The organism is Rhodococcus sp. OK302 (assembly GCF_002245895.1).
GTDB lineage: Bacteria > Actinomycetota > Actinomycetes > Mycobacteriales > Mycobacteriaceae > Rhodococcus_F.
In genome coordinates this window covers 1,462,501-1,520,171 of sequence record NZ_NPJZ01000001.1, presented here as the reverse complement: position 1 = coordinate 1,520,171, position 57,671 = coordinate 1,462,501, and the positions used below count along the sequence as shown (strand labels likewise).

The 57,671-nt window shown below is 61.0% G+C and carries 48 protein-coding genes, 2 rRNA genes, 1 pseudogene and 1 riboswitch (2 of these 52 only partly in view); of the genes and pseudogenes, 18 read left to right on the top strand and 33 right to left on the bottom strand.

Features of this window, described 5'->3' with window-relative positions:
- Positions 1-138: the start of a D-alanyl-D-alanine carboxypeptidase/D-alanyl-D-alanine endopeptidase gene (gene dacB, locus BDB13_RS06880; RefSeq protein WP_176459537.1), read on the bottom strand. 1,248 nt of this gene lie to the left of the window's left edge; 138 of the gene's 1,386 nt are visible here — the first part of the coding sequence; its start codon is at positions 136-138; its stop codon lies beyond the left edge, outside the window.
- A 127-nt stretch (positions 139-265) separates the two neighbouring features.
- On the opposite strand from dacB, the gene BDB13_RS06875 reads away from it, so the two are divergent.
- A complete protein-coding gene (locus BDB13_RS06875; RefSeq protein ID WP_094270983.1) occupies positions 266-757 on the top strand; it encodes an inorganic diphosphatase in 492 nt (163 codons plus the stop codon).
- Between the two features lie 78 nt (positions 758-835).
- On the opposite strand, the gene BDB13_RS06870 is transcribed toward BDB13_RS06875, so the two are convergent.
- Together BDB13_RS06870 and BDB13_RS06865 are read right to left on the bottom strand one after the other, a co-directional pair.
- The gene (locus BDB13_RS06870; protein ID WP_094270982.1) at positions 836-1,666 is read right to left on the bottom strand and encodes a crotonase/enoyl-CoA hydratase family protein; all 831 of its coding nucleotides are present in this window, start codon (positions 1,664-1,666) and stop codon (positions 836-838) included.
- A gap of 26 nt (positions 1,667-1,692) precedes the next feature.
- Entirely contained in the window at positions 1,693-1,899 is a 207-nt protein-coding gene (locus tag BDB13_RS06865) for a hypothetical protein (protein WP_094270981.1), read from the bottom strand.
- 234 nt (positions 1,900-2,133) lie between these two features.
- Between BDB13_RS06865 and BDB13_RS06860 the strand changes: the two genes are divergently transcribed.
- From BDB13_RS06860 to BDB13_RS06850, 3 genes are all read left to right on the top strand, one after another.
- Entirely contained in the window at positions 2,134-2,952 is an 819-nt protein-coding gene (locus BDB13_RS06860) for a polysaccharide deacetylase family protein (protein WP_094270980.1), read from the top strand.
- Between the two features lie 45 nt (positions 2,953-2,997).
- Positions 2,998-4,971, top strand: a complete 1,974-nt coding sequence (locus BDB13_RS06855) for an amino acid permease (RefSeq protein WP_094270979.1) — start codon at positions 2,998-3,000, stop codon at positions 4,969-4,971.
- A 117-nt stretch (positions 4,972-5,088) separates the two neighbouring features.
- Entirely contained in the window at positions 5,089-5,610 is a 522-nt protein-coding gene (locus tag BDB13_RS06850; RefSeq protein ID WP_094270978.1) for a 2-oxo-4-hydroxy-4-carboxy-5-ureidoimidazoline decarboxylase, read from the top strand.
- A 66-nt stretch (positions 5,611-5,676) separates the two neighbouring features.
- Here BDB13_RS06850 and BDB13_RS06845 read toward each other — a convergent pair whose 3' ends face one another.
- Complete coding sequence (locus BDB13_RS06845) at positions 5,677-6,132, bottom strand: tellurite resistance TerB family protein (protein ID WP_094270977.1); 456 nt, start codon at positions 6,130-6,132, stop codon at positions 5,677-5,679.
- A gap of 260 nt (positions 6,133-6,392) precedes the next feature.
- On the opposite strand from BDB13_RS06845, the pseudogene BDB13_RS06840 reads away from it, so the two are divergent.
- Positions 6,393-6,656: pseudogene (locus BDB13_RS06840) on the top strand (helix-turn-helix transcriptional regulator); the annotation flags it as partial.
- 30 nt (positions 6,657-6,686) lie between these two features.
- Here BDB13_RS06840 and BDB13_RS06835 read toward each other — a convergent pair.
- From BDB13_RS06835 to BDB13_RS06805, 7 genes are all read right to left on the bottom strand, one after another.
- Positions 6,687-8,261 carry a TerD family protein gene (locus BDB13_RS06835; RefSeq protein WP_176459536.1) on the bottom strand — a complete coding sequence of 525 codons (1,575 nt, stop codon included), beginning with the start codon at positions 8,259-8,261 and terminating at the stop codon, positions 6,687-6,689.
- A gap of 9 nt (positions 8,262-8,270) precedes the next feature.
- Positions 8,271-9,566, bottom strand: coding sequence for a TerD family protein (locus BDB13_RS06830; protein WP_094274729.1), 1,296 nt, complete (start codon positions 9,564-9,566; stop codon positions 8,271-8,273).
- 40 nt (positions 9,567-9,606) lie between these two features.
- Entirely contained in the window at positions 9,607-10,494 is an 888-nt protein-coding gene (locus BDB13_RS06825; protein WP_094270975.1) for an HAD family hydrolase, read from the bottom strand.
- Positions 10,491-11,600, bottom strand: a complete 1,110-nt coding sequence (locus tag BDB13_RS06820) for a cysteine protease StiP family protein (RefSeq protein WP_094270974.1) — start codon at positions 11,598-11,600, stop codon at positions 10,491-10,493. The genes BDB13_RS06825 and BDB13_RS06820 overlap by 4 nt, the downstream gene beginning before the upstream one ends.
- Positions 11,597-12,880 carry a phosphoribosyltransferase family protein gene (locus BDB13_RS06815; protein ID WP_094270973.1) on the bottom strand — a complete coding sequence of 428 codons (1,284 nt, stop codon included), beginning with the start codon at positions 12,878-12,880 and terminating at the stop codon, positions 11,597-11,599. The genes BDB13_RS06820 and BDB13_RS06815 overlap by 4 nt, the downstream gene beginning before the upstream one ends.
- Positions 12,877-14,034, bottom strand: a complete 1,158-nt coding sequence (locus BDB13_RS06810) for an HpcH/HpaI aldolase/citrate lyase family protein (protein ID WP_094270972.1) — start codon at positions 14,032-14,034, stop codon at positions 12,877-12,879. The genes BDB13_RS06815 and BDB13_RS06810 overlap by 4 nt, the downstream gene beginning before the upstream one ends.
- A gap of 99 nt (positions 14,035-14,133) precedes the next feature.
- Positions 14,134-15,279: a hypothetical protein gene (locus BDB13_RS06805; protein WP_094274728.1), complete on the bottom strand. Its 1,146-nt coding sequence runs from the start codon at positions 15,277-15,279 to the stop codon at positions 14,134-14,136.
- A 243-nt stretch (positions 15,280-15,522) separates the two neighbouring features.
- Here BDB13_RS06805 and BDB13_RS06800 point away from each other — a divergent pair, with 243 nt between their 5' ends.
- Positions 15,523-16,098 (top strand): TerD family protein, encoded by a 576-nt coding sequence (locus BDB13_RS06800; RefSeq protein ID WP_094270971.1) that lies wholly within the window; start codon positions 15,523-15,525, stop codon positions 16,096-16,098.
- A 140-nt stretch (positions 16,099-16,238) separates the two neighbouring features.
- The gene (locus BDB13_RS06795; RefSeq protein ID WP_094270970.1) at positions 16,239-17,360 is read left to right on the top strand and encodes a DUF475 domain-containing protein; all 1,122 of its coding nucleotides are present in this window, start codon (positions 16,239-16,241) and stop codon (positions 17,358-17,360) included.
- A 165-nt stretch (positions 17,361-17,525) separates the two neighbouring features.
- Here BDB13_RS06795 and BDB13_RS06790 read toward each other — a convergent pair whose 3' ends face one another.
- From BDB13_RS06790 to BDB13_RS06775, 4 genes are all read right to left on the bottom strand, one after another.
- A complete protein-coding gene (locus BDB13_RS06790; RefSeq protein WP_094270969.1) occupies positions 17,526-18,689 on the bottom strand; it encodes an Ig-like domain-containing protein in 1,164 nt (387 codons plus the stop codon).
- A gap of 169 nt (positions 18,690-18,858) precedes the next feature.
- Positions 18,859-19,737, bottom strand: coding sequence for an Ig-like domain-containing protein (locus tag BDB13_RS06785; RefSeq protein WP_094270968.1), 879 nt, complete (start codon positions 19,735-19,737; stop codon positions 18,859-18,861).
- 83 nt (positions 19,738-19,820) lie between these two features.
- Positions 19,821-20,432, bottom strand: a complete 612-nt coding sequence (locus BDB13_RS06780) for a hypothetical protein (RefSeq protein ID WP_141210619.1) — start codon at positions 20,430-20,432, stop codon at positions 19,821-19,823.
- Positions 20,433-20,799: 367 nt separating this feature from the next.
- The gene (locus tag BDB13_RS06775; protein WP_094270966.1) at positions 20,800-21,438 is read right to left on the bottom strand and encodes a TetR/AcrR family transcriptional regulator; all 639 of its coding nucleotides are present in this window, start codon (positions 21,436-21,438) and stop codon (positions 20,800-20,802) included.
- Between the two features lie 68 nt (positions 21,439-21,506).
- On the opposite strand from BDB13_RS06775, the gene BDB13_RS06770 reads away from it, so the two are divergent.
- From BDB13_RS06770 to BDB13_RS06760, 3 genes are all read left to right on the top strand, one after another.
- Complete coding sequence (locus tag BDB13_RS06770) at positions 21,507-22,595, top strand: hypothetical protein (RefSeq protein WP_094270965.1); 1,089 nt, start codon at positions 21,507-21,509, stop codon at positions 22,593-22,595.
- 16 nt (positions 22,596-22,611) lie between these two features.
- The gene (locus tag BDB13_RS06765) at positions 22,612-23,085 is read left to right on the top strand and encodes a YbaK/EbsC family protein (protein WP_094270964.1); all 474 of its coding nucleotides are present in this window, start codon (positions 22,612-22,614) and stop codon (positions 23,083-23,085) included.
- 76 nt (positions 23,086-23,161) lie between these two features.
- Complete coding sequence (locus BDB13_RS06760) at positions 23,162-23,698, top strand: flavin reductase family protein (RefSeq protein ID WP_094270963.1); 537 nt, start codon at positions 23,162-23,164, stop codon at positions 23,696-23,698.
- Positions 23,699-23,774: 76 nt separating this feature from the next.
- Here BDB13_RS06760 and BDB13_RS06755 read toward each other — a convergent pair whose 3' ends face one another.
- A complete protein-coding gene (locus BDB13_RS06755; protein ID WP_094270962.1) occupies positions 23,775-25,220 on the bottom strand; it encodes an NAD-dependent succinate-semialdehyde dehydrogenase in 1,446 nt (481 codons plus the stop codon).
- 1 nt (position 25,221) lies between these two features.
- Positions 25,222-26,586 carry a 4-aminobutyrate--2-oxoglutarate transaminase gene (gabT, locus tag BDB13_RS06750; protein WP_094270961.1) on the bottom strand — a complete coding sequence of 455 codons (1,365 nt, stop codon included), beginning with the start codon at positions 26,584-26,586 and terminating at the stop codon, positions 25,222-25,224.
- A gap of 129 nt (positions 26,587-26,715) precedes the next feature.
- Between gabT and BDB13_RS06745 the strand changes: the two genes are divergently transcribed.
- Positions 26,716-28,233 (top strand): PucR family transcriptional regulator, encoded by a 1,518-nt coding sequence (locus BDB13_RS06745; protein WP_094270960.1) that lies wholly within the window; start codon positions 26,716-26,718, stop codon positions 28,231-28,233.
- Here BDB13_RS06745 and BDB13_RS06740 read toward each other — a convergent pair.
- From BDB13_RS06740 to BDB13_RS06725, 4 genes are all read right to left on the bottom strand, one after another.
- Positions 28,210-31,365, bottom strand: coding sequence for an NAD-glutamate dehydrogenase domain-containing protein (locus BDB13_RS06740; protein WP_094270959.1), 3,156 nt, complete (start codon positions 31,363-31,365; stop codon positions 28,210-28,212). The two genes, BDB13_RS06745 and BDB13_RS06740, sit on opposite strands and share 24 nt — an antisense overlap.
- Positions 31,366-31,490: 125 nt before the next feature.
- Complete coding sequence (locus BDB13_RS06735; RefSeq protein ID WP_094270958.1) at positions 31,491-33,179, bottom strand: flavin monoamine oxidase family protein; 1,689 nt, start codon at positions 33,177-33,179, stop codon at positions 31,491-31,493.
- Positions 33,176-34,012, bottom strand: a complete 837-nt coding sequence (locus BDB13_RS06730) for a carbon-nitrogen hydrolase family protein (protein ID WP_094270957.1) — start codon at positions 34,010-34,012, stop codon at positions 33,176-33,178. The genes BDB13_RS06735 and BDB13_RS06730 overlap by 4 nt, the downstream gene beginning before the upstream one ends.
- 121 nt (positions 34,013-34,133) lie before the next feature.
- Positions 34,134-34,778, bottom strand: a complete 645-nt coding sequence (locus BDB13_RS06725; protein WP_441347180.1) for a helix-turn-helix domain-containing protein — start codon at positions 34,776-34,778, stop codon at positions 34,134-34,136.
- Positions 34,779-34,914: 136 nt separating this feature from the next.
- Between BDB13_RS06725 and speB the strand changes: the two genes are divergently transcribed.
- Positions 34,915-35,871 (top strand): agmatinase, encoded by a 957-nt coding sequence (speB, locus tag BDB13_RS06720; protein ID WP_094270956.1) that lies wholly within the window; start codon positions 34,915-34,917, stop codon positions 35,869-35,871.
- Here the strand turns inward: speB and BDB13_RS06715 are convergent.
- Complete coding sequence (locus BDB13_RS06715) at positions 35,835-36,533, bottom strand: class I SAM-dependent methyltransferase (protein ID WP_094270955.1); 699 nt, start codon at positions 36,531-36,533, stop codon at positions 35,835-35,837. The two genes, speB and BDB13_RS06715, sit on opposite strands and share 37 nt — an antisense overlap.
- Before the next feature lie 172 nt (positions 36,534-36,705).
- On the opposite strand from BDB13_RS06715, the gene BDB13_RS06710 reads away from it, so the two are divergent.
- Positions 36,706-37,296: a CueP family metal-binding protein gene (locus BDB13_RS06710; RefSeq protein WP_254922735.1), complete on the top strand. Its 591-nt coding sequence runs from the start codon at positions 36,706-36,708 to the stop codon at positions 37,294-37,296.
- Between the two features lie 30 nt (positions 37,297-37,326).
- Here the strand turns inward: BDB13_RS06710 and BDB13_RS06705 are convergent, their stop codons facing one another.
- The 3 genes from BDB13_RS06705 to BDB13_RS06695 form a co-directional block, all read right to left on the bottom strand.
- Positions 37,327-37,941: a hypothetical protein gene (locus tag BDB13_RS06705; RefSeq protein ID WP_094270954.1), complete on the bottom strand. Its 615-nt coding sequence runs from the start codon at positions 37,939-37,941 to the stop codon at positions 37,327-37,329.
- A 131-nt stretch (positions 37,942-38,072) separates the two neighbouring features.
- Complete coding sequence (locus BDB13_RS06700) at positions 38,073-39,398, bottom strand: aminotransferase class V-fold PLP-dependent enzyme (protein WP_094270953.1); 1,326 nt, start codon at positions 39,396-39,398, stop codon at positions 38,073-38,075.
- 53 nt (positions 39,399-39,451) lie between these two features.
- A riboswitch (SAM riboswitch) is annotated at positions 39,452-39,566 on the bottom strand.
- Positions 39,567-39,711: 145 nt separating this feature from the next.
- Complete coding sequence (locus BDB13_RS06695) at positions 39,712-40,065, bottom strand: VOC family protein (protein ID WP_094270952.1); 354 nt, start codon at positions 40,063-40,065, stop codon at positions 39,712-39,714.
- Positions 40,066-40,152: 87 nt separating this feature from the next.
- Between BDB13_RS06695 and BDB13_RS06690 the strand changes: the two genes are divergently transcribed.
- From BDB13_RS06690 to BDB13_RS06675, 4 genes are all read left to right on the top strand, one after another.
- Positions 40,153-40,539: a hypothetical protein gene (locus tag BDB13_RS06690; protein WP_094270951.1), complete on the top strand. Its 387-nt coding sequence runs from the start codon at positions 40,153-40,155 to the stop codon at positions 40,537-40,539.
- Positions 40,540-40,934: 395 nt separating this feature from the next.
- Positions 40,935-42,815 carry a BCCT family transporter gene (locus BDB13_RS06685; RefSeq protein WP_094274725.1) on the top strand — a complete coding sequence of 627 codons (1,881 nt, stop codon included), beginning with the start codon at positions 40,935-40,937 and terminating at the stop codon, positions 42,813-42,815.
- 95 nt (positions 42,816-42,910) lie between these two features.
- Positions 42,911-46,825, top strand: a complete 3,915-nt coding sequence (locus BDB13_RS06680) for a non-ribosomal peptide synthetase (RefSeq protein ID WP_441347179.1) — start codon at positions 42,911-42,913, stop codon at positions 46,823-46,825.
- A complete protein-coding gene (locus BDB13_RS06675) occupies positions 46,810-48,138 on the top strand; it encodes a M1 family metallopeptidase (RefSeq protein WP_094270950.1) in 1,329 nt (442 codons plus the stop codon). Before BDB13_RS06680 ends, BDB13_RS06675 begins: the two co-directional genes overlap by 16 nt.
- Here BDB13_RS06675 and BDB13_RS06670 read toward each other — a convergent pair.
- The 6 genes from BDB13_RS06670 to BDB13_RS06645 form a co-directional block, all read right to left on the bottom strand.
- Entirely contained in the window at positions 48,124-49,386 is a 1,263-nt protein-coding gene (locus BDB13_RS06670) for an MFS transporter (RefSeq protein ID WP_094270949.1), read from the bottom strand. The genes BDB13_RS06675 and BDB13_RS06670 overlap by 15 nt on opposite strands.
- On the bottom strand, positions 49,386-50,030 hold the full coding sequence (locus BDB13_RS06665) for a GntR family transcriptional regulator (protein ID WP_094270948.1): 645 nt from the start codon (positions 50,028-50,030) through the stop codon (positions 49,386-49,388). Before BDB13_RS06665 ends, BDB13_RS06670 begins: the two co-directional genes overlap by 1 nt.
- Before the next feature lie 34 nt (positions 50,031-50,064).
- Positions 50,065-50,862, bottom strand: a complete 798-nt coding sequence (locus tag BDB13_RS06660; protein ID WP_094270947.1) for an SDR family NAD(P)-dependent oxidoreductase — start codon at positions 50,860-50,862, stop codon at positions 50,065-50,067.
- 52 nt (positions 50,863-50,914) lie between these two features.
- Positions 50,915-51,607, bottom strand: a complete 693-nt coding sequence (locus tag BDB13_RS06655) for a class F sortase (protein WP_094270946.1) — start codon at positions 51,605-51,607, stop codon at positions 50,915-50,917.
- A 31-nt stretch (positions 51,608-51,638) separates the two neighbouring features.
- Positions 51,639-53,066, bottom strand: a complete 1,428-nt coding sequence (locus tag BDB13_RS06650; protein ID WP_254922733.1) for a hypothetical protein — start codon at positions 53,064-53,066, stop codon at positions 51,639-51,641.
- A gap of 703 nt (positions 53,067-53,769) precedes the next feature.
- On the bottom strand, positions 53,770-54,228 hold the full coding sequence (locus tag BDB13_RS06645; protein ID WP_094274722.1) for a carboxymuconolactone decarboxylase family protein: 459 nt from the start codon (positions 54,226-54,228) through the stop codon (positions 53,770-53,772).
- 49 nt (positions 54,229-54,277) lie between these two features.
- On the opposite strand from BDB13_RS06645, the gene pdxR reads away from it, so the two are divergent.
- Entirely contained in the window at positions 54,278-55,687 is a 1,410-nt protein-coding gene (gene pdxR, locus BDB13_RS06640) for a MocR-like pyridoxine biosynthesis transcription factor PdxR (RefSeq protein ID WP_176459703.1), read from the top strand.
- 95 nt (positions 55,688-55,782) lie between these two features.
- Here pdxR and rrf read toward each other — a convergent pair.
- Positions 55,783-55,899: ribosomal RNA gene (gene rrf / locus BDB13_RS06635) — 5S ribosomal RNA — on the bottom strand.
- A 152-nt stretch (positions 55,900-56,051) separates the two neighbouring features.
- Positions 56,052-57,671: ribosomal RNA gene (locus BDB13_RS06630) — 23S ribosomal RNA — on the bottom strand; it runs 1,512 nt beyond the window's last position.

Sequence of the window (57,671 nt, the reverse complement as noted above, 5' to 3'; positions counted from 1 at the left end):
CGCTATCGCGTTCTGAGTGGGTTCCTCAGCGGATCCGAGTGCCACCGCCAGCACCGCTGCGATAGCCACCACGGCAACGACGCACACCGCAAGAAGTACGCGAACTGTGCGTCGTCGATGCTCTTCCAACGAGCCCATCTTTTTCTTTCCCTGGCCCGACAACGCCCCTCCGTCTGTACTCGCCTTGCTGGGTGGTCAGCCAACCTTATCCTTGACCCGATATCCTTCCGACGAATCATTACCGACACGACAGCGAGGAATCGGCGTGGAGTTCGACGTCACCATCGAGATCCCCAAGGGTCAGCGCAACAAGTACGAGGTCGACCACGAGACTGGCCGCGTAAAGCTGGACCGTTACCTCTACACCGCTTTCGGCTACCCGGCTGACTACGGATACATCGAGAACACCCTCGGCGAGGACGGCGATCCTCTGGACGCCATGGTTCTTCTGCCCGAGTCCGTCTACCCCGGCGTAATCGTCGAGGCTCGCCCCGTCGCCATGTTCAAGATGGTCGACGAGGCCGGCGGAGACGACAAGGTCCTGTGCGTTCCGGCAGGCGACCCCCGTTGGGATCACATTCAGGATCTCAGCGACATTTCGCAGTTCGAACTGGACGCGATCAAGCATTTCTTCGTCCACTACAAGGACTTGGAGCCGAACAAGCACGTCACCGGCGCTGACTGGGTTGGCGCAGCCGAGGCAAAGGCCGAGGTCGAGGCTTCGATCAAGCGTCTCGCCGACAACGGCGGACACTGACGCATTTGCGTAAGAAAATCCCCGCACATCTTTTCGATGTGCGGGGATTTTTTGTGCTTGCGGTTACTCGCCGTTTCTCTACTCGCCCTTGAAGGCAGCGGGACGCTTCTGGAAGACGGAGGTGATGGCTTCGGTCAGATCCTGCGACGGCAGGAACGCCGCGTTCCAGGCTGCGACGTAGCGCAGGCTGTCGTTCACGCTCGCGCTCCGCGTGTGATCGAGGACGTCTTTGATGCCGTGGACGACGAGCGGCGGGTTGAGAGCGATCTCCTTGGCCGTTGCACGAGCGGCCGCGAGCACGGCGTCGGCGTCGGCGAACACGTCGTTGACGAGACCGATCTTCTCGGCGCGCGCCGCATCGATGTCCTTGCCGGTCAGTGCCAGTTCACGCAGGTGGCCGTCGCCGATGATCGCAGGCAGACGAGCGAGACTGCCCATGTCTGCGACGATGGCAACCTTCACCTCACGGATGCTGAACTTTGCGTCGGCGCTCGCGTAGCGGATGTCGGCGGCGGTGATGAGGTCGACGCCACCGCCGATGCACCAGCCCTGGACTGCAGCGATCACAGGCTTGCGGCAATCGGCAACAGCGTTGATGCCCAACTGCATGCGCTTGATCATGTCGTGGAATTTGGTTCGAGGGCCGGCCTGGGCCTTGTCTGCCATGACGGCGCCGAACTCTCCGCTCATGGCAGCCAGGTCCAGTCCGAACGAGAAGTGCTTGCCCGAACCGGCGACGACGACGGCCCGCACTTCAGGATCTGCGTCGAGGTCGGCGAAGATCGCTGGGAGTTCACTCCAGAAATCCGGGCCCATCGCGTTGCCCTTGCCGGGGCCGATCAACGTCACCTGGGCAATGTTGTCTTCGCGCTCGACTGTGAACGCATTCCAGCTCTTCTGTTCGCTCATTACTCAAGAGTAACCTCGAGTGGCGGTCAGCCGAAGAGTCCGGCTTCATCCAGCACCAAGACCAGCAACGACACTGCGATCAGAGCGAACATCGTCAGCATCGCGATCCTGGTGGCACGTTCACTCGTCGGCGGAAAAACTCGGACCGCCGGATGCTCCGCGACGTACTGAGACAACGGAATTGTCCGCTTGCTCGACGTTGCCGAGTCTCTTACCGCGACACTCGTAGCCATTGCATTGTCCTTTCACCTTCGCAACCCTCTTCGAATACCCGAAAAGTCAAGCATCCGACGAGGTTCGACTTCTCCAATCTAGACCCGCATCACGAAGAAATCAGCGCGAGAATCCTGCGAATCTGCTGAGAACTCAGTCGGCAAAATTTGATGCATTCCAGACCCGAAAACCAGTCCTGAAGAAAGACTGAGAGCGATGCAGACAATCCCGCGACGAGCCATACACTCCGCTCTGTGGACCGACGGCAGTTTCTCTGGACCCTTGCTACCGCAACTCTGTCAGGAGCAGCGACTTTAGCCGGGGCGACCGCTTGTTCCTCCACCTCAATCGGCGCTGCGACCGCAGTTGCAGACGAGACGACAACTGCGGGGCAAACACCACCGTCGACACCAGTGCTATTGCCTCCACCGCCCCTCTCTGCACGAGTGCCACTCCCCGGCGGCGGCGCACTCACCGCGCTACCCGGTGACGGCAACCTTCTCGCCCTCACCGTCGACGACGGGGTGAATTCGGAAGTGGTCCGCCTGTACACCCAGTTCTCGAAGGACAGCGGGGTGCGACTTACCTACTTCGTGAACGGGCAGTACGCCTCGTGGACCGATAATGCCGCCCTATTGCGCCCACTGGTCGAGAGCGGACAGATTCAACTCGGTAACCACACGTGGTCACACCCCGACCTCACAACCGTCTCCAAACAACAGGTGTCGGACGAATTGACCAGGAACGCCAACTTTCTGCGCACCACCTATGGCGTCAACGCTGCCCCCTACTTTCGACCACCTTACGGAAAGCACAATGCAACAACAGATTCCGTTGCCGCACAGCTCGGATACACCGTACCGACATTGTGGTACGGATCGTTGTCGGACTCGTCCCTCATCACCGAGGACTACATAGTCTCGATGGCGAACCAGTACTTCACACCCAATGCGATAGTCATCGGACACCTCAACTATTTGCCCGTCACGCATGTCTATCAGCAGTTGTTGGACGTCATTCGCACGCGCAATCTGCGGACCGTCACGCTCGATGATGTATTCATCAAGCCCTGAAAGGGGTACACCTAACTGATCCACTCGGGCGAGGAGCAGATTTTCATGGTGACAGCGGCCGAGAACGACACACCAGACAACGAGCCCTCAGCTAAACGTCGACTCAGTTCGTGGTTGCTCGCAGACATCACCGAAGAACCCGGTGGACACCTTGGCCCGCACCGCATCACACCGAAAAAAGAACATCGCCACCCGTGGTGGAAGGTCATGTGTCTGACGGGTGTCGACTATTTCTCGACACTCGGTTACCAACCCGGAATTGCCGCTCTCGCGGCCGGAACCTTGGCACCTCTCGCAACAATCGTTCTGATCCTGCTCACCATCTTCGGCGCCCTGCCGGTATACCGCCGTGTTGCCCGCGAAAGTCCGCACGGCGAAGGTTCCATCGCCATGCTCGAAAAACTTCTGCCCAAGTGGCGTGGAAAGATATTCGTTCTGGTGCTGTTGGGTTTCGCGGCAACGGATTTCTTGATCACGATGACACTTTCGGCCGCCGACGCCACCGCACACCTTATCGAAAATCCTTTTGCGCCAACCTTTCTCTCCGGACACACTGTCGCGGTCACTCTTGTTCTCCTCGCACTCCTGTCTGCTGTTTTTCTTCGTGGGTTCACCGAAGCCATCGGTATCGCAGTGGGCTTGGTCGCGGTGTACCTCGCACTGAATTTGGTCGTGATCGGCACAGGTTTATGGCACATCGCGACGGCTCCGTCATTGGTCACCGACTGGACTCGGGCCATGTCGACAGAACATGGAAACCCCGCGATGATGATCCTGGTCGCGCTGATCGTTTTCCCGAAACTTGCTCTCGGACTATCGGGTTTCGAGACCGGTGTCGCAGTCATGCCGCAGATCAAAGGCGATCGAGACGACACCGAGGAGAATCCGGAAGGCCGTATCCGCGGAGCCAAACGATTGCTCACCACAGCCGCATTGATCATGAGCGGGTTCTTGCTGACATCGAGCCTGGTTACGACAATCCTCATCCCGGAGAACGAGTTTCAGCCCGGCGGAGCAGCCAACGGTCGAGCTTTGGCATTTCTCGCTCACGACTACCTGGGGCAAATTTTCGGAAGCGTCTACGACCTGAGCACCATTCTGATTTTGTGGTTTGCCGGCGCTTCCGCGATGGCCGGTTTGCTCAATCTTGTTCCGCGATACCTCCCCCGGTACGGAATGGCCCCGTCGTGGGCGCGGGCAGTGCGCCCACTCGTCCTTGTTTTCAGCATCATCGCGATCACCGTCACGGTCTATTTCGACGCGAATGTCGACGCCCAAAGTTCCGCGTATGCAACCGGTGTTCTTGTCCTCATCTCCTCCGCGACTGTCGCCGTCGCACTCTCGGCACGCAAACATGGCGCCCGAAAATTGTTCTGGGGCTTCAGCTTTATCGCAGTCCTATTTGTCTATACGACGATCGCCAACATCGTGGAGCGGCCGGACGGAGTGAAGGTCGCGTCGTTCTTCATCGCCGCAATCCTCGTCGTATCGTTGCTGTCTCGAATTTCACGGGCATTTGAACTGCGTGCCACTTCTGTCGAATTCGACGAGACCGCTTTGCGGTTCATCACCGACGCCGCGAAGGAAGGCTACCTCGCGATGGTTGCGCACGATGCTGAGCATCTCGACGAAAACCAATATCGAACCAAGGAACTGCAGCAGCGAGCCGACAGCAATATTCCGTCGACCGAGTCGATCATCTTCATCGAAGTCAACGTCATCGATTCCTCCGATTTCAGCACCGATCTGCTCATTCACGGCCGTAGGCGTGGTGACCATCGTGTTTTGTGGGTGAACAGCCCGGCAGTGCCCAACACCATTGCGGCAGTGCTGCTGCGAACGCGAGACCTCACCGGAGTGATTCCCGACGTGTACTTCGAGTGGTCCGAGGGCAATCCGCTGACCAATCTGCTGCGATTCCTGTTCATCGGCGAAGGTGAAACCGCTCCGGTCACCCGAGAGGTCCTGCGCCGCGCCGAGCCACATCGGTCCCGCAGACCTCATGTGCATGTGGGTTGAGTTCGCCGATCGGCATGTTAAGAATCTGAAAATTCGAACCGAAAGATCTTCACAGCCCCGAGGTCCACCGCGATCATGTGTTGATCGCGCATCTTCGTCGGCAGACCGGGAGGGCACATGCTGCTGCATCAGTCGATCGGGTTGGAAAGGTTCAACGAACTGCCCCGACCGAAGGCCATACACGCGCTGTACGAGTGCTGCTGTTCCATGACCTGGGCGGGCTGGGTCAGCGACGGCCGACCGTTCAGAAGCTACGCGGAGATACTGGCGAGAGCGGAGGACGCGCTGCTCGATCTCTCCGACCCAGACGTCGAAAGCACTTTGCAATGCCACCCAGCGGCGGGCTTGCGCGCCCAGAGTTGGCCTTCTCACCTGGAACAATGCTCGATCTGGGTTGCCGACGAGCAGGTCATGGCCTCCATCAGGAATGCGGGCGAGCAGTACGAACGAACCTTCGGATTCCGGTACATCTGGTTCTCACACGGGCACGACGCTCACGAACTCCTCGAAAATATCGGCGTCCGCCTGTCCAACGCACCGTCCGTAGAACGAAAGATCTGCGTCGACGAGTTGGCAAAGATCACGTGCACACGTATCGAGCGCATGCTCGGACCGGAAGACGGCTATCCGGAGTACTGAACACAAGAGAAGCGGGTGTGGCGCCGTTGGCACCACACCCGCTTACTTGCTGTACCGCCGAAGAACTCAGAGTTCGAATTCGGCGGGAGCGATCCCGACTGCGAAACACATGTCCCGCACTACTGCGCGCTCGTGCTGATCGAAGTTGCCGTCGGCGCCGCCGATGATGATGCCGATCTGGATGACGGCGCGAGCCTGATCCTGCTTGGACTTGAGCTTCGCGATGGCTGCGGTCGCTTCGAGCTTTCCGAACTCGAAATCGGAAGTCAGCTTGCTGCAGTACCAATCGAACTGCTGACGCAGCTCGTCCGGTGGGAAGACCGCGAGCGACTCGTTGCTCGTGATCAGCGCCGACGTCTTCTGACGCTCGGACGGGTCGATCGAGCCGTCTGCTGCAGCAATCAGCGCGCACATCGCCATGCTGGCGTTCTTGAATTCCTTGTTCTGGAACTGGCTCGTCTTGGTCTTGAGCTGGCCGTTCATTTCCTGAGCCTTAGCCTTCAGCTGATCCCAGAATGCCATGAGTCTCCTCGGGTAATGCCGCCACGCACCGCGCGTAGTGGTACCACCACTCTGCCTGGGAGGTCCGCAATGCGCCATCTGCTTCGCATCAATACTTGTCGGTTGGTTCCCATATGCTTCAAAAAAAGTGGGCAAACAGGGACGAGGGCACCTGCGCGCCCCGCTGACAACCGGCAGTGACCACATTCGAGAGAGCGTGATCACAATCAGAATCGAGAACCGCTTCCGTGACAGTCTTGCCCGAACCAACGTGTGCATTCCCTCAACCCACCGCGACGCCACCTGTCTCGCCGGCGCTCGATCCCGGCCTCACCAAGCGTGAAATCGAGGTGCTGCAGCGTTGGCTCACATCCGACAGCAAACCCGTCGTATCGGCGCAGCTACGCATCTCCATCGGAACCATCAACACGCACCTCACCCGGATTCGAGGAAAGTACGCAGCAATCGGACGGCCTGCCCCCACCAAGACGAGTTTGCTCGCACGCGCATTGCAGGACGGCATAATCGGTCTCGACGAGCTCTGACACGGGTCCTGTCACTGCGCTTAGGTCACGTCAGAACTTGTCGAGCGCGGCAAACAGTTGAGGTTGGTTCGCCGGGTCGAGAACATCGGGCACGAGGACCCAGTGCGAACCCGTCCACGGATCCTGGACGTCGATCTCACCAGCCGCCGGTAGATGCCGACATCCGTTGGCCAACGCTGCGACGGTCTCTTCCGTCGAGTTCGACTCGTCGTCGCCGACAAGCACTATCGACAAACCAATCATCGGTCCGCGTTCGGCGAGAAACATGATCGAATGAACGTCCTGCTCCGAATATCCATGCGGAAAATCGCCGAGTATCAGCAGTCGTTGAGTGCTCGGCCCTGCCTGGACGGCGGACATGCCGCTGGTTCGCGCAAGTTCCGCCAAATCCACCGATTGCGCCAGGCCTGTCAGCCGGGCCGATATCTCCGAATGGTTTCGAATCACCGGTCCGGCCAACACTGCAGACAATCGATCGGTCAGCGACGTGAAGGCGCCAGTCAGGTCTACGACATCGAGCAGCGGCATGGGGCCGGCGGCCATGATTCTCAGCGTCAGCGCACTGACCACGCCGACTGCTGCCGCACTGGATGTGCTTTCTACCCAGACCGGTCTGGTCAGTGGAATCGGCAAGCAGTACGGCACTGTCAGAGCCCCGCGGTCAGCGGCAGTCAACACACCCAATCTCACACCGTCACTGGAAGTCACGGTCTCGAGAGACTGGGGAGCAGTACCTTTCTCCGACGCCCACACCGGCGATTCCCACGACGCCATCGCCCGCGGAAGAACCGCGTCGACCACTGTCAGTTCCTGGGTGAGTTGCGCGGAGTCACGAGTGTGACTTGCGCGGGCTGTCGCCACCAGTTCGTCGTGACGGTTCTGCGCCGCTTCGCGCGCCGCCACACCGGCCGGCGAATTGCGGGTGCTCGCGTCGGCCACCGCTGCCGTCAATTCCGTGTCCAAGCGCTTCATCGCATACTCGCTACTCGAAATCAGTGACGCTGCCGAGCGCGATGCATCCTCGAAGATCATCCACATTCGTTCGAGCCCACGCCCGTCCTCGAATGGCTCCACAGCGTGAACTTGTTGCATTGCAGCCGAACTGGCCGGTGCATCATCCACCTCGACGCCATGGACTCCGATGAGCTCGGCCAAGCCGCCTGCATACCCCTGCCCGACGCCTCGAACTTTCCAGGCTCCGTTTCGGCGGTACAACTCCCAGCAGATGACGGCGGTCTCCGAACCTGCAGTTGGTATGGCGAATTGACCTATCACCGAACCGGATTCATCGGTCAGTACCGCCGAGAGGCCGGCGGCGCGAAACGCTCCGGCCTGAGCGTGGCTCGGATCGACGCTCACAATGCACAGCACTGCAGCAGCATTCGGGTGGACTCGATCGAGCTCCACCCGAATACTGTCTCCCGCGAGTTGCACCCCAGCGGTGGCGGGCTGGTTGTAGAACACAAAATCCTCGGACGACAAAGCCCGAAGGTGCGTATCGGTAACCAACGCAGACACGTCGAACGGTGTCTGGCTCGACGCACGGAAAGTCACGACAGATGCTTGCAGCGGCGCATTCTGCCCCGGAACGAACTCCACAGTCATAGCTGTGAACTATGCCATCAAGAAACGGCCCAACTGCGGAGCCGCCTCGCCTGCATGCTTGGCCTGGATACCCTCTCCGATTGCCTGCAGCTTCCATTCACCGTTCTGCCGGTAAACCTTGGCCATCACCATGCCGGTGAACGGCATACCGCCCTGCATCGTGTATCGAGCCAATTCGGAGTTCGTAGTGCTGTCCACGAGTCGGCAGAACGCATTTTGCACCTGCTCGAAGGTATGTCCGCGGTACGACGTGACCGTGAAGATCACTGTGTTGACATGAGCCGGGACGCGCTGGAGATCGACCGTCATCACTTCGTCGTCACCCTCACCGTCGCCGGTCAGGTTGTCACCCATATGCCGCACAGATCCGTCTTTCGACGTGAGCTGTCCGTAGTAGCAGACGTCGATCAAGTTGCCGTCCGCATAGAGCAGCGCCGAAGCGTCCAGGTCGACATTGGCGGTGCGGTTGCCGAACATTCCGCTCTTCTTGATCGGATCCCAACCCAGACCCATCTGGATCATGGTCAGCGCGACGCCGCCCTCCTTGCGGAGCGTGACCTTCTGTCCCTTGGTCAAACTGACGGGGCGACCCTTCACCAGGCTCACCTCCGCTGGCGCGGCGGGAGGCTGGTTGTACACCGGCGGGGCAGGCGGAGCCGGCGGTGCGTTGTACGACGGCTGCTGCTGCGGTGGCGGGTTGTAGGCCGGCTGTGCCGGTGGCGGGTTGTAGGCCGGCTGTGCCGGTGGCGGGTTGTAGGCCGGCGGGGCGGCCTGGACCGGGGCAGCCTGTGCGGGCGCCGGTGCGTCGTCAACGGACACACCGTGATCGGTGACCAACGCTGCAAATCCACCGGCGTAGCCCTGCCCGACAGCGCGAACCTTCCATGCACCCTGACGGCGGTACACCTCGAGTGCAATGACAATGGACTCGGCGGAGAGTCCGTCGATCACGTACTCGTACAACACATTTCCGGCGGTGTCGGATACCCGAGCAGTGGGCGCAGCCGTGCGACCGAAATTCGACGAAGTGTCGTCGAGCGTGATGACCGCGCGAACCTGCTCGATATCAGCGGGCACACCGGCCAACGAGACCTTCAGGGACGCAATGCCGCCCGGATTCGGCGTCAACTGCACACCCGGTCCGGTGGGCTGGTTGAAGAAGACGAAGTCCGCATCGGAGCGCACCTTGCCGTTACCGGTCACGAGAAGCGCTGACAAATCAGCAGCGGCGGCCAACTGCACCGACACAATCACTTCCGGCACGTTGAGTGGACCGTTCTGACCTTTGGCAAGCGATACAGACAACTGCATCTCCTTCATCGAGAGTGTTCATTGCTGGCGTTCATTACTGGGGAAGCTGCTGAGACTCGTGCGGTGTGCCGACCGTCATTGCCGCGACGTGGGCGGAGAACCAGCTCACGATCTCCACACTCGCCTCGATTCCGGACGTTTCTGTCACAGTAACCGTCGGGCGTTGCCAATTCAGTTCTTCCAGCTCACCGTGGCGGGGACGGATCGCGAAGTCTGCGTACTCGAGCATGTCTGCGTCGAGGGCGCCGTCGCCGGCCGACAGAACTGTGGCGTCGGCCGCGAGGTCACCCGATTCGATCAGGCGTCGGCGCACTTCAGCGAGGGCTCGAGATTTCGATACTGCGTCGGGCATCGTGTAAATCTTTCGTCCCTGCCGTGACACGTTCCATCCGCGGGACGTACACCAATCGCTCCAGCCGGCTTCGAAATCCATGGGAATGGTCGACAGGTCCACCACCAGGTACGGGAACAGTTCGTCGGCCACCCGCATGGAACTGACCCAACTGACGTCGATGCGGGCTTCCAGCTCGGTATGGACGTGCGCCAACTCCACCCCGGCGTCGCGAGTTGATCTGTCGATCTCACTTCGCCACGTCAGATCAGGTTTTCCGTCGACCAGGATGTTCCCACCGTTGCTGGTGATCGCGTACTTCCACGGACCGCCGGGCAGGTCGATCCGCTGGAACTGCGCAATTGTCCGGGTGGTCGTGGGAATTACCGGCACTGCGGCGCTGAGATCTCGCAGTAATGCGATCGTGTCGACGCTCATGTGGGACAGCGGCCCGCCGTCGTAGTACTCGACGCACACCGGGGCAGGTCCTGACCCCAGATCGGTGCCGGAGGGATCGCCCCCGATCGCGTTTTTCGAGTAGATCATCGTGCGATCCAGGTCGGTTGCAATCAATACCGGTGATGCGCTCATGTGATGTCCTTGATCAGACCGACACACGAGTACGCGAGATCGGATACTTCCTCGACGGGAACGCCACGGGCTTCGGCGAGTAATCGAATGTGGGCATGTTCGGGTGCATCCAGTTCTCGGACGAGAACCTTCCACGGCAACCGGCGCAGCAATACCCGAGTGGTTTCGCCGACACCGGGTTTGACGAAGTTCACCGTGGAAATCCCGTAGTCCGCCTGAACCTTCTCCACCGATTCCCACCCGGCCCAGGTCGGTGTTCGATCCGAAGCGCGCACGGCGGCAAGCGAATCCGCAACATCACTACGTACGGTGTCGAATTCTGCCGAGACTACGTCGAGTAGCCGGTTGGACACGTCGACATCGGCAAGATCCGCATAAAACTTCGCACCGTGGAAATCTCCGGGTCCGATCAGTGTGTCGTTGAGGACGGTGCGCGAGACCAGTCCGGACACAGTCGAATTGAGGCACGCCGAAGCAATCAGGAAGTCATCTCTGGTTCCGTAGGTCCGGACGCAGTATCCCGGATCGGCAAGTACAGCCAGATCCGAGTTGAACGCAGCGCCGCCCGCAGCGTGATACTCGGTCAGTGCCGCATCGAGTTCGCGGGTGATCGCTCCCTTGCCCGTCCATCCGTCCACGAAGACGACGTTCGACGAATCATGATGATGTGAAAGATGATCGAGGGCAACGGTATCGATCCCCTTGCCCCGAACGATGGACACCGCGTAGTGCGGCAACGTCACTCCGTGAACGTGTTTGGCCCAGCGACGCATCAAGATCCCGACGGGTGTGCCGGCCCGGGCAAGAGAGACCAGCACGATGTCGGATCCGCGCTCGGCCAACACCAGGTCGGTGACAGTACCGACTGCACGCGCCAAACGGGGCGCGCTTTCCGCCAATACCGTTTCGAACAGTTCGCGATACGCATCGTCGGGCTGATACTCGATCGGTAGCGATTCTGCGTAGTGCGCCTCACCCGACTGAATGCGCTTCTCCCGCTCGGCAACATCCGCTTCGAGGTCCACCTGAGAGAGGTCCTTGAGCAACCATTTCACTTCGTCGCCGCCATACGAACCGAACTGGGGTCCGACCAAAGGTACGGTCATGCGCCTTCACCTTCTCTCGAATCCCGCAACGCCGACGGGTTTGCCCCCCGCACCGTTGCCACCACTACGTCGGTCCCGGCATTTCTCAGCGCTTCAACGACACCGTCGTCGGCGATCAACCGATCGGTGTCGGCAGGTTCGTCCACGATCAACAGAACCACAGCGTCGACGGCCGAGTCCGGCCACTGCGCGTTGTAGAGGAAACGTGGTTCGTTCTCGCCTAATTCCGGTGCGACAAAGGTGAATCCGCGTCGCAGCGGGTAACCCTCGCGGTCCATGACGTAGGCGGGTGAACGCGTCGTCGTCTGGTAGCGCACTGCCCGGCCACCACGTTCCAGGCTGCTCGCGATACGCAAGGGCAGGTACATCAACTCTTCATGCCCCACGACGATCAGAGGACGCTCCGGGTCGGCCAACGAGTTCACGACTGCTACAGCGTCTTCAACTGCCCGCTCGAAATCTACCGAGTCCGAATCGAGGAAGCCGTGCCTGCCACCGTCCGGAACGGTTGCCTGCCAAGGCAGGTCAACATGGGAAACCGTTCCCCGACGGTCGCCCGCCACGTTGAGCGTCGGGGCATCAAGCGCCGTCACACGTTCGGTCAAACCGTCCGGAAGAACTGTGGAACCGGAAGCGAGACTGACGTAGTCGATCCGCACACCCAATTCTTCTGCTGCACTGTCACTGGCAGCTCGGTGCTCGTCAGTTCTCATGTCCACCAACGAAGCAACGACGTAACGCTCTCGCGGGCATTGACCGTGCAATGCCCGAATAGCATCGATAGCCGTTGCTCCGGTCGAGATTTCGTCGTCCACCAGCACCAGCGGCAGATTGTTTTCGAACAGTTCGGCCGACGTAGGCTGCATCAGATGACTTGTAGCGTGCGAGTGCCCTTCTTCGAAACCCGCGAGGGTGGTCGCACCCGGAACATCGCGGCGCGTCGAATGCAGGTAGCAGTGAGCATGCAGGCGCGCGGCCACACAGTGACCCAAACCTGTTGCAGTTTCAGCAAATCCGAGAACCACCACATCAACGCCTACACCGAGCGCGTCACGCACCAGGTCGCCGAGATCCTCAGCGGCACCGATCACCACCGACGGCTCGGTAGGGACATGCTTGCCCAGAACCGTCGATACCAACAGGTGCGCCCGACGCGGATTACGCCGCAGTCCCGGAATCACCAACTCCGGAACCGTCCGCCCCACGACAGAACTGCCGTGCACAAGATCGAGTCCGAATTCTGCTGTAGCCCAAGGGATCGATGCAACAGTACCCGTCATCGATCGACCAACGCCGTCAGCAACTCGACAAACGTGATGCCCTTGTTGGTAACTCCGAAAACCTGCGCCCGAAGCTCTGTCTGTCGAGCCCAATTACGGTGCGGCTTCATCTCGTTCATCTTGTTCCGATACCCCGACGCGGCAACCCCGCCCACCTCGACACCCAAGATGTCCAAAGCGTCGTGGTACTCCTCGTGAGTAACCGCGGACATCGCATTGACTGCCGCGACGTGCGAAGGATGAATAACCGTCTTACCCTGAATGCCGTTAGCCCGGTCCAAGGCGATTTCTCGAAGCAAACCGTCGAGGTCGCGGCTCACCAGATGCTGACGGAACCGCACGGCGTCATGTTCCTCGAACGGCGTTGCACGCAGCATCGGACGGAACATACGCTCGTGATCGGCGAAGTACTCCCACACCGGACCGGTGATGACAAATCCCGAACCATCAGCTCGTCCAAGGTAATTGACGATATCGGCAATGACGTCGACAACAACACGCACGTCGTAAATCGTCAGATCGCGGTCACGACGAATCCCGAAAGTGCTGCACATATCGGTAGCACCGATTCGGACCGCGAGAATGCGTTCGCGATGTTGCGCCAAAATGTCACTCACAGAGCGCAATTCCAAATCACGGGTGTCGCGGTGCACCAATTCCGGGGATTCGAGCACCGGCATGACGTACAGATGCTTCCCCAAACGCTCGGAGGCGTCGGCCACTGCTTCGAGGAACGCTGCGCCGGTCGCACTCCCGAATTTCGGCACGACAAACCCGGTCAACGCTGCCCGGCCGACTGTCAAGGATTCGGCGATGTCTGCGATATCCGATACTTCACGGACACGAACGAACAGCAACATTCCGACTGCATCCGTCGATGCAATCTTGTCGAGAGCGGCAACTGCGTTTGCCCGAGCAGACTCCACCTCGTCGTCCGCGACAGCATCCTCGAGGTCCAGGACCATCGAACTGACGCCGTCAGCGGCTCGCTTCTCCACGATCTCGGCCAGACCCGCCCTCGTGGCCGGCACATACAGCGTCGCCCCCAGAGCGATCGCCAGCAGGTCTCTCTCGTCCGAGTCTGCGAGCGTCCGCGGAGCGTGCAGGAACAATTGCTCCCGCACGTCATCGCTGAGGTGTTGAAAGTGCTGCATGTCTCTTCTTTCCGTAACCGATGGCAATTCCACGTCTCAGTCCCCCTCACCTTTTTCGGGTGTAGCTTCCGATCCCCCGATCGGCCCCGACCTGCACTTTCAGTGTCTTCCTGCTCGCGTTCGCATCTTCTCGACAATCTCCGTAATGAACGCCGAAACGGAATTCAACTGCACTACATACGACCAGTAGTCCGGATGAGTTCCCGTCAACGACGCCGAGGCCCGTTCGATCCGAGCCAATTGCGCGTCGAGTACCGATCCCCACTCCGCCACCAACCCGTGATTGACGGCAAACATCTGCGCATCCTTCAAACGGAAGCGAACCTGCCGCTCTTTCTCGGTCGGATCCGCCCGAACAGCCCGAAGTGTGGACAACCTGTCTGTCACAGCGTCGACGCAGGCCTCCGCCTCGGCCAGGTGCACCCGCGCTTCTGCCATCAAGGCCAACGCGTGCTCGGGATTGCCCGCTGCCAAAGCCTCCACTGCTTCTTTCAAGTCCGCATCTGCCTGGCCGATATGTTCACGACTCCGACCGCTGTTGTTCACCAGATCAGCGGAACTCGCGGCGTTGAACTCGCGAAGCAACGCCGAGTACGCCGGATCGAGGCGGTCGACTCGCGTTCGAACAGCAGCCAACCTGGTCGAGACCGCGGATACCGTCATCTGCGCGTGCCGTTGCGTGGACGGGGCTTGCGCTAACGCTTCTTGAAGCGCAGCGGCTGCAGCTCGAACGTGTTCGGCCTCTACGCGGATGGCGTCGGCGCGCTCGTTTCGCTCCGCCTGCGCAAGTGCCATGAGGGCGCTATCCAAGTGCTCCGCAGAAGTCACCACCGACGGATACTCGGAAAAGTGCTGATCAGCGTCGTCCAACGCACGGCGAGCCGCATCCGCCGCCGCACGCGCCTGATGGCCGAGCACCGGAATGGTCGACATCGTCGCGGTTGCCTGCTCGAGGTGCGCGCGATTTCCGTTGTAGAACGCGTCGATACTCTGAGCCGCCGACACCAGCTCGGCTACCGACTTCTCGAAGGCAGCGGTTGCAGTGCGGGCGTCGCGATGGAGAGCCTGGTCATTTCCGTATCGCTCGCTCGTGGCCAGGTAGTTCGACACCGCTTCGTAGCACTTTTCGCGAATCGGCTTCCAGGCCTGGCCCAGGCCACGCTCCGGAAACAGCTCACTCGACGCCTTGACCGCCGCCGCCGCGATGGTCTGTCGCTTGTCCATGTCGAGGAACGCCGAGACCATCGCAGTCTGTGCTTCCCGAGCACGACTGATCGACTCCTCCACGCTAACCCCCCGATTCAAGCGCTCCGACCATCTGCCCACCACGATTGAATCCTACGGGTCCGACGCGTACGGACTCCGTTTCGATTTCCACTGTTACCGCGGCCACACCCGAAGTGCCGTTAGGGTGGAGGAGGTAAACACATTCCCAAGACGGCCATCCGTCGTCGCGGGCCATGTCTCTTCTCTTGAAAGGACCCCTGAATGGGCGTCAGCTTGACCAAAGGCGGCAATGTCTCTCTCACGAAGGAGGCCCCGAACCTGACCGCAGTGACTGTCGGCCTGGGTTGGGACGCACGTTCCACCACCGGCGCGGCCTTCGACCTCGACGCCAGCGCAATCGGCGCCGGCGCAGACAAGAAGTCCGTCTCCGACCAGCACTTCATCTTCTTCAACAACCTGCGTTCGCCCGACGGCTCGATCGAGCACAAGGGTGACAACACCGACGGCGAAGGCGAAGGTGACGACGAGCAGATCGACGTGAACCTCGCCGCTGTTCCGGCCAACATCGAGAGCGTTGTCTTCCCCGTCTCGATTTACGACGCAGAAGCACGCTCGCAGTCCTTCGGCCAGGTCCGCAACGCGTACATCCGCGTCGTCGACAAGTCCAACGGCAACGAGCTCGCTCGCTACGACCTGTCCGAAGACGCGTCCACCGAGACCGCAATGGTCTTCGGCGAGCTGTACCGCAACGGTGCAGAGTGGAAGTTCCGCGCAATCGGCCAGGGCTACGCCTCAGGCCTCGCGGGCATCGCTCGCGATTACGGCGTCAACGTCTGATCCTCGGCCTTGCCGATGAGCTGACCAATGGGAGGGTTCCGCAGTACGCTGTGGAACCCTCCCCGGCTTCGTCTCAACTGCGGTGAGATTGCCGCTGCAGTAGCCACTCTGCATTGACCAACTAGAAAGGGCCACGCTCCGTGGTACTGCGAATATTCGGTTTATCCATCGTGATTTCGATCATCGCGATGATCGTTGCGTTCATCTACGGCGGCCCCGAGGCACTATTCCTCGTTGTCATCCTGTCGATTCTGGAAATTTCGCTTTCCTTCGACAATGCCGTCATTAACGCCACCGTCCTGCGAAGGATGAGCGACTTCTGGCAAAAGATCTTCCTTACCGTCGGCATCGTCATCGCGGTGTTCGGTATGCGTTTGGTATTCCCACTCGTCATCGTGTGGGCAGCGTCGGGCCTGGGCCCGGTCGCGGCACTCGACCTCGCACTGAACCCGCCCGCCGACGACGCCGCCTACTTCCCCAACGGCGATCCGAGCTACGAAACCCTGATCACCGACGCGCATCCGACCATTGCTGCATTCGGTGGCATGTTCCTGCTGATGTTGTTCCTCGGCTTCATCTTCGAAGAGCGTGAGATCACGTGGCTGTCCTGGCTCGAGAAGCCCCTTGCGCGCATTGGCAAGCTGGATCAGCTCTCCGTCGTCGTTGCCGGGCTCGTCCTGGTTCTGGCAGGTTCGTTCCTCGCCGCCGACGACAAAGTCACCACGGTCATGATCTCGGGTGTCCTGGGCATGATCACCTACATCGCCGTCAACGGACTGGGTGAACTGTTCAACCTGCCGGAAGAAGGCGAAGAGGAAGAGACCACTAAGTCCGGCGGTCCCACCGAGTTCGCGAAAGCCACCGGTAAAGCCGGCTTCTTCCTGTTCATGTACCTCGAGGTCCTCGACGCGTCCTTCTCCTTCGACGGCGTCATCGGCGCCTTCGCGATCACTGCGGACCCGATCATCATCGCCCTGGGCCTCGGCTTCGTCGGCGCGATGTTCGTTCGTTCCATCACCGTGTTCCTGGTCCGCAAGGGCACGCTGTCGGACTACGTCTACCTCGAGCACGGCGCCCACTGGGCCATCGGCGCTCTGGCCATCATCTTGATGGTGTCCATCGGCGTTCACGTCAACGAGATCATCACCGGCCTCGTCGGTGTCTTCTTGATCGGCGCAGCCTTCATCAGCAGCGTCGTGCGAAACAAGAAGCTCGAAAAGGAAAATCCGAAACTCGACGAGAGCACTCCCGCCACCGTCTGAGTTTGATTAGTACAAACGCCCGCGACCTATTGGTCGCGGGCGTTTTGCATTGTCCTGGCCTGAATTGTTCGTGAGTGCACACAACTCGGACTCCGAGTGCACATTCCGCCATCTCCGGCGGAGTTGTGTGCACTCGCAGCTACCGACAGGACACGGCAGATTTGGTTAGCCGAACAGGGAGCCGAGGCTTCCGGTACCGCCGCCCGTGCCGTCGTCGGGTGCGACAGTGACAGTGGCCTGGTCGGTGGAGGGATCGACGGCGCCCTGACCGGAGTAATCGGCCGTGATGGTGCGCTCGCCCGCCGTACGCGGCGTCCACGCGACGGTGGCAGTGCCGTCGGCGCGGACTGCAGCGGTGCCGACAACGGTGTCACCGTCCTTGAATGTGACGGTTCCGCCGGCGCCGCCGGGGAGCACTGTTGCCGTCAGGCTGGTGGAGGTACCGACCTTCGCCCCGGCGACGGGGGTGAGGGTCACGGCGGAGGTCGCGTTGTGTTCAGAGACGTTCACTGTCCGCGGCGCGGACTGCGAGCCGTTAGCGAAGTCACTGCCGAGGAATTTGGCAGTCAGGCTGTGCTCGCCCACGACGCTGGGGTTCCACACCGAGGTAGCGGCCCCCTCGGCGTTCACGGCACCCTGGCCGAGTTTGGTTGTGCCGTCGTAGAACTCGACGACGTTGCCCGGTGCGCCGCCGGTAACGGTGGCGGTCAGGGTGGTCGGCGCGCCGAGTCGGGCGCCGGCCACCGGGGCGAGAGTCGTGGAGGAGGCACTCTTGGCGAGCATGATCGAGGGGCCTCGGGTGCTGTAGTTCCCGCTGCCGAGCGATCCCCCGTAGTCCATACCGGTGTTCAGCGCGGTGCCGCGGGCGCAGTCGGCACCGACCGTGTAGCTGACGCTGAATGTGGGAGACCGGTGAAAGCCGGGGCGATTCTGGACAACCCAGTCGGTAACGCCCCAGGACGCGCGGACGTAGCCGGAGCCGTTGCCTTCGTCGGCTACAACCTCGGGATTGTCGACTGGGTAGTCACTGTTGCCGCTCATCTTGGCCGAACCGGGGACGTACGTCAGGCAGGACGGATGGCGATCTTTGACGTTGTAGATGAACTCGTCAACCCAACTGGTGCGTCGGAAGTTCGTGGTGACTGTGATGGTGTCGCCCACAGCGGGAGTGCCGTTGCTGACAACTCGGGTGAAAGACGAACTGCCGTCACTGAATTCGAGTGTTGACGTGCCGGCGCTGGCGATACCGGCCCCCACGAAGGTGAGTGCGCCGACTGCGATGATGGACGTCGCACCCGCGACGCCACGCCTGATTGCCTGATGTGCCATGGGATTTCCTTTTCAGTCGAAGATGCGACCGTCATAAGTCGTGGTCGGAGAAAGAACGAGACCGGACTCCGGCGCCTTCGGGGAGGCACCGGAGCCCGGGCTTGGGGGGCGGGGTTCCGCCAGATTCTTCAATCGAGTGCAAGTTGTGGCCGAAACCCTGCGTTACCTACTAGCTGCCGAACAGGTTGCCGAGGCTGCCCGTACCACCGGTGCCGCCGCCGATGCCGCCGGATGCGACGGACACCGTGGCGTTGCCAACGGAACCGTTAGCCAACGTTGTACCAGCGAATTCGACGGTGATGGGGCGTTCACCGGCGGTTGCCGGAGTCCACGTGAGCGTCGCGGTCCCGTTGGCGTCGAGAGTGCCCTGGCCGATCACGGTGGTGTCGTCGTAGAACTTGACCGGGTTACCTACTGCACCACCGGAGACGGTGGCGGTCAGGGCGATCGGCTTGCCGACGACGGCTCCGGCGACCGGTGCGATGGTGGTGGTGGTCGCGTTCTTACCGGCTGTGACTGACGGACCCTGATACCCGTAATAGCCGGCGCCAAGTGAGCCGTTGTAGTCCAGGCCGGTCACCAATGCGGTACCGCGGGCGCAGTCGGTGCCGACCTTGTATTGCACGCTGAAGACGGGGCCCGGCACGTTCTGCTTGTTGACCCAGGCGCCGGTGTTGTCGGTGATCGTGGCGGTGCCCGTCCGCGGATTGGTGTCCCGATCTGGGACGACGACCGCGTCGAAGTGGATGCCGTTCATCGTGGCTGAGTCGGGGACATAGGTCAGGCAGGGAGCATGAGTATCCGAGACCGACGTGATGGTCTCGACCTTCGAGTCCGTTCGCTTGAACGTGGTTGTGACCGTGATGGTCTCGCCGGCAGCGGGGGTGGCATTGCTGACGGTGCGGGTGAAGGTGGTGTAGTAGTCATTCCAGGTGATCGAGGTGGAGTCTGCGCCGGCAACTCCGGTGCCGATCAGTGCCAGTGCGCCCATCGCGAGTGATGTTGCCGCGCCGACTGCGATGCCGCGTTTCGTTGATCGAAATGCCATGGGTGTTCCTTTGGTCGGTGTCAGGGTTCGGGTGTCATCCGTTCCGGCCGAAGCGATGACGGCGGAAACGGAGAGCTGCTTCGCTAGGAACCGAACAGGGATCCGAGGCTGCCGGTGCCGCCGCCGCCGGGACCCTCGTTATTCAAGTAGCCGACCGTGATGCCGGGGCCCTGGGAGTAGTAGCCGCCGAAGCCGAGCGAGCCGTTGTAGTCCATACCGGTAACGAGGACTCTTCCGCGGACGCAGTCGGCGCCAACCTTGTAGCTGACGCTGAAGACTGGGTTGAATGCGGGCTGGTTCTTGACGACCCACTCGTTGGGTCCGAAGTCGACGCTGACGAGCGCGTCGCGGCCGGGAACCGAGCCGTCGTCGACCTGCTGCGGGACGACCGGGGTCTCGTTCATCTTGGCTGAGCCTGGAACGTAGGCCAGGCAGGAGTCATGCCGGTCCTTGATGTTCAACAGGCGTTCCTCGGTGCCGTTGGTTCGCTGAAATTTTGTGGTGATCGTGATGATCTCGCCCGCGGCGGGCGTGCTGTTGCTGACAGTGCGGGTGAAGGTGGTGTAGTAATCAGCCCAGGTGGTCGTGCCTGGGGCGGCAGCGGCGACGCCGGTACCGAAAAGTGCCAGTGCGCTGGCCGCGCAGGCCGTTGCCGCGCCGACTGCAATGCCGCGTGTGATCGCTCGTGATGTCATGAGGGGTTCCTTCGGTCGCAGCTGTGCGACCGTCGAAATCGAGGTCACAGCGATGGTTGGGGTTTGTTCGGATCTACCTGACGGGATCGTGGACCGTGCCGATCATCGTGGACAACGTGATCATGAGTTCCCCCTTAATCGGCACGTTTGGTTCTCGCTACCGCGCAGTAATGTCTCGTATGGGGCAATTTCTATCACAGTAAGTAAGACAAATGTCCAGTATTGGAAAAGAGGATAAATCCTCAAATGCGAGTAGCGCTGTGAAACCCGCATTCGGGGATCTCCCACGACTTATTTGGCGCCCACCAGATCATTCGAGGTGTACGTCGAGACTCCGACTACAAGGGGCCGCCAACCGTGCGAACTACTACGTTGCCAGTCCCGCTCGCGCTACGGCACCGGCAAACAATGCCGTCACTGCCGCGCCCATAGCCGCCTGATCCACTTCTTCCGGGTCAACGGAATGTTCGAGGACCAGTCCGGAGATCAAGGCCATCAAGGAGATTGCGGTGGTGCGTACGTCGAAGGAGTTGTCGACGCCCCACTCGCGGGCTCGTTCACCGATCAACTCGACCAATTGACTACGCAGGTGCCGACGCTCACGGAGATACGCCTGGGCGATCTGCGGATCCCGTCCGGCGAGAACTCCGAACTCGAGAACCAGCAGTGACCATCCCGGATCGTCGACCATCGATGCTGCGATGGCTTCGCCACCTTTACCTGCTGCGTCGGAGGGTCCCATCCCGGCTATCTCGCCGAGCACACGGCCGGCCAATTCGAGGGATCGCTGGGCGAAGAGTTCGGCAAACAGGTCCTGTTTGGATTCGAAATTGGAGTAGACGGCCCCCTTGGTGAAGCCTGCACGTCGGGCAACTTCGGTGAGACGTGCAGCACTGAATCCTTGCTCCGCAAACTCTTCCGCTGCAGCGTCGAGCAGTCTTTGCCGCACAACGTCGCGTCCGGGGCGGGTTGCCGGCACGAAGTCCTCTTGACGGGAATCAGTCACGATACCTAGAGTATTCAATACCTCGGGTATCGACAAGCTCTTTACTTTCGACAAGATCAGGACTCATCGTGACCACTACACTTCCGGCACCGAACCCATCCACCGACGAACACCACCACGACAACCTGCTGGTGAAATACGGCGCCACCAAAGTCATGGCGGGGTTGTTCGTCGGCGTGCTCCTACTGCAGATGGGCTTCATCCTCAGTTACGTCGCCGCGTTCCATCAGCCGACGCCCCGCGACATCGAAATCGCGGTCATCGCGGATCAGGGAATTCCCGCGGGCATGGACCAGCAGGTCGCCGACAAGCTCAACGCTATCGACGGCAGCCCACTGAGTGCCCAGGTCATCGACAACACCGCCACAGCCCGTCGGATGCTCCACGACCGCGAGATCCAGGGCGCATTTGTCATCAGCCCGGTGGGTCCCGACATGCTGATCACTGCCAGTGCCGGTGGCAGTTCCATCGCGACGTCGCTCGAAGCAGTCTTCACCCAGGTCGAGCAGAGCCAGAACCGGGAGTTCGTCGTGCGCGACGAGATCCCCGTTGGCGCTCACGACAATCGTGGCCTCTCCGGCTTCTACCTCGCCGTCGGCTGGGTCGTCGGCGGGTATCTCTTCGCCGCGGCAATCGGATTGTTCATCGGTGCACCGAAGACTCTCCGCCAGGCCGGCGCCCATACCGGCGTCATCGCGATCTACTCGATCATCTCGGGAGCGTTGGGCGCGCTCATCACCTCGCACGTGCTCGGCACGTTTGCCGGGCATTGGTTGCCGCTCTGGATCCTGGGCAGCGCCGTCGTGTTCGGCACGGCGATGTTCACCCTCGGATTGCGTGCCGCTATCGGCATTCTTGCAGTTCCGCTGGCCATCGCAGTGTTTGTCATCCTCGGCAACCCCAGCGCCGGAGGCGCTTTCGGGCCCAACATCATTCCGTCGTTCTACGCTGCCATCGGCCGCTGGATCACGCCCGGCGCCGGCACCGAAGGCGTCCGCAGCATCGTGTACTTCAACAACGTCGGAATCGGTCAACCTGCCTTGACGCTCTTCCTGTACGCCCTGATCGGCGCCGGCCTTCTCTTTGGATTCACGTTGCGCCAAACCCGAAAGTCGCGGGGCACGTTACCGACTCCGGATGTCGCAATCGTCGACTAGTCCTACTCTGGAATCCATGACGAGCCTCCTCCACCCCAACGCCTCGCACGTCGCCGAGACCTTGATCGCTCGCGGTCACCACGGCGTCATAGTCACGCAAGCGGACGCGACGCACACTGCCGAAGAAGCCGCGGCAGCTGTTGGGGTGGAGGTTGGCGCAATCACGAAGTCGCTTGTCTTCCTTCTCGACGACGACCCGGTGTTATTGCTGGTCTCGGGCGCGCATCAAGTCAATCTGAAGGCCACCGGTGAACGTCTCGAAGGCACGCTGACGCGCGCTCCGCTGGAGCTGGCAAAGTCTGCGACGGGTCAGCCCATCGGCGGAGTTGCGCCCCTCGGACACCCCACCAACCTGCCGACCTACGTCGATACGGCTCTCGCGCAATACCCGATTTTGTGGGCCTCTGCAGGTCACCCCAATACTGTTTTCCGGACGACGTATCCGGAACTTCTGCGAATCACAGCAGGCCTCGCCGTCGAGATGGACTGATCGCCTACAGCCCACACACCGCGACTGCGTCCTATAGTTGGGCGAATATCCTTGCGTCCTACCCGGAGAGTCCCAGTTGACTGACACCACGCCCCGAACATCCGAGTTGTCCACCGGCATCTGTGCCGCCGACTACCGTGCCGCACTAGGTCGCCACCCGGCGGGAGTCACTGTTGTCACTCTCAACTCCGGTACCGGCCCAGTAGGTTTCACTGCCACCTCGTTTTCCTCGGTGTCTCTCGAACCTCCGCTCGTCTCGTTCAACATCGCGGAGACGTCGTCGAGCATCACTGCGCTCAAGGCCGCCGAATCATTGGTGATCCACCTGCTCGGCGAGCATCAGCAGCATCTGGCCCAGCGTTTTGCGCGTAGCGCTGATCAGCGTTTTGCCGACGAATCACTATGGGCGGTACTCGATACCGGCGAGCCCGTGCTGCACGGCACCCCCAGTTGGATGCGGGTCACGGTCGATCAGCTGATTCCGGTTGGCGACCACACCTTGGTCATCGGACTGGTCACGCGCGTCCATGCCGACGAGGACGACGACTCCGCTGCAGCGCCGTTGCTCTATCACGAGGGCAAGTACTACCGCCCCACACCGCTGAGCGAATAACCAAGCCGCAGGGCGAATAACACACAATGAGGGCCTCACCGAAGAATCCGGTGAGGCCCTCATTGTGTGAAAGAACTTACAGCGCTACGTACTTGGTATCGAGGTACTCGTCGATACCTTCGGTTCCGCCTTCACGGCCGAAGCCCGATTCCTTGACGCCACCGAACGGTGCTGCAGCGTCGGAGATCGCGCCGCGGTTCACGCCGACCATGCCGGTGTCCAGCTTGGCCGAGACGCGCATCGCACGGTCGATGTCGCGGGTGTAGAAGTACGCCACCAGACCGAATTCGGTGTTGTTGGCTGCCGCAACGGCTTCGTCTTCGGTATCGAAACCGACTACGGCTGCAACGGGTCCGAAGATCTCTTCCTTGAGCAGGCGCGCATCGGCGGGAACCTGATCGAGGACCGTCGGGGTGAAGAAGAAGCCGGGGCCTTCGGGTGCCGATCCACCGGTGCGAACGCGAGCGCCCTTGGACACGGCGTCATTGACGAGTCCGGTGACGGTTGCGAGCTGCTTGGTGTTGATCAGCGGTCCGATGTTGGTACCCTCGGCGTCGCCGGCGCCCACCTTCAGTGCAGCGACCTTGGCCGTGAACTTCTCGGTGAACTCTTCGCGGACCGAGTTGGCGACGTAAATGCGGTTGGCTGCGGTGCACGCCTCGCCGCCGTTACGCATCTTCGCGATCATGGCTCCGTCGACAGCGGCGTCGATGTCGGCGTCCTCGAACACGATGAACGGAGCGTTGCCACCCAGTTCCATGGACGTACGGAGCAACTTGTCAGCCGCATTGCGCACCAGCAGCTTTCCGACGCCGGTGGAGCCGGTGAAGGTGATCTTGCGCAGACGTGCGTCTTCCATCAGCGGTCCACTGATGGATGCCGCGTCGGAGGTCGGGAGGATGGAGAGCACGCCGTCGGGCAGACCGGCGTCGGCAAACACCTGACCGAGAAGCTGCATGGTCAGCGGAGTGTCCTCAGCCGGCTTGACGATGATGGTGCAACCGGCAGCCAGGGCCGGTCCGATCTTGCGAGTTCCCATGGCCAGCGGGAAGTTCCACGGAGTGATCGCGAGGACCGGTCCGACGGGACCCTTGGTGACGAGGATGCGACCGTTGCCGGCCGGAGCCTGCGTGAAGCGTCCACCGATGCGGACTGCTTCTTCGCTGAACCAGCGCAGGAACTCGCCGCCGTAGTTGACCTCACCGCGTGCCTCGGCCAACGACTTACCCATTTCCAGGGTCATCATCAGCGCGAAGTCCTCGGCGCGGGCATGCAGCAACTCGAATGCACGACGCAGGATCTCGCCACGGACGCGAGCGGGCGTTGCAGCCCAATCTTCCTGTGCCGCAGCAGCAAGGTCGAGTGCGCGGATGCCGTCAGCGGCAGTGGCGTCGGCTACCTGAGCCAACTCTTCACCGGTTGCCGGGTTATAGACCGCAAAGGTCTTCTCAGCAGGAACGAGCTTGCCGCCCAGCCAGATGCCCTTGGGTACAGAATCGAGAAGTTCCGAGACGTTCGACATGTCAGTTCTCCTGTGCAGCAGTGCGAATAGCGGTTTCGAGGACGGTCAGTGCGTCGTCGAGCAGCTCCTCGGAGATAACCAGCGGCGGGAGCAGACGGACGACGTTGCCGTAGGTACCGCAGGTCAGGATCACGACACCGGCTGCGAGGCAAGCGCCGGCGATCGCCTTCGTGATATCAGCGTCCGGCTCCTGTCCGCCGGGCTTGACGAACTCGATGGCGAGCATGGCGCCGCGGCCACGAACGTCACCGATGACGTCGAGTTCCTTGGCCAGCGCGTTGATTCGGCTGACGACGGTGCTCTCGATTGCGCGTGCGCGAGCAGCCATGTCGAGTTCACGCATCTGGTCGATGGACGCCAATGCTGCAGCGCAGGCGACAGGGTTGCCGCCGTAGGTGCCGCCGAGGCCGCCCGGGTGGACTGCGTCGATGAGCTCTGCGCGGCCGGTGACAGCTGCGAGCGGCATGCCGCCGGCAATGCCCTTGGCGAGCGTCATCAGGTCGGGGACGATGCCCTCGTGGTCGCTGGCGAACCAGGAACCGGTGCGAGCGAAGCCGGTCTGGACCTCGTCGGCGATGAAGACGATGCCGTTTTCCTTGGCCCAGGCGACGAGCGTCGGCAGGAATCCTTCTGCGGGAACGATGAATCCGCCCTCGCCCTGGATGGGCTCGATGAGAATGGCTGCAGTGTTGGCTGCGCCGACCTGCTTCTCGATCATCGTGATGGCGCGCTGTGCAGCCTGCTCACCGGTGATCTTGGAGCCGTCGTAGTTGAGGCCCTCACGGAAGGGGTAGGACATCGGAACGCGGTAGACCTCGGGAGCGAACGGGCCGAAGCCGCTCTTGTACGGCATGGACTTGGAAGTCAGTGCCATCGTGAGGTTGGTGCGGCCGTGGTACGCGTGATCGAAGACGACAACTGCGTCGCGGCCCGTTGCGTGGCGGGCGATCTTCACGGCGTTCTCGACAGCTTCTGCACCGCTGTTGAACAGAACGGAACGCTTCTCGTGGTCACCGGGGGTGAGCTCTGCCAGACGCTCGGCAACCTCGACGTAGCCCTCGTACGGCGCGATCATGAAGCAGGTATGCGTGAAGTGCGCGACCTGGTCCTGGACTGCGGCAACGACGGCCGGGTTGGACGCGCCGACGCTGGTCACGGCAATGCCGGCACCGAGGTCGATCAGCGAGTTGCCGTCGACGTCGACGATGACGCCGCCGTCTGCATCGGCAACGTAGACCGGGAGGGTGGATGCGACGCCGGCGCCGACAACCTTCTTACGACGCTCTGCGAGCGCAGCCGAGCGCGGGCCCGGGAACTCCGTGACGATGCGACGTTCCTGCGGAAGCCTGTATTCGATTGCACTCATGTGACCACCCTCTCTGTTTGTGTATTGCATTCGAGTATGCGACGCGCGAACCGGTCCGAGCCCTGCCGAAATGGACATCCTCTGGTTCAGGCCTACTCCATATCGGCATCGGCCGCTAGCCTTACTCAGGTGACAGTTCCGATCTCGTGGCTACTACTCCAGCGGCACCTCTCGCTGAAACTGCTGACCAACCGCAGTGCGTCTACGCAGCCGGTGACGTTTGCGCAGGCCACCGAGCTGACAGACCCCACTCCCTGGCTTTCCGGCGGCGAGTTGGTCCTCACTACCGGGCTTGCTTTGGTGGGCGCGAGCACCGGCGACTACACCGAGTACATCGACCGGCTGGCCGCCGCAGAAGTATCGGCTCTGGGTTTCGGAACGGGGCTTTCCCACGAGGCTGTGCCGCCGGACCTGCTGACAGCGGCCGAAAACCGGGGACTGCCGGTCCTCGAAGTACCGTTCACCACCCCGTTCGCGGCAGTGACACGCGCGGTGATGACCCGCTTGAGCCAGCAGGAATACGAGTCGGTCTTGCGCGCGGCGGAGGTGCAGACGCGTATCACCCGGGTTGCGTTGCGCGGCGGTGTATCCGCGATCGTGCGTGAGTTGGCTGCAGCCACAAAAACTTCGGTCGCGTTTGTGGGCGATCGACTCACTGCGGTGCACCCCACCAATCACAAGGCGCTCATCGCCGAGGTGCGCGCGGTAGCCGCCACCACCCGAGATCCCAACGCTCCGGCATCCATCTCGCAGAGCACTCCCGAGCGAACTTTAACTCTCTCCCCTGTCGGAGTGAGCGGCAGTTGGCACGGCTATCTCGCGATGGCCGGCACCGGACCGCTGAACAACATCGACCGAGTTCTCCTCGGACATGCCGTCTCGCTACTCACCTTGGAATTGGAGAAGCCGGTACGACTGCGCGCCGAGCGAACCCGGTTGAACTCCATGGCATTCGGGCTCCTTCTGGACGGACGAATCCCCGACGACAACGTCCCGTCGTATCTGGACGAGGCCGGCGACACCAACGGGTTTGTTCGCGTGGTCCATGTCCGCGGATCTGCTCTGAGCTCAGTTCTGCGGGAATTCGACAACGCGCTCGCCCGCGCCGGCCGACCAATTTTTGCTCAAGTCGACTCCACCGCGCTCACGGTTCTCCTGCGGGGCACCGACACCGTGGAGACCGCGAAAACCTTTCTCGCACAACTCTCCCCCAGCGAGGCCAAGGCCGTACGCGCCGGGATCAGCACGGCACACCGATTGCTCGACGCGCCACGCGCGCTGATCCAGGCACGGGCCGCAGCCAATCTCACGACCGCCACCGAGCGCATCATCGAGTTCGACGCTCTCACCGGTTCCACGATTCTAGCGTCCGAACCTGCCCGGGAAGCTCTTGTGGCCCTGGCTGCCAACACCATTCCGATATTGACCGAACATGACCAGGCACATGGAACCTCACTCACGGTCTCTCTGCGCGCCTATCTCGAAGCGAACGGCCAATGGGAGTCCGCTGCAGCCGAACTCGGCGTGCACCGGCACACCCTCCGAGGTCGCATCACACGCATCGAAGAACTGCTGCGATGCGACCTCGGTCAGGCGAGAGTCAGGGCTGAACTATTGCTCTCGCTACTCGCTTGGGAGAGCCGCTGAGCTGAAACTCGATGCACCTCGAACGAGAAGTTCGAGTTCGGCGTCGACAGTGCACAGCTTTGCCGTGTCCAGTGCCCCACTACGGCGGACGCTGGTCATCAGAGCCGTGAACCTGTGCAAGGCTTCGGGATTGGCAGCCTTCCACAGCTCGACAACACCCTCGACACCTTCGCCGAGCGCTCCCGACACCAGGTCCGCGAAACGCGCAGTCAAGCGTGCGTGAACGGCGGCGCTACCCATGACCTCCCAATGCGAGGCTCCGGCAGCAACTTCGACGCCGCCGAGTACATCGCCCAGATCGAGCGCTACCGAAAGCTCGCGGTAGAGCGCAGCAGCGGCCGGGGCCGTCGTATTCTCTTGCAACGCAATGTCAGCCAGCGCCAAGGCTCCGAAGGACCCGTTGATGCGTTCGTTCGCCGACAGCCCACGAGTGAGCTCTCGGACGGGCGCCGACCACCGGTCGATGTCAGCGCGGGGGTTCACGATGAACCGTCCGGCAGCTCCCGGCCGGCGCAGTACCCAGCTCATTTCCGATTCCAGCAACTGCTGCAGGCGGTCGAGGGACTTCAACTGATCGCCGGCGCTGAGATCCGAATTCAGAATCTCGCTGCGCAGATCCTCGGTACCGAGAACTTCACTCACCACGGCATAGGCAAGTGCAGCTTCCGGGCTGTGTACTCCCAGATGCTCTTCCAAACGGAACAGCGCACCTGGTCCGACGCGGTTGACCAGTTCGTCGACCACGGAGGTGATGATGATGTCGCGTCCGAGCCGATGCGACTGCACAGCGTCAGGCGCGGCCTCGACGACCGAAGACGGGAAGTACTGCGGAAGTCGATCGGCAAAAATCTGATTGTCGGGGACTGCCGAAGCGCCCAGCTCGGCGGTGAGGACGTTCTTCGACTGAGCAACCAGCACAGCAAGTTCGGGCCGCAGGAGACCCTGGCCTGCCTGAGCGCGGACGGCAAGCGCCTTGGCGTCCGGCAGGGATTCTTCGACCCGCTTCATGGCGCCGGCCGAGACAAGATCCTCGATCAGTCGTTCGTGCTGATCGAGCAGTGCCGGAGCGCGATGCTCGGCCAGACTGATCGCCAGCGTTTGGTCGGCACTGGCTTTCAGGACCGAGTCTGCTACCTCGTCCTGAGCGGCAGCAAGGAGTGCATTCCGGGAGGTTGCGTCCAGCGCCGCCAACGCGATCTTGATGTTGACCTCACGGTCGGACGTCGCGACACCGGCAGCGTTGTCGATGAAGTCAGCGTTGATTCGTCCACCGGCAGCGGCATATTCGATGCGTGCACGCTGCGTGAATCCGAGGTTGCCGCCCTCGCCCACCACGCTCGCGCGCAGTTCGTCGGCGCTGACGCGCACACCGTCGTTGGACGGGTCGGCAGCGTCGACATTGCTTTCCGCCGACGCCTTCACATACGTGCCGACGCCACCGTTCCACAACAGATCCACCGGGGCGCACAGGATGGCCCGGATCAGTTCTTGCGGGGTCAACGATTCCGCGGTGATTCCGAGTGCTGCACGGGCTTCTGTGGGCAGAGAAATCGACTTCGCACTGCGCGGCCAGACGCCGCCACCTTCGGACATCACGGTGCGATCGAAGTCGTCCCACGACGAGCGCGGCACAGTGAACAGGCGAGCGCGTTCGGTGAACGTCGCCTCGGTGTCGGGGTTCGGGTCGATGAAGATGTGACGGTGATCGAAGGCCGCGACCAGACGGATCTTGTGCGAGAGCAACATTCCGTTGCCGAACACGTCGCCGGACATGTCGCCGATACCGGCCACAGTGAACGGATCGGTGTCCACGTCGAGGTCACGTTCGGCGAAGTGACGCCTCACAGCCACCCACGCGCCGCGCGCGGTAATGCCCATTGCCTTGTGGTCGTAGCCGGCGCTGCCACCGGAAGCGAAGGCGTCGCCGAGCCAGAATCCGCGCTCGACCGCGATGCCGTTGGCCACATCGGAGAACCGAGCGGTTCCCTTGTCCGCCGCTACAACGAGGTACGAGTCCTCACCGTCGTATTCGACAATTTCCGCCGGGCGCACCAGTTCGCCGTCGACGATGTTGTCGACGACGTCGAGGAGGCCGCGAATGAAGGTGCTGTACGACTCCTGCACCTGTACCGGTGTCGGAGAAGATGTTCCGCGAACAACAAACGCACCCTTGGCTCCGGACGGAACGATGGGCGAGTTCTTGACACTCTGGGTCTTCATGAGGCTCAGGGCCTCGGTACGGAAATCTTCGTAGCGGTCGGACCAACGCAAACCGCCGCGCGCCACCGAGGAACTACGCAGATGCACACCCTCGACATTGGGTGCGCTGACGTAGATTTCGCGGAACGGCACAGTCTTCTGCGGAGTCGACAGCAACTGCGAATCGATCTTGAACGATGCGTACGGCAACGACTGACCGGCGTCGCCCCGCAGGTACCAGTTGGTGCGCAGGGTGGCCTGCAGGAACGAGCGCACGCCGCGCAGGACGCGGTCCTCGTCGAGAGTATCTGCGCCATCGACGGATTCGTCGATCGCAGCAACAGCAGCAGCAGTTGCCACCTCACGATCCGAAACCGCCGGATCGAACCGCGCGGTGAACAGGTCAACGGCCTGACGAACGAACAGCGGCTTGGCGCCGAGCACTCCGACGATGTAGCTCTCGGACAATCCGATGCGAGCCTGAGCGAGGAAACGGCACGCGGCGCGCAGCAACTCTGCGTCGCGCCAGGTGATGTCCGCTCGGCCGATCAGGCTGGAGAAGGCGTCCATGCTGGTCGAACCGGCAATGACCGCTTCGAAAGCGTCTGCCATCTTTTCCAGGGCGCTGCCGTCGAAAGTGCTTGGCTCGAAGGTGAAATGGTGCGCCGAACCCAAGACTGTCGGAAGCGGGCGGTGCGTCGACACTCGAAGTCCGAGGGATTCGAAGTTCTCACACAGGTCCGAGAGGGAGGGCTCTCCGGACGGCCAGAGCACTACACAGGTCAGATCTTCGCCGCGGCGGAAGACGAGCCGTTGGCCCGCTGCGGCCAACTCGGCTACCAACTCGAGAGCTGGATCGTGCGATCGATCACCACCTGATGATGCATTCGATACTGCTGCCGCGCTCTTGGTCGCCGATACTGTGCTCGCCATTGAACACCCTCCTGGAATTATTGGATCCGAACCTTTTCAGTGTTGCGTGGATCACGGGAGAGAGGTCGTGCCCGATGGGAGTACCAACCCCCATCGGGCACGACATTTCGGCAGTTGCAGTTCGATCAGTCGCCCAACCTGATGGGAGCGAGGTCCTCGAACACGTCGCCAGGCCCGGGATTCTCGGCCGGCGAGGCTCCGCCGAGATGGTTCACGACGCCCCACACCGCGTTGATCGCAGTCTGGATCGCGCCCTCGGCCCAACCCGCTGTCCAGGAAATATCGTCACCGGCGAGGAAGATGCCGCGGTGTCGCGGCTCCAGATCATTTTGCACGAAATGGGAGAAGAGGCGCTCCTGGTAGCGGTAGTGACCCGGAAGATTCGCTTTGAACGCGCCCATGAAGTCACGCTCGGTTTCCCAGGACAGTGTCACCGGACTGGAGATGATGTGGCTGCGGAAATCCACTCCCGGATAGATCTCCTCCAGCGAGCGCAGCATGATGTTCATCCGCTCGGTCGCGTTAAGTGCCAACAGCTTGAGAGAGTCGTCGGACCACGTGTAGGAGAGGCAGATCAGACCGGGCTTACCCTCACCCTGATCGAGCAGATACGTACCGCGACTCATCCGGTCGGTGAGCGTCATCGATACCGCGTCACGCCCCGTCACGGGATCCTTGTCCTTCCAGAACGGGCGATCCACGAGGACAAAAACCTTGGTCGACCCCATGTAGTGAGTCCGCTCGATGGCTGTCCAGTGGTCGATCGGAAACAGATCGTCGTCACAACGAATGTTGTTGAGAAGCATCCAGCTCTGCACTGTGACAACAGCGCTCACATAGGTTCGGATGTATCCCTCGGAATCGGTCACCGTGTAGTGCCCCGGGTCGGTGCGTCGTAGTTCCGTGACGCGCGGCCGGGTCTTGCCCCCGTTGAGCGAGGAGACAGTTGTACCGGCGGGCCAATGCACCATCTGCTGGGGAGCACGGTTCCACAACCGCAACGGCAACTGCTGCGATCCGCCGACTATGCCGCGATGATCGTCGTCGGCAGCTGTGATGACCACCCGAAGGATCTCGAGGATCGAGTTGGGATAGTCGGTATCCCAACCTCCCGTGCCAAATCCGACCTGCCCGAACACTTCCCGCATGTGGAAGGACTTGAAGTGCTTCGATGCGGCCAGGAATCCGTAGAACGTCTGATCGTCGTACCGCACCACCAGGTCGTTCCAGATCCGCTTGATCTCTGCGGTATCGCGGTCACGGATGGCCTGCTGCAACGGAATCAGATCTGCATGCTCTTCAAGGGTGCGCTGCCAGGCGTGCGCCACCTCGGTGTAGATCGGTGGCAGATCCTCGAGGGTGTGCGCGTAGTGGCTCTCACCCTTGAGGTCGATGACCGTGCTGGGAGTGACCTCAGCGAGCGGGTTCGGGAATTCTTCGGTCTGCAGACCCAGTTGGTTCAGGTAGTGAAAAAGTGTTGTCGACGACGGCGGGAACCGCATCGCGCCCATTTCCGCCACAACTCCTGGGTGCCCGTCGAACTCGACCGAACGCATCCGGCCACCGATTTGATCCGCTTCGTAGACAACCGGTTTGAGGCCGATCTTGAGAAGTTCGTAAGCAGCGAGCATTCCGGCCAGACCTCCGCCGATGACCGCAACTTCGGTTCCCAGCGCCAGATCGGGTACCGAACCCAAGCCCGCCGGATTAGACACGTAGTCGTCGTACGGGAACGGGAAGTCCGGCCCGAACATGGTGAGCGGTGGCTGCGTGCCGGGTTCAGAGGAACTGTCCGGGGCTACGGGAATGGTCATCTGCGGTTCTCCCTGGAAGTGTGAAGATCGGAATAGAGATCGAGCCGTCGATCGTCGAGATGTGTGTTGACAGAACGGGAATGGGCCAGCGAACCAGCCGAGATATCCGCGAAGAGAAGCTCCCGCCCATCGCTCGCGCGCGCCAATTCCCGACCGTCCGGAGATATCGCGCACGAGAGCCCGCAGTAGGTCAGTTCGGTTTCGGCGCCGCAACGGTTGACGTAGGTGAGAAACATCTGACTTTCATAAGCGCGCGCCGGAACCACATGCTGCGCAATGTGTTCGAAGGGCATCATCAGTCCCGTAGGCACGATCAGCCATTGAGTGCCGGCGTCGGCATGCGCACGGACGGCTTCGGGGAACTCGACGTCGTAACAAATCAGCAATCCGCAGCGGAGGCCCTCTAGATCGAACCCGACAACCAAAGTGTCACCGGCAGTGTAGTGCCCACGATCGAATGCTCCGAAGAGATGAGTCTTGCGGTAGTTGGCAAGCGATCGGCCGTCGCGGCCCACCGCCTGCACGCTGTTGTAAATGTCTCTGCCAACCCGTTCGGGATATCCGTACACAACTGCGATGCCGGCACTGCGAGCAATCTCGGCAATGAAATCGAAGATCGGACCGTCTGCCGGTTCGGCGCGCTGCAACACCAGTTCACCGATGTCGTAACCCGTCGCAGACATCTCCGGAGTCACGAGGATGCGTGCGCCTGACGCCGCCGCCTCCTGGGCCGCCGACGCGATGGCGTCGAGGTTGAATTCCACCGAGGCAAATGCGTCCGACGAGGTGAGAGGGCCCTGAAACAGGCCGGCTCGGACGGAATCGACAGGCATGGTGCGCTCCTTCAGGAGTTCCGTGACGCCAATATGTGACGGGGACTACTCATAGCGTGCCCCGTGCCGGCAATCATGTCAACACTTGTTTCCTAAAAGTCAACATGCTTGTCGGTCAAACTCAGGAGACCGAAACCCGCGGCCCCTCCGGCAACGCCGGGTTCAGAACCCACAGAACCCTCGCCGAGGACGCACCTTCCGCTTGAAAGCTGTGGTTGTGCCGAGGGGTGAACGTGAACGAATCCCCGGCCCCCAGAACGACGTCCTCCGCATCCACCGACTCACCGTCCGGGTCAGTTCTCCCACCCTCGAACGATACTCGCAATCCGCCCTCGATTACGTGAACAAAATTTACGTCCACCGGCAGACTGTAGGGCTCCTGACCACTTCCCCCACCCGGTTCGATCTCACCGAGCAAAACCTGGATGCGACGCTCATTCGATGGCGTGAGCAGGAACTCCGTCATCTTCTCGCCGCCGAAACTGATCTGCGGTTTGGAATCGGCGCGCACCACTTCGCCGGCCGACGCATTCTCGAACAGGGACCCGACGGGGATCTCGAGGACGGCACAGACTTTGATCAGTGTCGCGACGGACGCATTGACGTGATCACGCTCGAGTTTCGACAGATACCCCTTGGTCACGCCGCAGGATTCAGCCAGGTCGTCGAGGGTCAATCGCTTCGACTGGCGAGCAGCTTTGAGCCTCGCGCCGATCCGTGGACCCACGGTCTCCGCTACGTCCTTGACCTTCGCCACTGAACCCACTCCTTCACGACCGCCTTGTCCCTTCGAGGAAACAGGGGTTGACAACCGAGCCTCTTGAGGAAACCATACTTGCTCAGAGAGCTACATCACTGAAGGCGCCCCTGTGTGCGCCGAATCGAGAGCAGGCGAGCGCCGCATGGCTACCAACAATCCCGAATCATTCATCGGACCCGTCGACGCCACCCGCGTCCCCCGGTATGCCGAACCGACCACTTTCGCGCGTCTACCGCGGTTGGACGAGGTATCACGCGCCGACGTGACCATCCTCGGAATCCCGTTCGATTCGGGCGTGAGCTACCGGCCCGGCGCCCGCTTCGGCCCCGGCCACATCCGCGCCGCCTCCAAGCTGCTGCGACCGTACAACCCGGCACTGAAGGTTTCCCCCTTCGCTACGCAGCAGGTTGCCGATTTCGGGGACATCGGCGTCAACCCCTTCGACATGCAGGAAGCACTGACGACCATCCAGTCAGCCGTGACAGACCTGCGCGCCGACGGTTCCTCCGTACTCACCCTCGGCGGTGACCACACGATTGCCCTGCCGATCCTGCGTTCACTGGCGCGCGATCACGGACCGATCGCGGTGTTGCACTTCGATGCCCACCTCGATACGTGGGACACCTACTTCGGCCAACCCTTCACGCACGGCACGCCTTTCCGACGCGCCAGCGAAGAGGGCCTCATCGATATGGAACGCTCGCAGCACATCGGCATCCGTGGGCCGCTGTACAGCGAGAAGGACCTCGAGGACGACAAGATCCTCGGCTTCCAGGTAATCCGAAGCGACGATTACGAGGTCGACGGCGTCGCCAGCATCGTCGAGCGCATGCGTAGGCGTCTCGACGGCGGCCCGGTGTATGTATCCGTCGACATCGACGTGCTCGACCCCGCCCACGCTCCCGGCACCGGCACACCTGAAGCGGGCGGCATGACATCCCGCGAATTGTTGAACACGCTACGAGGGTTGGTGGGGCTCAACGTGGTCGGCGCCGACATCGTCGAAGTTGCGCCGGCGTACGACCACGCCGAGATCACCGGTATCGCAGCGGCTCACGTCGCCTACGAGTTGCTGTCGGTACTCGCACTCAATCGCTGAAGCAGCACAACGGTATCCGTGGTGTGATGCATCTTCTCGGGGTTTGCGGGAAGTTCCCGTTCCCGCAACTCCGAGACCAGCAGCTTCCACCCGTCCGTGAACAGCGATTCCACATACTCGGGCGTATGCAGCATGGCGCGATGATGCTCCGTGGGCGACTCGTGAGGCGAGTGACCGACGATCAGCAGATGGCCACCGGGAGCGACTAAGTCTCCGAGCGCCCGGAACAGTTCTCCGCGAGCAGGTTCGAGCATGTGGAAGAACTGCGCTGACACCAAGTCGAACGAGCGACCCTGTGAATCCCACTTCGTGAGGTCGGCTTCGAGCCATTCGATATCGACGCCGGAACCTTCGACGTGCTCCTTTGCACGGCCGAGTGCAACCGAAGAAATATCGGTGCCGGTGACCTTCCAACCACGACGCGCCAACCACAGAGCGTCGGCGCCCTCACCGCAGCCGACATCGAGCGCGGTACCGGGCTCGAGATCGGAAGCCTCGGCGATCAACTGCGGGTTGGGGTTTCCGCTCCAGCGCGCAGCGCGTTCCTCGTACAGCGAGTTCCAGAATTGTGCGTCTGCCTTGGCGAACGGGTTCTCGGTCGTCTCCGTGCGATCGTGCTGTGCGTGGTTGTCATGTGCATGGTCATGGTGTGCGTGGCTCATGCATTCCAGGATGGGCACACTTCACGATTCATGCAATGTTCGTTGCCGAAACAGCAAGTGTGATGTCGCACAATCCGGGAGGCTACCCAGAGCACCTGGGCTCGCCCGGTCTGATGTCCGCACTCCCCACCTCCAGATACCCATGCCGGGTATCCGTTCTAAGATGAAGACCATGCGACCCCGATCGAGCACCACCATCCGGACGGCCATCCTCGGACTACTCGCCGGAGCGTTGCTTCTCGCCGGCTGTGCGCCGGCCACCGAGGAGCAGCAACCGGCCGGCGGCAGTCTGCTCACGGCACACGGCCTCGACGGACTGAACGCCCGCGAGCTGATCGAACGACTGGACACGATGCTCGTTGCCGACCGCCCCAGCGACCTGATCGCGTCGGTTGGCCCGGAGAATATCCAACTCTCGGACAGCACAGGCAACGAATCGGTCGTCGATCTTCCCGTCGACGAGTTCTACGTCTCGGTCGCGCCGTACATCTCGCAGACGCACAACTGCTTCCGGCATAGCCTGACCTCCTGCCTCGGCGAACTCGGCAACCAGGAGGTCCACGTCCTTGTCACCGACAACGCCGACCACGAAGTGCTGGTCGACGAGACGAGAAGCACTTATGACAACGGATTCATCGGCCTCTGGCTACCTCGCGATGTGGAAGCGACCATGACCGTGAGACATGACGGCCGGGCAGCCAGCACAGTCATCTCCACCAGCGCCGACGCCCCAACCTGCCTGACTACACTCCAGCTCGCCTGAGCCAGGACAGCGTCCGGGAATCTGCTTCGGTCAGGACGCGAGGGTGCGCTGACGCGGCGGCAATCCGAAGCGGCCGAGCACCTCGTCGACAGCCGTCGACGCAGTCACCAGACCTCGTTCTTGAAGCCACGGAATAGTCTCGCCTACAAGATGTTCGAGAGTTCGCGGCAATGCCAGCGGCAACAATGTCACACCGTCGGCGACATCGGCGGCGCGAATATCCGCGATCAAACTTCCGAGCCCGGAGGGAGTTCCGACGTACTGCAGCGACACCGGAACTCTCGAAACCGTCAAGGCACTGTCCAACTGCGCCAACTCTTTACGCGCCGAGCGCGCTTCCGGCGCGATCAGGACTTCAAGATCGACCAACACTGCAACAGTGTCGGGATCACGGCCATCCGCAGCGAGTGCTGCTCGGATACCGGCGCGCTGAACCTGCGCGTCCCGCAAGTCTTTGGCGCGAATCCGAATAACGTTGGCGGGGAAGGCCGTCAAATCAAGCAGGGCTTCACCCTCGGTGAGGTCTACCCAGTAGTCGTTGCCGATCATTGGCAGATTTCCAGGAGCACCTTCGGCGGCCGGGTGGTGCCCGAAGCCGGTCAGCTCGACAGCTACGTGCAGGGAATGTGAAGCGGCAGAAGACATGTGTATCTCCGAAAGTTAGAAAGATGTAGTGGTGAGCGAGACGATCGTCAGCTCGTACACATTCCAAACTTCGCAGTTGTCATGTCTGCCATGCTAGTTGCCTACTCAGGTCAGCGCATTCGAGCTTTCGCTCAGACGCACTCGGTTGTACCGGCGTTGATGTCGGCGCCACCGAGGAAAGTGCGGGTCTCGGGCGTGGGGTTCCAGGCACCGGCGGTCTTTTCGTAGTTCCAATCACACTGATTGGAAACCAGGATGCTCACGGCGTCGATCAGGCGGGTCACGTCATCGGAACTGCTGCCCAAACCGAGGCTGGCGCGCACTGCTCCGCCGGACAGTCCGAGACGCGAGAGCAGCGGGTGCGCGCAGAAGCGGCCGTCGCGAACGCCGATGCCGTGTTCTGCCGACAGGAACGCGGCAACCTCGCCGGCTTCGTAGCCGTCGACCGTGAAGGTGACGATTCCGACGGCGTCGGGAGCGTCGGCCCACAGGCGGAGCAAGTTGACGCCCGCGATTGCAGCCAAACCATCGGTGAGCTGCGCGGTCAGAGCCTTCTCGTGTTCGGCGATGACATCGAAGTCGAGTGCGGTCAACGCGTCGCACGCAGCTGCAATAGCACCGGCACCAAGAACGTTGGGCGAACCGGCCTCGTGGCGGGCGGGAGCGCAGGCCCACTCGGTGGACTCCAACGTCACCTCACGGACAGCGCCGCCACCGGCGAGGTAAGGCTTTGCCTCATCGAGCCAGTCGCGACGGCCGACCAGGACGCCGGCACCGAACGGTGCATACAGCTTGTGGCCGGAGAAGGCGATGTAGTCGACGCCGCATTCCTGCAGATCGATACGACGGTGGGGTGCCAACTGGGCTGCGTCGACGAGGATGCGCGCGCCGCAGCGGTGGGCGATGTCAGCCAGGCGTGCGATCGGCAGGATCTCGCCGGTCACGTTGGATGCGCCCGTGATTGCCAGCAGTGCAGCAGGCTTGGTGCACAGTTCCGCAATGAGACGCTCGATGGTCTCTTCGACGGTATCGGCAGCGGTAACAACGCGAGCATCGTTCCAGGGCAACAGATTTGCGTGATGCTCGATGTCGAGAACAACGGTGCTGCCGGGAACGGACTGAGCCAGGAGGTTCAGCGAATCAGTGGTGTTGCGAGTGAAGACCACAACCTGGTCGTCGGCGCAGTTCACGAAGCGAGCAACCGATTCGCGTGCGTTCTCGTACGTCAGTGTGGAGATCCGCGATGCGTATCCGGCGCCGCGGTGGACGCTGGCGTAAGTGGGGAGCAATTCTGCGATACGGTCCGTGACCTGGGCCAATGCCGGCGCGCTGGCTGCGTAGTCGAAGTTTGCGTACGAACACTCGCCGCCCTGCACGAGGGGAACCTGCAGGTCAGAACCCGAAACCTTGGCAATGGGGGCGGTGGCACAGATCTCGGCACTCAAAACAGCAGTCATCGAAGACAATCCTCACGTTCAAGGACTCATTTTTCGGGTGATGTTCCCGGAAGAGCCCGCGCTTGCCGCATCCGTTTTCGGATACAGCCGGGTCGTCACCCGGAGCACCCCACCGCGGAGGAGGGTTGCCGACCAGCAAGCCGGGGCTGAACACTGGTACTCGTGACCTGGCAACGAGAATGGCAGGAACTTCCAACCTTGTCAACCTTTCGCATTGACGCATCCGGATCCCCCGCACGACAATGCGCCTACCGGCCAGGTTCGAAGCGGCCGAATATCGTTGCCACTCTTACTTTTCCGATCAGAGGTGGCCTCAGTCTCGATGGCTCACGATGTTGATGACGTTGCCGTCCGGTGCTCGAACGAAGAACCGTCGAACGCCCCACTCTTCGGTAGTTATCGGGTGCACGATCTCGAAGCCGAGTTTGCGAGCTTCTTCGTACGCACCGTCGAGGTCATCCGTGTGGACTGAGATAACCGAGTCTTCGGTTGCGGTTGCATCGCGCGTTACAAGCTGGACGTGTTCCCCGTTGCTTGGAGACGTGTACCGAGCCACCCACCCCAGATTGAACTCCTCGGTACTCAAACCGAGATAGTCGGTATAGAAACCTTGTGCAGCCTCGATGTCATCCACTCTGAGATTGGCGGTTATGCGTGTCGCTCTCATGCAATTCTCCTGTCTACGGCGAATGCGTTTGATCATCGTCCGTGCGTTCCGAGGTGTCGAGCATCTTTCACGTGCGACGATCGAATAATGGCGGAGCGATGGTACGAGAGCAGACGCGCCGAACGGTGGATGCACACCGTCACATTGGCCGCCTTGCTAGTTCTGGGCCCGTCCACCATTGATGCCGTGATCTCGGAACACACCGTGTGGAATTGGGTGCGCCTCTCTGCTTGGGTATTCGCGACTGTCGGATTCGCGATCAGGACGGTCCAGTCTTGGAAGAACATGCCCAACCCGCGAAACAGTCGGCTGACGTCAACCGTCGACCCGTCGGAAATTCCGATCGAAGACGTACGCAAAGCCATCGCCTCAACCGACTCACGCATCCCGGCAGTCAAGGCACTGCGCGAGCAATACAACGGCCTCGGGTTGAAAGATGCCGCAGAACTGATTGATGCGGAACTCGGCAAATAGGCCTCTCTACGGCCCGCAGTGGCTACCATCACAGTTACATTTCGGCCTCATCGGCGCCACGAGCCCAAGTGCGACTTCCGCCTGCCATAACCACTTGACCTACAGACTCATTCGTCGATCTTGACAGACCACATCCGCTGAGAGCCGTCACGCCATCGATCATTCCTTGAATTCCAACGAGATTCGTCGCGTCCCAGTCAAATCGGTATCCAAAAACCTTTCACTCCAACATAGTTACTACTCCGATCCTGGCATGTTGCACATATTCGCCCACATTGCACCAACTTTCGTCCAGTTGAGCCATTCGAATGGCGGGGCTACCTTGTAATGCGCAGCAATAGTCCAGTCTTGACTGGAGCTGAGCACGTCGACGATGCCGCCGAAGTGTGCTGTACATGCTCAACTGTTGGAGGAGCAAAGATGACTGCGTTAAAAATGCATGGAAGGGACTGCGGAAACCCGTATTCGTCCCGGCATCGATAGTGATTTTCGGACTGATCGCGTTTGCGGTGATCTACGCGGGAACGGCGTCGGATGCCTTCATCAGGCTTAACAACGCGATCAGTAACGGCGTCGGATGGTGGTACGTCCTCTCCGCCACCGGGTTTGTTGCCTTTGCGTTCTACTGCGGAATCAGCCGTATCGGCAACATCAGACTCGGCCGTGACGACGAGAATCCCGAGTTCGGCATGATGTCGTGGTTCGCCATGCTCTTCAGCGCCGGCATGGGCATCGGTCTCGTGTTCTACGGAGTAGCAGAACCACTTTCGCACTACGTCACACCACCGGTTGCGGGCCGGATCCCCGGATCCACCGATGCCGCCGCAAATCAGGCCATGGAACTCACGATGTTCCACTGGGGCCTGCACGCATGGGCTATCTACGTCGTCGTCGGATTGGGCCTGGCCTACATGACGTACCGCAAGGGCCGTCCACTGTCGATCCGCTGGCTGCTGGAACCTCTGCTGGGTCGCGCCCGAATCGAAGGCAAAATCGGCCACACCATCGACGTCATCGCCATCGTCGGCACCCTGTTCGGTGTCGCAACCTCACTCGGCTTCGGAGTCCAGCAGATTTCCGCGGGCCTCGACTACCTCGGCTGGGTAGACACCGGCAACGGCCTCGTCATCACGATCATTGTCATCGTCACCGCGATGGCGACATTCTCGGTAGCGTCGGGCGTCGCCAAGGGGCTTAAATGGCTCTCCAACACCAACATGATCCTGGCCGCGCTCCTGGCCTTGTTCGTGCTGCTCCTCGGTCCCACACTGTTCCTGCTGCAGTCCTGGGTGCAGAACATCGGCGGTTACATTCAGGCGCTGCCCGAACTGATGCTGCGCACCTCTCCGTTCGCCGAAGACGGTTGGGCCGGCACCTGGACCATCTTCTACTGGGGTTGGTGGATGAGTTGGGCACCGTTTGTCGGTATGTTCATCGCGCGCATCTCACGTGGCCGCACCATCCGGGAATTTGTCTTCGGTGTGCTGCTCGCGCCGACACTCGTCGGATCGCTCTGGTTCACCATCTTCGGTAACTCCGGCATTCTTCGTCAGCGCAACGAGGGCACGATGCTCGACGCATCAGGTGCCGTCGACACCAACACGTCGCTGTTCGTCCTTCTCGACGGACTTCCGTTGAGCACCTTCACGAGTCTCCTCGCGATCATGGTGATCGTGTTCTTCTTCGTCACGTCTGCCGACTCCGGTTCGATTGTCATCGACATTCTCGCCAACGGCGGCAATCTCGAAACCTCCAAGATCACGCGGATCTACTGGACCTTCCTCTCGGGCGCAGCTGCGGCGATCCTCCTCATCGTCGGTGGCAGTACTTCCCTGACCGCGCTGCAAACGGTTGCCATAGCCACTGCTGTGCCGTTCTCGATCATCATGGTGTTGGCGTGTCTGTCGATGCTCAAGGCCTTCCGCTACGAAGTCGCCGCAGCGCCGCGCTATCTACGGGTGTCGACAACTGCCATGGCTGAAACCGAGGTCCCCCAGCCTTCGGTCAAGCGACTTCGCGATCTGAATATCTCGTCGACCTTGGCCGGGCTTACCCCCGCCCCGGTCGGGATCCCGACCGATTCGGGAGAGTCGCACGTCTTCATCACCGTCCACGAAGTGCCTGCGCACGCCGTCAACATCGATCCCGATACCGGTGTCGTCGATATCTCCGAGGATTCGCAGGCCGTCGACCCGTTGGGGGGCGAAGTCTTCGACACACCCGAGTTCGCCGATTCGGCCGAAGGACAGTTGCAAAGCAACGCCAACCCGGAATAACCGCAATGTCGGCATGTTGCATTAGGCAGAACTGTTCACCAACTCGCAAACTTGTCGTGAGATAACAACTCGACAGATCACACGAGCGAAGATTCATGAGCAGAACAGGATCAACGGGTTTGCCACTCCAGCCGCAGTCGACGGAAACACCTCTCGGGATTCCGTCCGCATTCCTACGTTCGTCGCAGGCCCCTGCGCCGCGCACTCTCATCGATATCGTGCGGGCATCCGCGCAGGCAAACCCCGAAGCACCCGCAATCGACGACGGCGAGACCACGCTGTCCTACGCCGAACTGCTCGACGAAATCGAGCAGGGCGCGCGTTGGCTGGCTGACGCCGGCGTCGGTGCGGGTGACCGCGTCGGCATCCGGATGCCGTCCGGTTCACGGGCGCTGTACGTGGCAATTCTGTCGATTCTCGCGGCCGGTGCCGCCTACGTGCCGGTCGACGCCGACGACCCGGAAGAGCGTGCCGACCTGGTGTTCGGCGAAGCCCAGGTAACCGCCATCATCACCGGCGACGGCATCCAACCCGGCACGGCGCCGAAGCGACTCGAGCATCCACCGATACGCGAACCCGAACCCGAAGACGACGCCTGGATCATCTTCACCTCCGGCTCCACCGGCACCCCCAAGGGTGTTGCCGTCACTCACCTCAATGCTGCGGCGTTTGTCGACGCCGAAGCCCGCATGTTCCTTCAGGACGAGCCGATCGGTCCCGGAGATCGTGTTCTCGCCGGACTGTCCGTCGCCTTCGACGCGTCGTGCGAGGAGATGTGGCTCGCCTGGCGTCACAGCGCCTGCCTGGTTCCCGCGCCTCGATCACTTGTCCGCAGCGGCATGGACCTCGGGCCGTGGCTGGTCTCCCGCGATGTCAGCATCGTCTCCACCGTTCCGACGCTGGCGTCGTTGTGGCCCGCTGAAGCCCTCGAAGCCGTCCGTCTGCTGATTTTCGGTGGCGAAGCCTGCCCGCCCGAGTTGGCGGAGCGTCTGGCCGTCGAAGGCCGTGAAGTCTGGAACACGTACGGACCTACCGAAGCGACCGTCGTCGCGTGCGGCGCGATCATGGACGGCAAGAGCCCCGTCAGCATCGGGCTTCCACTCGACGGCTGGGACCTGGCCGTCGTCGACGCCCAGAACAACCCCGTTGCCGTCGGCGAAGTCGGTGAGCTGGTGATCGGCGGCGTCGGCCTGGCTCGCTATCTCGATCCGGCGAAGGACGCCGAGAAGTACGCGTCGATGCCCTCGCTCGGCTGGGACCGGGCGTATCGCAGTGGTGACCTCGTCCGGCTCGAACTCGAGGGACTCATGTTCCAGGGCCGAGCCGACGATCAGGTCAAGCTCGGCGGCCGACGCATCGAACTCGGCGAAGTCGACAATGCTCTGCAAAACCTTCCGGGTGTCAGCGGTGCCGCAGCAGCTGTCAAGAAGACCGCGGCCGGCAATCAACTGCTCGTCGGATACATCGCGAGCACCGATCCCGACTTCGATCTCAAGGCCGCCCACGCACAGCTCAGTGAGCAGTTGCCGGCAGCCCTCGTTCCTCGTTTGGCATTGATGGACGAGCTTCCGACGCGTACGTCCGGCAAGGTCGATCGCAATGCGCTCCCCTGGCCACTGCCCGGAGCCGGCGAAGATGCCGGGGCTGCACTGGGACTCGACGGAACTGCAGCCTGGGTTGCCGGGCTGTGGGGTTCGATCCTCGGCGCGCAGATCACCGGCCTCGACGACGACTTCTTCGAGGTGGGCGGTGGATCACTCTCCGCCGCACAGCTCGTGACAGCATTGCGTGAGCGCTTCCCGGAAGTGACAGTCGCTCAACTTTACGATCATCCCCGGTTGGGATCTCTCGCCGAATACCTCGACGAATTGGCGCCCACCGAAACCGTCGAGACGCGCATCGTCAAGCCCACACCACTGAAAACCCAACTGTTGCAGGTAGCGGCAACAGTTCCACTGACCACGCTCACCGGACTGCAGTGGGTCACGTGGCTCGCAATCGCGAACAACGTGCTCGGCTGGTTCGTCGACGCCAGCTGGGCGCCAACGGTCTCGTGGTGGTGGATCTTGTTGGCGTTCATCGTGTTCATCACGCCGATCGGCCGCATGGCGATCTCCGTGATCGGTACCCGGCTGCTACTGCGAAACCTGCAACCCGGTACCTATCCTCGCGGCGGCAGTGAGCACCTTCGATTGTGGATAGCGCATCGACTCACCGAAGCCAGTGGCGCAGCCAATCTTTCGGGTGCACCCTGGATGCTCTACTACGCCCGAGCTCTCGGCGCCGACATCGGGCGTGGCGTCGACCTGCACACACTGCCACCGATTACCGGCATGCTCGAGCTCGGTGACGGCTGCTCTGTCGAACCCGAAGTCGATCTCTCCGGCCACTGGATCGACGGAGACGTCGTCCACATCGGTGAAATCAAAATCGGAGCCGGCGCTTCCGTCGGTTCGCGTTCCACACTTCTGCCCGGCGCACGCATCGGACGGGACGCGGTGGTCGAACCCGGATCTGCGGTATTCGGCCGAGTGAAGGCCAATCAACAGTGGGCGGGTTCACCCGCAACCAAGGTCGGCAAGGCGAATCATCCTTGGCCGTCGGAACATCCGAAACGCGCACCCGGATGGGTTCCGGTCTACGGCGTCACATCAATCTTCCTGGCGGGCGTGCCGATCTTTGCCCTCATGGCGGGAATAGTGTTGATCGGTTGGTGGATTCGCGACACCGAGACCCTCGGCGACGCAATCACTCAGTCCCTCATCATGCTTCCCGTCGCCACCATCCTCAGCCTGGTGGTCTTTGCCGGAATCACTCTCGTAGCGGTACGCCTGTTGTCGATCGGAATGGTCGAGGGCTACCACCCCGTCCGCAGCCGAATCGGCTGGCAAGTCTGGGCAACCGAGCGGCTTCTCGACTCCGCCCGCACGTTCCTTTTCCCGCTCTACGCAAGCCTGCTGACGCCCGGTTGGCTCCGGCTTCTCGGTGCCAAGATCGGCAAGAACGTCGAAGCATCCACAGTCCTGCTTCTCCCCAAATTCACGACCGTCGCCGACGGCGCCTTCCTTGCCGACGACACGATGGTGGCCAGCTACGGCCTCGGCGGCGGCTGGATGCACATCGAGCACGCCAAAATCGGCAAGCGCGCTTTCCTCGGCAACTCCGGAATGACGGCGCCCGGTCGACGCGTCCCGAAAAACGGTCTGGTCGCGGTTCTCTCAGCCACACCGTCCAAAGCGAAGTCCGGATCGTCGTGGCTGGGTAGCCCGCCTGTGCGGCTACGTCGCGCCGCCGGAGACACCGACGTCGCCCGCACCTTCAATCCCCCGACGCGACTCAAGATCGCCCGCGGAATTGTCGAAACCTGCCGACTTATCCCCGTCATGGTCACTTTCGGCATCGGCCTCGGTGTGCTGTTCGCACTCGAAGCCCTCGTCGGAGCCGTCGGATTCTGGCTCGCCGCATTGCTCAGCGGCGTTGTCCTACTGATCGCCGGAGCTGTCGCCGGAGCCGTCACAGTTGCTGCCAAGTGGATTGTCGTCGGCAAGATCAACAAGGTAGAGCACCCGCTGTGGAGTTCCTTCGTCTGGCGCAACGAGGTTGCCGACGCCTTTGTCGAGACCGTCGCCGCCCCCTGGTTCGCTCGCGCAGCAACCGGAACCGCAGTTCTGAACATCTTTTTGCGAGGATTGGGCGCCAAGATCGGCAAGGGCGTGTGGTGCGAGTCGTACTGGCTACCCGAAGCGGATCTCGTGACTTTGGGCGACGGCGCAACCGTTGAACGGGGGTGCGTCGTGCAAACTCACCTCTTCCATGATCGGATTATGTCCATGGACACCGTCACCCTCGGCGCGGGCGCAACTCTGGGACCGCATTGTGTTGCGCTACCGGCCGCCGGGATCGGCGCCGGTGCAACCGTCGGCCCCGCGTCTTTGGTCATGCGAGGTGACACTGTTCCGCCGTCCACTCGCTGGCAGGGAAACCCGATCGCACCGTGGGCCGCCTCGTGAAACCGAACAAGTCTCCGGACGACCCGATCGATCCGTACCTGCCGCACAACGGCAACCATGGATACCGTGTGTCGCGATACGAACTGGAACTGACCTACAAGGTTTTCAGCAATCGGTTGGCCGGTAAAGCCGTCATCACTGCCGTCACCACCGAAAACCGATCCAAGTTCAGCTTCGATCTGGCCCAAAACCTGCAGGTATCCAAGGTGGCGGTCAACGGCGCCCGCGGCTCCAAATACTCCCACCAGAACAACAAACTGATCATCACACCGGCCACCAAGATTCCGGCCGGAGGAGCCCTCTCCGTCACAGTCCAGTACACCGGCAATCCCGAACCGATCAAAAGTCTGTGGGGTGAGGTCGGCTGGGAAGAACTCACCGAAGGCACCCTCGTTGCCAGCCAACCCAACGGTGCCGCGTCCTGGTTCCCCTGCGACGATCATCCCAGTTCCAAAGCGTCGTACCGCATTTCGATTACGACTGATTCGCCGTTCTACGCCCTTGCCAACGGGACACTGATCCGCAAGCAGATCCGGGCCGGCGCAACCACCTGGGTGTACGAGCAGACCGAACCGATGGCCACCTATCTGGCCACCATCCAGATCGGGCAGTACGAGCATCGCCAGGTCAGCGCGGGCCCGGTTCCGATCTTCGCGGTTCACCCACCACGGCTACGCAGTTCGTTCGACGTCGATTTCGCGCGTCAACCACAGATGCTCGAAGTGTTCGGAAAACTGTTCGGGCCGTACCCTTTTGCCGACTACACCGCAGTGGTGACCGACGACGAACTCGAAATCCCCATCGAAGCGCAGGGTCTCTCGATTTTCGGTGCCAATCACTGCACCGGCCGACGCGGCTCCGAACGCCTTGTGGCACACGAGCTTGCACACCAATGGTTCGGCAACAGCCTGACCCTCGGAGCCTGGTGCGACATCTGGTTGCACGAAGGCTTCGCCTGCTACGCAGAGTGGATCTGGTCCGAGAACTCCGGCGGCCCATCCTCCGAGACCCTGGCATCAAACGCCTACCAAGGGCTCGCGCGCAAACCACAGGATGTGGTTATCGGCAATCCCGGTCCCGCCTTGATGTTCGACGATCGAATCTACAAACGCGGCGCCTTGACGCTCCATGCCTTACGTGGAGTTCTCGGTGACGACAAGTTCTTCGAACTGATCCGCCAGTGGACTACCAAGCATCGGCACGGAACTGTCAGTACCGAGCAATTCGCCGATCTGGCATCACGTTTCACCGACGCCCCGCTGCGTCCACTGTGGGATGCGTGGCTGAACCGGAAAGAACTACCGCCGCGCTAGCTCGCTTCCCGACGGCAGGTGCGAACGCGACTTGAGTAGAACCACGAGCAGGCAGGCTGCCGCTGCTGCGCTGCCGAACAGAAGCATCAACGGATAGGTCAGTGCCGGAATACTTTCCGACAGCATCGCCAGTACCGCCGGGACAGCGAACCCGACGTACGTGATCGAGTAGAAGACAGCCGTCAAACCTGCCAGATCGTCGGGGCCCGCGATCCGCTGAATCTCGAGCAGTCCCGATACCAATGCCATTCCGTAGCCGCAACCCAGGATCGCAGCGGCAATAACCGCAACAGCCACGGTGAGCGTCGACGCCACCAATGCTGCACCGGCCATTCCGATTACCAGAAAGACCAGCGCTACGACGGCGCCGCGGGCACTGAGGTCGGTGTCGATCTTGCGTCCGAGCGACTGAATCGCAAAACCACAGGTCAGTGCTACGACGCACAAGAAGGCCGAAAAGGCTACGGGCGCATCACCACTGTGCCCGGTCATCAAGGCCGGGATGACCGCATATCCGACGCTGGCAGCGCCGAACACCCACGGCGCCAACGGAACAACTATGTAGATGAAACGGCGATGGCCGGCTGCCGGAATCTTCAGATCGTCAATCAAGCGTCGACGCGCATCGATCGGCTGAGCCTCCCGAGTCTCCGGCGCTCGCCATAAAGCAACCCCCGCAATCACGGTGATCGCGATATGCAGGACGTACGCCAACGCTTCAGGTAGCGGGGCCCACTGAGCCAGAACGCCCGCGAACCCGGCTCCCAACGCGAAGCCGGCGGTCAAACTCATCGCCGCACGTCTGGCTCCGGCACCATCAGATGCCGCGAAGTCCCAGGGCGCCGTGGATAATTCCTTCACCCAGGAACCGCCCACCGCCATGCCCAACCCCAACGCGATGCCGCACAGGATGCGTCCGAGTATCAGAACGGCAGCAGAATCGGCACCGAACGCCAGAAGCGTGGATCCGGCAATCGCGATCAGCGGCGCGGGGAGCATCAAGGGTCGCCGCCCCAACCTGTCCGACAGCGGTCCGCCCAGCAGCAGTGCCGGCACGATTCCCATCACGTAGGCAAAGAGGAAGAAGTCAACCATCACGGGGGAATGCCCGTGATCGAGCCGATACATCACCAACAGGGGCGTGAATTCGTTACCACCCCAGGCCACGGCAAACATACTGGCCGCAACCATGAGCCACGCTCGTGCAGAACGCTTTTCGGTGGACTGTTCCAATGTTTTGACAACCATCACAGCGCCCCTCGAAATCCGAGGCCGTGAACCTGACGCATGTGCGCCAGCACCGCTGTGTTGTACGCGTCGGCATCGCCGGATTCGACAAGGTCTGCAAGAGCTGTGTGATCCTCGATGATCTGCGACAACTGACCCGGATCCCGCGCGATGGACCTCGCGGTCATCCTGCGCTGCCGATCACGCAGTCCGCCGTAGAACGTGTCCAGCAAAGGATTTCCGCCGGCGGCAACGATCATCTTGTGAAAATCTGCGTCAGCAGCGCTGAAGGCTACGACGTCACCACGATCCGCGATCTCACGCTGCTCGATCAAACTGGTCCGCAGGGCATCGAGCAGCGCGCTCCGCACATGCGGCTGTTCAGCAACAACGCGCACGCTCTGCGTCTCCACCAGTTGGCGCGCCGCAACTACGTGCTCTGCCTCTCCGTCTGCGACGGGCACGACAAGCGCACCCTTCTTCGGATACAACCGCATCCAGCCTTCGGCCTCGAGGCGCAGGAAAGCCTCGCGAACGGGAGTCCGACTGCACTCCATCCGCTTCGCGATTTCGCCCTCGCTGATGAGCTCGCCGCCGGGCAGCTCACCGGAGAGGATCAGTTCCTTCACTTCGCGGAAGACTGACTCCGCAGCCGAATGCAACATAGACACAAGATGTATTTATACCCCTACGTGCAGGTCAGTAGTACACCGGCCCGGGAACACCACCACCCACAGCAATGGCATCGCCCGTAATGGAGACACTGCGCGGCGACGCCAGAAAGGTCACGACGTCAGCCACTTCACTGGCGTCGACGATCTTTCGAATCGAATTTGTTGCAATACCGGCTTCCACCTCGTCGAGCGAACGCCCGGTCAGGTTCATCTCGCCTACGATCCGCGCATTCAACCTCTCGGTCCGCGTGACACCGGGATGCACGACGGTCACATTGATCCCGCTGGGCCCCAACTCGTCGGCCAGGTTCTTCGTCAACGCCGAAACGCTGACATTGCGAACGGTGTGGGCAATCGAGGTAGCGCTGCGCGCGCCTAGTCCACTGATATTGATGATCCGGCCCCAACCCTGGGCGACCATATACGGCGCCACAGCGCGGGCTGTGCGGAGGTAGCCGAGAACCTTCACTTCGATTTGGTCCCGAACGACCTCATCTGTTGTCGACCAGAAATCCGTCGACTTTCCCGCACTCCACGGAGTCGCCGCAGAATTGACCAGGATGTCGACGCCTCCGAAAGTCTCCACCACCTCATGCACCGACGCGTGAACTACGGCGTCGTCGCGGGTATCCGTCACGACGCCGATTGCCCGCACACCGAACTCCGCAGAGATCTGTGCTGCAACGGAGTCCACAGATTCCGCAGTTCTGGCAAGAATTGCGACGTCGACGCCCTCCGCCGCCAGCCCGCGGGCTATCGCCAACCCGATCCCTTTGCTACCGCCGGCGACGATTGCACGTTTTCCCGAAAGACGAAGGTCCATGCCTGTGAGACTAACCAGACATGGACCTTCGCTGTCAGCACGAACCTAGTTTTCAGACGATCAGATCGGCGTACAGATAGACATTGTCGGCGTAATTGCCTACACCGCCGTCGAACTGAAGTTCCCCACCGCACGTGACAACCGCAAGCTTTCGCGGCCCCTCATGACCCGCAAGAACACTTTCCTCGACGCCGTCTGCCTTGGGTCGCGTAGTCACCGCCGTCACCTTCCATGACGTACTCTTGCCGGCCGCATCGGATGTACGAATGGTCTCGCCGGGACTGATCGTTCCCAGATCGAACAAAGCACCATTACCCTGCCCTGTCAGATTCACATGGCCCGCAATCAAAGTCGTGCCGGTCACGGAATCCAACGGCGCACCGTCGACCCAGATTCCCACGTTCTTCACGTTGTCCGGCGGAGTGAGAACACCATCTGGAACAGTCGCGTCCACAATCGGAGCGCGAACGCCAACCGGGTCCAACGCCAACGTATTCGGCGTCATGGGCGTGTGCACCGGCACTGTCGCCGTTGCCTGATTCGACGTTACGACGCTCCCCGGAACTGGCGGCGTAGCGGCAGTATTGTCACTGCTTGACTGGAACCCGAAGAAAGCCAAGGCAATTCCGACAACAAGCGCGGCGACGATTGCAAGAATCCCACCCTTTCGATACCGATTCGAAGGACTGGCCGGCGAGCCCTCATCCGGCTCGCCGAACTCATCATTGTCCGGATACAGAGTCATCAACACTCATTTCGTTGCGAGGTGGAGAGAGTTAAGCGCGAGTGCGACGGATAGCCAGTGCGCCCACTCCAGCCAATCCGATCAAGCCGAGACCCGCCAGTGCGATTCCAGAAGTGCCGCTCGAATTCTGTTGCGCACTACCGCCATCGATTGCCGTGGGACGAGGGCCAGTAGCCTGCCTCGGCGCTACGGCCGCGGGGGCCGCCGGGGCCGCCGGGGCTTGGATTACTGTCACCGGCACAACGACGGACGGCTGCTGCGGGGCCGGCTGCTGCGGGGCCGGAATGATGATCGGGATCACGGGAACAATCGGGATGATGGGAATAACAATCACAGGCGTATTGACGGGTGTGGTCGTGACGGGTGTGGTCGGCGTCGTAGAACCAGAGCCGTACTCGACTGACGCGTCGACGTTGATACGACGGGGACTGACCGTATCGAAGGAAGCGAACACCTGGCACTGCGCTCCGGCTGTGTTCCAGTGCAGATTCTCCACCGCATCCGGGACGACATCAGCGGTCACCGAATAGTCTCCACCAGTCTTAGCCGTCAAGCAGAGATCAACGTCGGTCTCGCCGGAGCCACTGCCACGCACGGTGAGGTTGTTTCCGTTCAAGCGCGCATCCGAGTTTTTATCACAGACCGTCAGTGTTGCTCCGCCCGATGCCCGCACGTCGATCTTCTTGCCGTACATGTTTGTACTCAACGTAAAGACTGCAGTGTCAACAACTTTCAGGGATCCCGTCGTCGGCGTCTTACGTACCAGATCGAGAGTCTGAGTGACCTTCATCAACGCGACGATCCGAGCCTGCTCGGCAGTACCGAGAAACTCGTCGCACAGGCCGCGAAATTCGCCCATGAGTGGGTTGTTGTAGTCCGATATGCACCACACCAAACCTTGACGTGCCGAACGCGCATTCTCCGACGAGTTGTCCGCGACGTCGTTTCCCCACTTCGCGGGGTTTTGCAGCAGCCAACTGATGACCAACTGATCGTTCGTGGTCAGGGTCGGATTGCCCGACGACGGTTCAGTCGGCCCCAGCACGTCGTGTTCCTTGTCGACCGGCAAGCCTTCCTCGACGCCTGAACACGGGTCGAGGTCGAAGTCGGTGCAGTACATCCACTCCGACTTCGCGACACCGCTGACATCGCGAACACCGCACACCGGCGCATCTGTCGCCAGGCTCGCGCCACGATCGGTGCTGCCGTACATCGGCACGATATTGCCGTCGTTGTAGTGCTTCAGCCGAAGCCCCGAGATCTCGAGCATCGGAGCGGCCGGCGTGTATTCCGTGCCCTCACATTCTTGGGCAGTGAACGCCGAGTCCACAGTACGGGTGGGAGCCGAAAGAGCTGGGGAAGCGAACAAAACGCTACTTCCACCGACTGTCACAACAATGGCGGTGGTGAGCGCCGACCGAAGACCTCGTGATCTCCGCCGAGAACCGTGCACAGTCATAAAGAATTCCCTTTCCCGACATTTCAGTAGCGGAGAGTTTCTCGATCTCGGCGGAAGTAATTCGCGAAACCAAGTACACGCGTGACGCCGGAACGAGACAGAGCAACCATCCAGTTATGAATACGGAATGTAGTGCATATTTTACGAGTTTGATAGAAGAATCCCGAACACTTTCCAGCCTGACCCTCGACCATTAGAGACAAGTACGAATTTCTCTGAACATTTGCACTAAATGTCAATATCGCCGGATAGCCACATTCCCCGCTCGAAGAGCGGCTTCCTACTTCAGTTTCGGAGCACCCACGTCAAGTCAACCGAGAGATTCAAAGCAAACACACAGGAAGGGGCACTTGCGGGGCGCCTCGACACCAAGCGTTGGTCACTGCTCACGTCACGCATCGCCCGAAATCGAGCACAGCGATTCGCATCAAAACATCAAAATTGTGATCTGCATCACGATTCACTATTTCTTCTCGCCAAACCCGAAAGAACTCACGAAAGATATTATCTACATCATTAGCACCTAGTGCAGAAGTGGACCTATTCGGTCATTCGCGCGCATTCTCGAGAGATGCCGATTCAGTAACTGAGTCCGTCATTAAGATACTTATGTCTGCTTCGTTTGGATCGACATCAAAATCTCGATTGTCCCTATCCCTGGCCCTCGGTGCGTGAGTCCAGCCAGGTCGCAATCCGCTATCCGCTATCCGCGGACTGGCGGTGTCCTACGCGTGGTGACCGCGATGCGGTTCCACGCGTTGATCGTGACGATCACGCTAATGAGTTGCGCAAGTTCGGTTTCGTCAAAATGCTCCGCGGCCGCGCTGTATACCTTGTCCGGAACAAACCCGTCGGTCAACACCGTCACAGCTTCGGTCAGCGCGAGCGCGACCCGTTCCCGATCCGAATACACATTCAGCGCTTCCTCCCAGGCGTTCAGGAGATCGAGCTTTTGCTCGCTCACCCCTGCCGATCGTGCATCACGTGTGTGCATGTCCAGACACCACGCACAGTGGTTCAATTGCGATGCTCTCGTAAGCACCAGTTCCACGAGTGTCGGCTCGAGCCCCTGACGCGCAACAGTGTCGAGGGCAATCATTGCCTTGTACACCTCGGGTGCCAATTTTGCGAGATCGAGTCGTTGGTTGTTAGTCGTTGGCATACTCACACGCTAATCCAGCAATGACCCCGAAACATGGTTCAATATGCGAGTGAATTCGTGGGCCAATGTCGGCATGGATCTGCACATCGAATTGCCGCACGGAATGGGAGTCAAAGCCGCACTACTGCAAGGACTTCGGAACGCCATCAATACCGGCGGTCTGAAGCCCGGAACGCGACTACCCCCGTCTCGAAGTCTCGCTGTAGATCTCGGAGTCTCCCGAAATACTGTTGCAGACTGCTACACCGAACTTGCGAATGCCGGCTGGCTCATCACTCGTCAGGGCTCGGGCACCGTCGTTGCATCACTCGCCGACGCCGAGCCCGACGAAGGAAATGCGAAATCTCCGTCCACGCCTCGCGAACAAGAACCGCCCGCACCTGCACTCAGCTTCATCCCGGGGTCTCCTGATGTGTCGTCATTTCCGCGCGCACAGTGGATTTCCTCGGCGCGGCGATCGCTGACATCCGCGCCGAACGACGCATTTTCGGCTACAGATCCCCGAGGGCGAATCGAACTTCGTACGGCTCTCAGCTCATATCTGGGGAGGACCCGCGGAGTGCGCACTGATCCTGAGCACATAATCGTCTGCGCAAGCTCAGGACACGGGCTGACACTGATCGCTCGGGTCCTCCAGGAAACCGTCGCGGTAGACGCCTACGGCCTCCACTTCCACCGAAACCTTCTCGCCGGCGAAGGAATTCGTACCGTCCCGATACTCGTAGACGAGTCCGGAACTTGCACAGAACAGCTGGCCTCGACACAGGCGAGGGTCGCGCTGCTCACACCCACCCATCAGTTTCCGCTCGGCGGACCCTTGATACCCAGCCGCCGGAGAACTGCATTGGAATGGGCGTCCGACTCGGGTGGGATCGTCATCGAGGACGACTACGACGGCGAATTCAGATACGACCGCAAACCTGTCGGAGCACTCCAAGCCGTCGCGCCACAACACGTCGCGTATCTGGGAACGGTCAGCAAAACACTCTCGCCGGCTATTCGAATCGGATGGATGGTACTGCCGGACAGACTGATCGAACCAGTTCTAGCGCTCAAAGGACCGTACGAGCGGTGGGTCAGCGCAACTGACCAATTGACGCTTGCGGATTTCATCGACTCTGGACGGTTCGACGCTCATATCCGCAAGATGCGTACGTCGTACCGACGTCGACGCGACCAGTTGGTCGATACTCTCGAGCATCGTCTACCGGAAGTACGGATCGCCGGAATCTCCGCAGGACTTCATGCTGTGATTCAGCTGCCGCGCGGAACCGAAGGAGCAGTCTTGAGCGCCGCCCGAGGACTCGGGCTCGATCTGGTCGGGATGTCGACATTCAGGCACCCCGATTCGGCCTACACCGGAACCGATGGCATCGTCGTCGGATACAGCACGCCGGCGCCGTCACGCTATTCCGATGCACTGGAAAGGCTATGCACGGCAATGGAGTCCGTGCTGTGAAGTCAGTTTCGTCGGCTCTCCGAAATCGTTGAAATCGTTCCGGAACACGAAAAAACCCCCAACCACGAATGGTTGGGGGCTTGATCGTAAATTGTGTTCGGCGGTGTCCTACTCTCCCACACCCTGTCGAGTGCAGTACCATCGGCGCTGAAGGGCTTAGCTTCCGGGTTCGGAATGGGACCGGGCGTTTCCCCTTCGCTATGACCGCCGTAACTCTATGAAACTGTCACAGTAACCAACCCTGGACACTCGGTTCCACCACCCGTCAACACCAAAACTGATGGTGTTGGAGGATGGAGAAAACAAGTTTCTCAAGGTATCTGTGTGTTGTTTCAGATACCGCACAGTGGACGCGTAGCTTCTTTGTGGTAAGTCCTCGGCCTATTAGTACCAGTCACCTACATCCGTTACCGGACTTCCAGTTCTGGCCTATCAACCCGGTGGTCTGCCGGGGGCCTTACCCCCTTCAAGGGTGAGAAACCTCATCTTGGAACAGGCTTCCCGCTTAGATGCTTTCAGCGGTTATCCCTTCCGAACGTAGCTAACCAGCAGTGCTCCTGGCGGAACAACTGGCACACCAGAGGTTCGTCCGTCCCGGTCCTCTCGTACTAGGGACAGCCTTCCTCAAGTTTCTTACGCGCGCGGCGGATAGAGACCGAACTGTCTCACGACGTTCTAAACCCAGCTCGCGTGCCGCTTTAATGGGCGAACAGCCCAACCCTTGGGACCTACTCCAGCCCCAGGATGCGACGAGCCGACATCGAGGTGCCAAACCATCCCGTCGATATGGACTCTTGGGGAAGATCAGCCTGTTATCCCCGGGGTACCTTTTATCCGTTGAGCGACACCGCTTCCACTTGCCGGTGCCGGATCACTAGTCCCGACTTTCGTCCCTGCTCGACCTGTCAGTCTCACAGTCAAGCTCCCTTGTGCACTTGCACTCGACACCTGATTGCCAACCAGGCTGAGGGAACCTTTGGGCGCCTCCGTTACATTTTGGGAGGCAACCGCCCCAGTTAAACTACCCACCAGGCACTGTCCCTGAACCAGATCATGGTCCGAGGTTAGAGGTCCAATTCGATCAGAGTGGTATTTCAACAGCGACTCCACAGTAACTGGCGTCACCGCTTCACAGTCTCCCACCTATCCTACACAAACCGAACCGAACACCAATACCAAGCTGTAGTGAAGGTCCCGGGGTCTTTTCGTCCTGCCGCGCGTAACGAGCATCTTTACTCGTAATGCAATTTCGCCGAGTCTACGGTTGAGACAGCTGAGAAGTCGTTACGCCATTCGTGCAGGTCGGAACTTACCCGACAAGGAATTTCGCTACCTTAGGATGGTTATAGTTACCACCGCCGTTTACTGGGGCTTAAATTCTCAGCTTCGCCACCGAAGTGACTAACCGGTCCTCTTAACCTTCCAGCACCGGGCAGGCGTCAGTCCGTATACATCGTCTTACGACTTCGCACGGACCTGTGTTTTTAGTAAACAGTCGCTTCTCACTGGTCTCTGCGGCCCCACTCAGCTCAGGAAGCAAGTTCCGTCACCAAACAGGGCCCCCCTTCTCCCGAAGTTACGGGGGCATTTTGCCGAGTTCCTTAACCATAGTTATCTCGATCGCCTTAGTATTCTCTACCTGACCACCTGTGTCGGTTTGGGGTACGGGCCGTGTGAAAGCTCGCTAGAGGCTTTTCTCGGCAGCATAGGATCACTGAATTCGCCTCAATCGGCTACGCATCACGTCTCAGGCTTCATGTGACCCGGATTTGCCTAGGTCACGCCCTACACGCTTACACCAGTATTACCACTGACTGGCTCAGCTACCTTCCTGCGTCACCCCATCGCTTGACTACTACCAGGAAAGGTCCCGTGCATCCACCAACTCGAGACCCGAAGGTCTTCTCGTGGCTTCAGGACAGTTAGTACTCCTGATTCATCATGGGCGCGTTCACACGGGTACGGGAATATCAACCCGTTGTCC

Bases quoted from the DNA above. Each gene is read 5' to 3' on its own strand.
- BDB13_RS06655 (WP_094270946.1), bottom strand. From the start codon at position 51,607: ATGACTCTGTATCCGGACAATGATGAGTTCGGCGAGCCGGATGAGGGC.
- BDB13_RS06690 (WP_094270951.1), top strand. From the start codon at position 40,153: ATGGCGGAGCGATGGTACGAGAGCAGACGCGCCGAACGGTGGATGCAC.
- BDB13_RS06845 (WP_094270977.1), bottom strand. From the start codon at position 6,132: ATGGCATTCTGGGATCAGCTGAAGGCTAAGGCTCAGGAAATGAACGGC.
- BDB13_RS06695 (WP_094270952.1), bottom strand. From the start codon at position 40,065: ATGAGAGCGACACGCATAACCGCCAATCTCAGAGTGGATGACATCGAG.
- BDB13_RS06820 (WP_094270974.1), bottom strand. From the start codon at position 11,600: ATGACCGTACCTTTGGTCGGACCCCAGTTCGGTTCGTATGGCGGCGAC.
- BDB13_RS06865 (WP_094270981.1), bottom strand. From the start codon at position 1,899: ATGGCTACGAGTGTCGCGGTAAGAGACTCGGCAACGTCGAGCAAGCGG.
- BDB13_RS06660 (WP_094270947.1), bottom strand. From the start codon at position 50,862: ATGGACCTTCGTCTTTCGGGAAAACGTGCAATCGTCGCCGGCGGTAGC.
- BDB13_RS06855 (WP_094270979.1), top strand. From the start codon at position 2,998: ATGGTGACAGCGGCCGAGAACGACACACCAGACAACGAGCCCTCAGCT.
- BDB13_RS06870 (WP_094270982.1), bottom strand. From the start codon at position 1,666: ATGAGCGAACAGAAGAGCTGGAATGCGTTCACAGTCGAGCGCGAAGAC.
- BDB13_RS06700 (WP_094270953.1), bottom strand. From the start codon at position 39,398: ATGACTGCTGTTTTGAGTGCCGAGATCTGTGCCACCGCCCCCATTGCC.
- gabT (WP_094270961.1), bottom strand. From the start codon at position 26,586: ATGAGTGCAATCGAATACAGGCTTCCGCAGGAACGTCGCATCGTCACG.
- BDB13_RS06765 (WP_094270964.1), top strand. From the start codon at position 22,612: ATGACGAGCCTCCTCCACCCCAACGCCTCGCACGTCGCCGAGACCTTG.
- BDB13_RS06850 (WP_094270978.1), top strand. From the start codon at position 5,089: ATGCTGCTGCATCAGTCGATCGGGTTGGAAAGGTTCAACGAACTGCCC.
- BDB13_RS06805 (WP_094274728.1), bottom strand. From the start codon at position 15,279: ATGGTCTCGGCGTTCCTCGACATGGACAAGCGACAGACCATCGCGGCG.
- BDB13_RS06810 (WP_094270972.1), bottom strand. From the start codon at position 14,034: ATGCAGCACTTTCAACACCTCAGCGATGACGTGCGGGAGCAATTGTTC.
- BDB13_RS06665 (WP_094270948.1), bottom strand. From the start codon at position 50,030: ATGTTGCATTCGGCTGCGGAGTCAGTCTTCCGCGAAGTGAAGGAACTG.
- BDB13_RS06715 (WP_094270955.1), bottom strand. From the start codon at position 36,533: ATGAGCCACGCACACCATGACCATGCACATGACAACCACGCACAGCAC.
- BDB13_RS06730 (WP_094270957.1), bottom strand. From the start codon at position 34,012: ATGCCTGTCGATTCCGTCCGAGCCGGCCTGTTTCAGGGCCCTCTCACC.
- BDB13_RS06780 (WP_141210619.1), bottom strand. From the start codon at position 20,432: ATGACATCACGAGCGATCACACGCGGCATTGCAGTCGGCGCGGCAACG.
- BDB13_RS06650 (WP_254922733.1), bottom strand. From the start codon at position 53,066: ATGACTGTGCACGGTTCTCGGCGGAGATCACGAGGTCTTCGGTCGGCG.
- BDB13_RS06735 (WP_094270958.1), bottom strand. From the start codon at position 33,179: ATGACCATTCCCGTAGCCCCGGACAGTTCCTCTGAACCCGGCACGCAG.
- BDB13_RS06680 (WP_441347179.1), top strand. From the start codon at position 42,911: ATGAGCAGAACAGGATCAACGGGTTTGCCACTCCAGCCGCAGTCGACG.
- BDB13_RS06755 (WP_094270962.1), bottom strand. From the start codon at position 25,220: ATGTCGAACGTCTCGGAACTTCTCGATTCTGTACCCAAGGGCATCTGG.
- BDB13_RS06740 (WP_094270959.1), bottom strand. From the start codon at position 31,365: ATGGCGAGCACAGTATCGGCGACCAAGAGCGCGGCAGCAGTATCGAAT.
- BDB13_RS06815 (WP_094270973.1), bottom strand. From the start codon at position 12,880: ATGACGGGTACTGTTGCATCGATCCCTTGGGCTACAGCAGAATTCGGA.
- BDB13_RS06835 (WP_176459536.1), bottom strand. From the start codon at position 8,261: ATGACTGTGGAGTTCGTTCCGGGGCAGAATGCGCCGCTGCAAGCATCT.
- speB (WP_094270956.1), top strand. From the start codon at position 34,915: ATGGCTACCAACAATCCCGAATCATTCATCGGACCCGTCGACGCCACC.
- BDB13_RS06685 (WP_094274725.1), top strand. From the start codon at position 40,935: ATGCTCAACTGTTGGAGGAGCAAAGATGACTGCGTTAAAAATGCATGG.
- BDB13_RS06645 (WP_094274722.1), bottom strand. From the start codon at position 54,228: ATGCCAACGACTAACAACCAACGACTCGATCTCGCAAAATTGGCACCC.
- BDB13_RS06825 (WP_094270975.1), bottom strand. From the start codon at position 10,494: ATGAGCGCATCACCGGTATTGATTGCAACCGACCTGGATCGCACGATG.
- BDB13_RS06705 (WP_094270954.1), bottom strand. From the start codon at position 37,941: ATGTCTTCTGCCGCTTCACATTCCCTGCACGTAGCTGTCGAGCTGACC.
- BDB13_RS06790 (WP_094270969.1), bottom strand. From the start codon at position 18,689: ATGGCACATCAGGCAATCAGGCGTGGCGTCGCGGGTGCGACGTCCATC.
- BDB13_RS06670 (WP_094270949.1), bottom strand. From the start codon at position 49,386: ATGGTTGTCAAAACATTGGAACAGTCCACCGAAAAGCGTTCTGCACGA.
- BDB13_RS06710 (WP_254922735.1), top strand. From the start codon at position 36,706: ATGCGACCCCGATCGAGCACCACCATCCGGACGGCCATCCTCGGACTA.
- BDB13_RS06800 (WP_094270971.1), top strand. From the start codon at position 15,523: ATGGGCGTCAGCTTGACCAAAGGCGGCAATGTCTCTCTCACGAAGGAG.
- BDB13_RS06785 (WP_094270968.1), bottom strand. From the start codon at position 19,737: ATGGCATTTCGATCAACGAAACGCGGCATCGCAGTCGGCGCGGCAACA.